We start from the raw sequence: 56,482 nt of genomic DNA, 5'->3' as shown, positions 1-56,482 counted from the left end.
GATCCAGAAAGGATCATTGCCCTTCCCTCATTCTGCCACAATCCCGTGTTTAGAAATGCGGATACGGGTGCCACGGGCATCATGAATGAGCAGCGAAAAAGAAAGGACTGGCCATGCGTTTGGTTTTTGGACTGGTGCTTATGGTAGGTTTGGGTCTGGCCGGCTTTGCCGTTTACATGGCCAAGAACTATATCCAGGGCTATCAGGCACAGCTTGCCCACGAACGCGCACAGCGTGCGCCACAGATCGAAACGGTCGATGTCATCGTCGCCAACGAGCCCCTGAAATACGGTCAGACGCTTGAGCCGAACATGGTGCGTATGGCGAAATTTCCCAAGAATTCTCTGCCGGAAGGTTACTTTACCAAGGCAGATGCGTTGTTTCCCAACAAGAACGAGGAAAAGCGCATGATCCGCCGCGCCATGGATAAGAACGAGGCGGTTCTGAAATCCAAAATCACCAAACCCGGCGAAGCCGCCGGTATCGCCACCGCGCTTGGGCCGGGCATGCGCGCTTTTGCCATCAAGGTTGACGTGGCCAGCGGCGTATCCGGCTTTCTTCGGCCGGGCGACCGTGTCGACGTCTATTGGACCGGCCAGGTGCGTGGCAACCAGGTGCGAACCGAAGGGAATTCGGTCGGTGACGTGACGAAGCTGATCCAGACCGCCGTCAAACTGATTGCCGTCGATCAGGTCTCCAACGAAGATACACGTCAGGCCATCATCGCGCGTACCGTCACTGTAGCCGCAAAACCGCAAGAGGTCGCCGCGCTGGCGCAAGCGCAAGCCACCGGGCGTTTGTCGCTGTCGCTGGTCGGGGCTCAGGACGAAAGCGTCGCAGACGTGATCGAAGTTGACCAATGGCGCCTTCTGGGCTTGTCCAAACAAGAGGTCGAGGCCCCCGCCCCCAAGAAAGAGGTCTGCACGATCAAGACCCGCCGCGGCGGCGAAGTGGTCGTCAGCCAGATCCCCTGCACCAACTGATCCCGGTTATGTGCCATCCAGCTTATAAAGGGTGCCCTTCGCGGCACCCTTTATTCTTTGACGCTGGCAAGTCTGCCACGGTTTTAAGGATTTTTTTGAAACTGGCGTTGATTCTTGAAAAAAAATCGGAATTGGCGCAAAGTGGCCGAAACACGGGCGTCAAGACCCGATTAATTGAGGCGTGATCGGAAAGGCAGGTCACATGAAATATGCAGGCTTCTTGAAAGCGGCCTTGTTCGGGCTGGCAATTGTATTTGGACCGTTTGCAAACACTGTCCAAGCTGAAAATCTTCAAATCGTTCGCAAAGGCGCCAACCGCGATCTGAGCGTTACATTGAACCGCGCCATTGTCGTGGAAAGCGATACACCTTTCGCCGAACTCAGTGTCGCGAACCCGGGGATCGCGGACTTCTCTACGCTCTCGGATCGCACGATTTACATTCTTGGTAAGGCGCCGGGGCGTACGACCATGACGTTGCTGGACGAAACCGGCCGTCTGATCACAAATGTCGAAATTCACGTTTCGACAGATGTTTCGGAATTCAAGGAACGTCTGAACCAGATCTTGCCAAACGAAAAGATCGAGGTGCGCACCGCGAATGACGGTATCGTCCTGTCCGGCAGTGTCTCCAGCGCCGCGCGGATGGATCGCGCTCTTGCTCTGGCCGAACGCTATGCGCCCGAACGGGTCTCGAACCTGATGGTCGTCTCCGGCAAGCAACAGGTCATGCTGAAGGTTCGTTTTGCCGAAATGCAGCGCAGCGTATCCAAGCAGTTGTCGACCTCGCTGGCGGTGAACGCCTTGAGTCCCGTCAGTGGCAACGGTGCGGCACTGGCCGGAAGCAACCTGCCCTCGACCGGAGTTAATGCTGGCGGCGTAGCTGCAGGCAACGATGCCGGCGCAGCCTTCTTCGGCTTTGATATCGGTTCGGTTGAAATCGGCATCCTGATGCAAGCCCTTGAACAAAAAGGCGTTGTTCGCACTCTGGCCGAACCCAACCTGACCGCGCTGTCCGGGCAAGAGGCCACGTTCCTTGCCGGTGGCGAATATCCCATCCCCGTCGCCCAGGACAACGACACTACGTCAATCGAGTTCAAACCTTTCGGTGTGGAACTGAACTTCATTCCACGTGTCGTCGATGAAGATATCATCAATCTCGAGCTGGCCGCCGCCGTATCGTCGATCGATACGACGAACGGTATCAACACCGGCACCTTCACGGTCGACGCTTTCCGCCGTCGCGACACCTCCACCACTGTTGCGCTGCGCGATGGAGAAAGCTTTGCCATCGCCGGTCTGCTGCAAGATGATTTCCGCGACAGTAACGGCCAGGTGCCCTGGCTGGGCGATGTTCCTGTACTTGGCGCGTTGTTCCGCAGTGCGGATTATGCGCGGGCGCAAACCGAACTTGTCATCATCGTAAGCGCACATCTCGTCACGCCGACACGGGGCGAGGCTCTGGCCCTCCCGACGGATCGGGTCAAACTGCCGTCCGAGGCGGACCTGTTCCTGAACGGTCGCGTGGCCAAGAAAAACAGACCGACCGGCACAGCAGGCGAAGTCGCGAAACAGGACTTCACCGGCTCTTACGGATACGTCATGGACTGATGGAAAGGCAGGGGCACATGAAACATCTTCTGGCAACTGCGGGGCTTCTTGCCCTGACCGCCTGCACCACGGATGGCAACGTCTACAGGTCTTACTTCTCCGAAGCCGGTGCATTGGTGGACAGCGGCGATTTCGGCAACGCGAACATGAACAACCAACTCGTGATGACCGGCGAAAAGGCCTATGTCTACGATCTGGCCAACCGTTTCTCGAACGAAGTTCTGAGCACCGTCAATTTCGCCTTCAACTCGGCGCAACTGGATGCCGGAGCACGCGACACACTGCGCGAACAGGCGAACTGGATTCGACAGTTCCCCGAGGTCCGCTTCCGCGTGTACGGACACACAGATGCGGTCGGTTCCGCAGGCTATAACAAACAACTTGGCCTGCGCCGGGCAAACTCGGTTGTAAATTACCTTGTCGCTCAGGGTGTCAGCCGGTCACGTCTCGAAGCCGTCGCGTCGTTTGGTGAAACGCAACCGCTTATCGTGACCCAGGGGCGCGAACGCCGCAATCGCCGGACCGTTACCGAGGTGAGTGGATTTGTGGGATCACATCCCATTGTGATGCAAGGCAAATACGCCAGCGTCGTCTACCGCCAATACATCAACAGCGCGCAACCCAAGACAACGCTTTCGATGGGCGGCAGCGAAGGCATCGTCGAGTGACATAAACCAAGAAATCTCCCTGTCCGATTCCGGTTGGACCAACTCAAAGACCCGCCTCTCGGCGGGTTTTCTTTTTGCCTTCTCAAATCGCACAATTACGATTTTTTGGCCCAATTGTTGCCCAGATTTTCAGGGAATGTCGCGCAGTGGCAAGTGCATCTCCGGAGCGCCCGGCAGAGCCGCGCACCAAGCAAAGACTGAAGGCATCGGGCCAAACCCGACCGGTCGCGCGGCAACAAAGAATGGAACGAGAACGATGACGAGTAGTGCGACGACAGACCCAAACCCGATCCTGGCCTGTACGATCAGCCGTGACGTACAGAACTTCGACCTTCTGATCGAGGATATGGAAACGGTTCTGGGAGAGAGCTGGGGCGATCTGGGCTTTGCCGAAGCGTTGGCCTTCTTCAACCAACCCGAAGCGCAATCCCTTGAATTCGTTGCCCTTGCGATCGACGACGCCGATGAGGGCGACCTTGTGATGCTGGGCGAAATCATCGCTCTGGCCAATGCAAAAGGTATCAAGATCATCCTGATTGCCGAGGACGTCAGTCCCGCTGCCCTGCATCAGTTGCTCCGGCAGGGCGCCGATGAATTCGTTCCTTACCCCCTGCCCGAGGGAGAACTGGAAGCCGCCATCGAGCGTTTGAAGAAACGCGAGCAACAGGCCGCGGCAACCAGGAATTCATTCGTTTCGACAGATACCCCGGCAGATGGTGTCCTTCTGGCAGTACAACCGATTGCCGGGGGCACCGGGGCCACAACCATGGCCGTAAACCTGGCCTGGGAGCTGGCCAATGTGGAAAAGAAGGACGGTCCCAGAGTTTGCATTCTGGATTTCGGTCTTCAGACCGGAACCGTGGCAACCTATCTGGATTTACCGCGCCGTGACGTCGTCTACGACATGTGGAGCGATACCGACGCCCTGGACGATGAAATCTTCCGTCAGGCCCTGACATCCTATGAAGACAAGCTGTGGGTGTTGACCGCGCCGCATGACATCTTGCCGCTCGATATGATCTCGCCCGAAGACGTGCAGCGGGTACTGGACCAGGCGCGCGCGAAGTTCGACTATGTCATCGTCGACATGCCCTCTACGCTGGTGCAGTGGACGGAAACCGTTCTGAGCAACGCCCAGATCTATTTCACCACACTCGAGCTCGACATGCGTTCCGCGCAGAATACCCTGCGGTTCAAACGGGCGCTCCGGGCCGAGGAACTGCCCCTCGAAAAGGTACGCTTCTGCCTGAACCGCGCCCCGAAGTTCACCGATCTGAATGGCAAAAGCCGGGTCAAACGGCTGTCGGAGAGTCTTGAAATTTCCATCGAACTGCAGCTTCCCGATGGGGGCCGTCAGATCACCCAAAGCGGGGATCATGGTGTGCCGCTGGCCACGTCCGCAGCCAAGAATCCGCTGCGCAAGGAATTCGCCAAACTGGCGTCCTCCTTGCATGAGCTCGGGAAAAGTGACGCAGAAGCCGCATAAGGCGAGAAGGTAAAGACAAATGTTCTCACGCTACAAAAAATCGCCCGGAAGCAAAGCCGGCCCCGAAAGCTCAAAGGGCAAGGCAACCAAGGCCGCACCGGCGGCACCTGCCATGCCCAAAACGGCACCGGTCGGGGAGGCGCCAAGCGCCTCGCTGCGCAAGCCAACACAATTGGCGCCAGCCAAACCGCAAATGGCCGACAAGGAACGCAAACGCAAGGAGCGCCTTGCGGAAATCAAGCTGGATCTTCACCGCGCGCTTCTGGACAACCTGAATCTCGGCGCACTCGATTCTGCGTCCGAGTCCGACCTGCGCGCCGAAATCAGCTCCATCGCCTCCGAGGTTCTGGAAGAACGCAGTATCGTTCTGAACCGTGAAGACCGCACCACTCTGACGCAAGAACTCTATGACGAGGTGCGCGGCCTTGGCCCGCTGGAAACGCTTCTTCAGGACGACACCGTAAATGATATTCTGGTCAATGGTCCGCAGCAGATTTTCGTGGAACGGGCAGGCAAGCTGGAACTCAGCGACGTCACGTTCAAGGACGAACGCCACCTTCTGCGTATTATCGACAAGATCGTGTCCGCCGTAGGTCGGCGCGTGGATGAATCGAACCCTTACGTCGACGCGCGCCTGGCCGATGGATCGCGTTTCAACGCCATGGTGCCCCCTGTCGCAGTGGACGGCAGTCTGGTCTCGATCCGTAAATTCAAAAAGGACAAGCTGGGCATTGACGATCTGGTCAATTTCGGCGCCTTTTCCGAAGAAATGGCGGCCTATCTTCAGGCTGCCGTCGCCACCCGCCTGAACATCATTGTTTCGGGCGGAACCGGTTCGGGTAAGACAACCACGCTCAATGCGTTGTCGTCTTTCATCGACAATTCCGAACGCATCCTGACGATCGAGGATACGGCGGAACTTCAGCTGCAGCAGATTCACGTCGGCCGGATGGAGAGCCGTCCCCCCAACGTCGAAGGCAAGGGCGAGGTATCCCCGCGCGACTGTCTGAAAAACGCCCTGCGGATGCGCCCCGACCGCATCATCGTTGGGGAAACGCGTGGTGAAGAAGTGATCGACATGCTTCAGGCCATGAACACGGGGCACGACGGGTCGATGACGACGATTCACGCCAACAACGCCCGCGATGCGATCAGCCGTCTGGAAAACATGGTTGCAATGGCCGGTATTGAAATGCCCCTCAAAGCCGTACGCAGCCAGATCGCTTCGGCGGTGCACCTGATCGTGCAGGCGTCGCGATTGCAGGATGGCTCGCGCCGGATGACCTCGATCACCGAAGTGACCGGCATGGAAGGCGAAGTGATCTCGATGCAAGAGATTTTTCGTTATCAGCGGGTCGGCCTGACTCCCGACAACAAGATTATCGGTCATTTCACGGGAACCGGTGTGCGCTCGAACTTCTCCGAGCGATTCCGCCTGTGGGGGTATGACCTGCCCTCGACCATCTACGAACCCATCGCCGCGGAGTAAGACAAATGTCCATCAGTGCAGAACCGATCATCTATGCAATGATCTTCGTGGCGGTTCTTGTCGTCGTTGAAGGTATCTACCTCACGGTATTCGGGCGTTCGATCAGCCTCAACAACCGGGTGAACCGACGCCTGGAAATGCTAGACAAATCCGGCAACCGTGAAGAGGTGATGGAAAAGCTCCGCAAGGAGATGGAGCAGCACCTAAAGGCGCGCAACATCCCTATCTATGCGATCCTGTCTGAAAAGGCTCAGAAGGCTGCCATCGCATTCACCCCCAAGCAGCTGATCCTGCTGATGATCGGGGTCAGCATCATGGCCTTTGCCGGGCTGACCATCGGAACGGCCACCAGCATACCTGTGCGAGCCCTGGTTTCCGTCGCCTTCGGCGTAGGCGGCGTGTTCACATGGATCAACATGAAAGCCGGCAAGCGCATGGCGATGCTGGAAGAGCAACTTCCCGACGCCATCGAACTGATGGTCCGAAGCCTGCGCGTGGGGCATCCGTTTGCATCGGCCATTGCGATCGTATCGAATGAAATGGCCGACCCCCTGGCAACCGAGTTCGGCGTCATAGCCGACGAAGCCGCCTATGGCCGTGACATGGGGGAGGCGCTCAAGGACATGGCCGAACGTCTGGACATGCAGGATTTGCGCTTTCTGGCCGTGGCCGTGACGATCCAACAGCAATCGGGCGGTAACCTGGCCGAGATTCTCGATGGTCTGGCCAAGGTGATCCGCGCCCGTTTCCGCCTGTTTCGCCGGGTCAAGGCGATTACCGCCGAAGCCAAATGGTCGGGCAAGTTCCTGTCGGGCTTCCCTATCCTTGCGTTGATCGGGATTCAGGTGATCGACCCCAATTACTATGACGAAGCCATGCAACACGCCTTTTTCATCCCGGCATGCCTGGTGGTGGGGACGTTCCTCGTGGCCAACCTGATCGTCATGCGTGCACTTGTGAATATCAAGGTTTGAAGGGAACTTCGTGATGCAATTCCTGACCCAAATCCAAGAGCGCCTGGTCGAGGCACTTGGCCCCTTCGGACCGATCATCGCACTCGGAACGCTCGGCATCCTTCTGGTGCTGATCATGATTCCGGCCCTGATCAAGGACTCCAAAGATCCGCTGGAGAAACTCAAGCGTGATCAGCGCGGCCAATCCCTGAACCAGTCGGACAAAGGGCCGCGCCTGCGGACAAACCAGCGCAACCAGAAGCTGGACAAATATGCGAACTTCCTCGAACCGCAGGACGACAAGCAGTTTTCGCAAATCAAACTGACGCTGGTGCAGGCCGGTTATCGCGGACGCGATGCGGTGCGTTATTTCTATTTTGCGCAGTTGGCGCTGGCGCTTGGGTTGTTGATCCTTGGTGTCCTTTACTACCTGCTGTTCGTTGCCGGCGAGGAAAGTTCGGCCAAGGATGCAGTGCTCTATATTCTGGGTCCGGCGGGCGTGGGATATATGCTACCCAAGTACTGGGTGACCAAGCGCCAACAGCAACGTCAGGAAGAAATTTCCGACGGGTTTCCCGACAGTCTGGACATGATGCTGACATGCGTCGAGGCCGGCCAGTCTCTGGATCAGTCGATCATCCGCGTCGCCAACGAAATTGCCGTATCATATCCTGCTCTGGCTGAAGAGTATGAAATCGTCGCGCACCAGATCAAGGCCGGTCGCGACAAACCTTCGGTTCTCAATGAAATGGCCGAGCGTTGTGGTGTGCAGGATATTTCCAGTTTCGTGACCGTTCTGGTCCAGTCGCAGACTTTCGGCACCTCGATCGCCGATGCTCTCAGGGTTTATGCTGGCGAGATGCGTGACAAACGCGTCATGCGCGCCGAAGAAAAAGCCAACAAATTGCCAACCAAGATGACATTGGCCACGATGATGCTTACAGTGCCGCCATTGTTGATCATTCTGGTCGGGCCATCTGTTTTGGGGATCATGGAACTCTTTGCGATGGCTGGCCGCTAGGCACGAGGCGCCATGATACGACCAGCGGCATTTACCGCTTTATGCATTGTCCTGGCCGCATGCAACGGCCAGGACATTTCGCGTGACAACCCTTACGCTCCCGGAGTTTCGCAAAAGGGCGACGCCGTTGATGGAATGGTGGTCGGCCACCGTCTGATGGCAGCGGGCGAATACGATCTGGCCATTGACGCTTTTTCGCGCGCGGCTCTCGAACAGGGGATGAGTGCCGAGGTTCTGGCCGGGCTTGGCAGTGCACATCTCGGATTGGGGCAACTGGGAACAGCCGAGCGGATGCTGCGCGACGCGATCGAGCGTGACGAAGACGCCCCGGAAATCTGGAACAATCTTGGCGTCGTGCTTATGGAAAAGGGCAAAACCGCCGAAGCCGCGCAAGTGTTTCAACGCGCCTATGCATTCGACAATGGCGAAAGTGACGCAATTCGTGACAATTTGCGGTTAGCTCTCGAAAAATCCGAAAAATCCTATTATGGTGAAATTCGAGAGCAAGATTACAAACTGGTACGACGCGGCAGCAGCGATTATCTGATCCGTCGTGTATCGGGTTGAGGCGAAGGCAGTAAAAGGACGCAAAAAATGCGCCACCCTATCTATCTTTCCCTGTTCGTAGCAGGTGCTATGGTCCTGTCCGGTTGCGAGCAATCCAAGGGCCCCGAAGTCGACCGCGCCTTTCAAGGCGTGAATGTCGTGGATGAAAGCAATCTGAACGACGTAATGTTGAACGTGGCCGACGCGAACGAGGCCGTGTCATACTTTCAGCGGGCCACAAGTGAAAAACCGGACCGTATAGATCTGCAACGCGGTTTCGCAAAATCCCTGGTCCGCGCCAAGCGCTACACCGAAGGCGTCGGGGCTTGGAAAAAAGTCACCGACCACGCTGAAGCAACCGACGATGACCGTGTGGATTATGCGGATGCCCTGATCCGCAACAACGAATGGGAACGCGCCGACAAGGTTCTGGATGCGATCCCGCCCACCTTCGAGACATTCAAGCGCTATCGCCTCGAAGCGATGATCGCGGACAGCAATCAGGACTGGAAAAAAGCCGACAGTTTCTATGAAACCGCCGTCGGCCTGACTACCCGGCCCGCGGGCGTGATGAACAACTGGGGGTATTCCAAACTGACCCGCGGTGATTTCCCGGCCGCCGAACGCCTGTTCAGCGATGCCATCCGGCAAGATGAATCCCTGTTTACCGCCAAGAACAACCTTGTTCTTGCTCGCGGCGCACAGAAGAAATACTCGCTCCCAGTCATGCCTGTCACGCAGGTCGAGCGTGCCCAACTCCTGTATACGCTTGGCCTGTCCGCAGTGAAACAAGGCGACACCACGATCGGCAAGGGCCTGCTGCGCGACGCGATCGAAACTCATCCCCAACATTTCGAGGCCGCAGTGCGCAGCTTGCGCGCGCTAGAGGGCAATGTAACGAACTAAGCCATCGGAAACCACATGTCGCTTGATATCACCTCTGCGCAGGCGTTGTGGTTCCTGCCCTTTGTGCTGCCGATCTGTCTTTGGGTCGTCTGGAGCGACCTGAGCACAATGCGCATCCCCAACAAGGCGGTTCTGGCCCTGACAGCAGTGTTTCTCGTGATCGGCCTCATTGCCTTGCCTTTGGCTGACTATCCCTGGCGCCTGCTCAACCTTGCCATCGTCTTGTTGTTCGGGATTCTGGTTAATGCGGCAGGCCTCATGGGGGCTGGAGATTCCAAATTTCTGGCGGCAGCCGCCCCTTTCATCGCACCAGGGGATTTCACCCTGATCAGCGTGATTTTCGCAGTCAACATGGTGGCCTGCTATGCGACGCACCGGATGATCAAGCATTCCGGACTGCGCAACATGGCCCCCGATTGGCAAAGCTGGACCAGTGGAAACAAGTTTCCCATGGGGTTCGCGCTTGGCAGCAGCCTTGTGATCTATCTGTGGCTCGGAGCCATGTTCGGCCAATAGCATAGCAAACGGCTTCCTTTGCCCCGGCCCTGCCCGACCGCTTCCACAATTTCTGCACGATTACACGGCATTCTGAGCACGCGTTCGTCTTTCGGCGAGGGCAAGCATGAACCAGACAAATCGCAGGCGATCCCAAATGAATATGCAAGTGACACAAGGCGTGCAGCCGCCACCGCCTCCAAGCGGTCTGAACGAAATGAGGCTGCCGCTGGTGATGATGCGTGACATCCTGATCAAGACTATGTTTCGCAAGAACATCGATCTTGTCAGTGAACTGGCCGAAGCAATTTGCCTTCCCCGCGCCGTGACACAGGAACTGGTCGACATGGGCCGCGAGCAACGTCTGATCGAGGCAACCGGCACGCTGAACGCCAATTCGGGCAGCGAAATGGGCTATCAGCTTACGGACGCGGGCAAATCACGCGCCCTCGACGCCCTGTCCCAGTCCGAATATTTCGGCGCCATGCCCGTGCCGCTGTCGGTCTATCGTGAACAGGTTCAGCGTCAGTCGATCCGCAACATCCAGATCACCCGTAAGGAACTGATCGACGCCATGGGCCACCTCGTGTTGCCCGACAGTTTGCTGGACCATCTTGGCCCGGCTGTCTCGGCAGGGCGGTCGATCTTGATGTATGGCCCGCCCGGTAATGGTAAATCCAGCATTTCCAACGGTATCCGCGATGCCATGGGGGACAAGATATACGTGCCCCGCGCCATCGAATACGCCGGGCAGGTGATTACAGTCTATGACCCCATCGTACACTCCAAGGCCGAGGTCGAAGTGGACGACCCCGGCAGCCTGCGCCGCAAGCGTACCTTCGATACCCGCTATGTGCGCTGTGAGAGGCCAACGGTCATTACCGGGGGCGAGCTTAGCCTCGATATGCTGGATTTGGTCTATAACCCCACGGCGCGAACCTATCAGGCCCCGCTGCAACTAAAATCCACTGGCGGCATCTTCATCGTGGACGACCTTGGCCGTCAGGCCGAACCGCCACAAAGCCTGGTCAACCGCTGGATTGTTCCCTTGGAAGAATCCAAGGATATCCTTGCCTTGCAATCGGGTGAAAAATTCGAAGTTCCCTTCGATACGCTGGTGATTTTCTCGACCAACTTCCACCCCAACGAAATCTTCGACCAAGCGGCGCTGCGCCGGATTTTCTTCAAGATCAAGATCGACGGCCCCAATCAGGCCAACTTCCTCAAGATTTTCGCCATGGTCGCCAAGAAAAAGCAAATGCCGCTGGACGAGGCCGCATTGGTACATCTGCTCAAGGTGAAGTATCCGACCATCGACAACATCTATGCCAACTACCAACCGGCGTTCCTGATCGATCAGATGGTGTCGATCTGTGAATTCGAGGGCATCCCCTATCAGATGTCCCCCGAACTGATCGACCGGGCCTGGGCGAATATGTTCGTCAAGGAAGAAAAGATCATCCACTGAACGGCACACACCGGTCTGCTCACGCGCGTTTGTGTGGGCAGACCATTTATTTCTGGAATATCAAACCCAGTATCTCGGCCTGCGCCTTGCGATCACCGCCAGCAAGGTCCGCGACAGTCTGTTCGGCTTCCGCCCTATATCCAGCCGCCTGCAACCTTTCTGTCACTTGCCCGCTTTCGGCACCCGCCAATGCAACGACTTGCGTAACAGGAGCCCGCCTCAGGCCTTGCATGACAGCAGCAACCGGGCTACCGCCACTGCCCAAGGGCAGGAACGAAGCTGCCAGCAACACAATGAAGCCAGCGATCAGACCACGTGCAACGGGGCGTTTCAGATATCCGCGAAAAGCCCTGAAATTCACACTCAGGTGCAAAGCGACACCAACGACCAGGGCCCAACTCAACCATTCATGCGCGGCTTTGTTCAGCCCTATATCCAAATGGAAAAACATCAGAACGCCAGTCACGGCACTCAAGATGAAAGCACCGATTGTCAAAGGCGTGGAAATTTGGCGTAGGCCGAGCATCGGAAGCTCCTTTTCATGATTGTGATATCCATGAAACGCAGCACTTACGAGTTTCCGGCGAAAGCGGTCCGCATACCCGTCCTGCCCCAGGGCGCGACTTTTTCAGACGCGGCAGGTGGCTCTTATCCACCATGCCCCTGCTGTCCGACAGCATCGCCACACCAAAGCGCGATCATCCCTTGACCGCAATGGCCAGTCCACCTTGCTGTTTTGAAACCAGTCCCGCTTCTTCCAGGTTCGGACGGTATTTTCTGCTGACTGGAACACGGTCCTCATTGCACAACAATACGAACAGTTTATGGGCGCTTTCGCGTTCCGTCCCAACGATAGCCGAACATGTCACCCAGTGCGAACGATGCACGCAGTACCCTTCGACCGGTTCCATTTCGTCAATCGCGTCAGCCAATCGCATCCGCAGCACCTCGCTGCCCGCCATGGTCACGACTTCGACGTAGTGATCATTCGCGCTGATGCGCAGAACCCTGCCACGCTTTTCCTTCGGCAATCGCCGCAACAGGCGTGGCTGGTCAGGTTGTGGGATTTCATCTTCGGCTTGGTTCACCAGATATGCCACGGGTTCCGAACGGCAAATCTGCCGGCGCAATACGAAAATTCCTGCCGAAACGACAAAGGTATTCAGCATCACGTCGAACAAATGCACCGCAAATGTACTGTTCGCGGGCTCCAGATGGCCGCGGAGCATCCATACAATCGGCCCGAAAGTCACACAAACCGACAGGGATGCGAAGGCATCAAAGATCAGCGGCCGCTCAAACCCAATCGCCAAAACTGCCAAGCCACGCGCTCCATAGCCAAACAGCATTCCGATACTGACGACAAGCGACCAATAGAACAGCCGCGTCGACCAATCCATGGTTTCATAAGTTCCGAAAGGGCCAGCCAGGGTGGCCAGTACGATGCAGGCCACCCAGATGAAAATGGTCAAGGGTGAGAAAAGCGAAGAATAGGTTCTTGCGAAAACGTCCTTGATTTCCCCCAGTTGCAACATGACCCTCATCAACCGCTGAAACTTAGAACGCTTATAGCGTTTTTGTCGGGTATGCCAAGTATTCACAAGACCGATGCACCACTTTAGGCTGTCAAAGCTGACGTGGAAAAACTGTGACGGACAGATCGTGAATGACATTCGAGAATGAGAAAAAAGTGCGTAAAAGTTTTGCCGCGCAAACCATGATGGCAACTGTTGGCGCCAAGTTAACCCTTATTGCAAAGGGCGAAACCGAGATACAGGCCCCCATCCTGCCCGGTTGCCGGCAACAGCATGGTGTCGCACATGCCGGACTGACTTTTGCGATCGGCGACAGCGCAGCGGGCTATGCGGCCCTGTCGATCATGCCCCACGATCACGAAGTTATGACCACAGAAATGAAAATCCACCTGCTTGCACCCGGTCATGGCGACCTTCTGATCGCCCGCGGCCGCGTGATCAAACCGGGCAGGCGCTTGGTCATCGTGCAAGCCGATGTCTATAGCCGTACCGGCTCGGACGAGGTGCATGTCGCAATGATGACCGGCACGATGATCCCCCTCCCCACCAAATGAAAAGCCCCGGTGCGATATAACCGGGGCTTTCCTGTCAATGGCAGAGCCGGGATCAGGCGGTCAGGCCTTCCGGCTCGGACAGGCCATTCGCCCGACAACATGCCGTCACGGTATTGGCCAGAAGACAGGCGATGGTCATCGGCCCCACACCGCCCGGCACCGGGGTGATGGCGCCCGCAACCTCGGCGCAGCTATCGTAATCGCAATCCCCGACAAGGCGGGTCTTGCCCTCGCCCTTTTCGGGTGCGTCGATACGGTTGATCCCTACATCAATGACTGTGGCACCCGGCTTGATCCAGTCACCGGTCACCATCTGCGGACGGCCCACAGCCGCCACCACGATATCCGCACGGCGGGTCACTTCCTCGATATCCTTGGTGCGGCTGTGTGCGATGGTCACCGTACAGCTATCGCCAAGCAGAAGCTGCGCCATCGGCTTGCCGACGATATTCGATCGACCGATCACCACTGCGTTCAACCCAGACAGGCTGCCGTGGTGATCGCGCAACATCATCAGACAGCCGAGCGGCGTGCATGGCACCATGGATTTCTGGCCCGTCCCCAACAAACCCACGTTCGAGATATGGAACCCGTCGACATCCTTGGCCGGGTCGATTGAGTTGATCACCAGATCCTCGTTCAGATGCCCCGGCAACGGAAGCTGCACCAGAATACCATGCACAGCCGGATCGGTGTTCAACTGGTCGATCAGCGCCAGCAAATCCTCTTCCGAGGTATCGGCGTCCAACTTGTGCTCGTAAGAGTTCATGCCGGCCTCGACGGTCTGCTTGCCCTTCGAGCGTACATAGACCTGACTGGCGGGGTCTTCCCCAACCAACACCACGGCAAGGCCGGGAGTAATTCCATGCTCTTCTTTCAGCCGCGCCACATGGCCTGCGACCTTTTCCCGGACCGTGGCCGCAAAGGCCTTGCCGTCGATGATCTGTGCCGTCATCGGTTTTCCTTTCCCAATTTGGGTCAAACGCGCATGTACGCCCCGCATAGCTTGGCGGAGCGCACTGGTTCAAGTGCCCGGCTCAGAACAGACCTTCGATGTCGCCGTCGGCATTCAGCTTGATCGCTTCGGCGGCGGGTTTGCTGGGCAGGCCCGGCATGGTCATGATCTCACCGCAGATCACCACGACAAAACCCGCACCCGCACTCAGGCGAACTTCGCGGACGGGCACCGAGTGACCAGTTGGCGCACCACGACGGGTCGGATCGGTGGTAAAGCTGTATTGCGTCTTAGCCATGCAGACCGGAAGATTGCCGTATCCGGCTTCTTCCCATTCCTTCAACTGGTTGCGGATTTTCTGATCGGCCAGAACCTCATCGGCGCGGTAGATACGCTTGGCGATGGTTTCGACCTTTTCCAGCAGCGGCATGTCGTCGGCATAGAGCGGTGCGAAGTTGGCCCATTCGCCCTCGGCGATTTCGGCAACCCGTGTCGCCAGCTCTTCGGTGCCTTCCGACCCTTTAGCCCAGTGCTGGCACAGGATCGCTTCCGAGCCTTGCTCGGCCACGTAATCCTTGACGGCCTGCACCTCGGCATCGGTGTCGGTCACGAAATGGTTGATCGCGACGACAACCGGGACACCGAAGGATTTGACGTTCTCGATATGACGGCCCAGGTTCGGGCATCCCTTCTTGACCGCGTCGACATTCTCTTCGCCCAGATCGGCCTTGGCGACGCCACCGTTCATCTTCATCGCACGCACCGTGGCCACGACCACCACCACCGAGGGGGCAAGGCCGGCCTTACGGCACTTGATGTTCATGAACTTCTCGGCACCCAGATCGGCCCCGAAACCGGCTTCGGTCACGACGTAGTCAGCGATTTTCAGCGCCGTAGTCGTCGCCATGACCGAGTTACAGCCATGCGCGATGTTGGCGAACGGACCACCGTGGACGAAGGCAGGGTTATTTTCCAGCGTCTGCACCAGGTTGGGCTGCATCGCATCCTTGAGCAGCACCGTCATTGCACCATCGGCCTGAATATCGCGGCAGGTGATCGGCTCTTTCTTGCGCGTGTAGGCGACGATGATGTCACCCAAACGGCGCTGAAGGTCGTCCAGATCGGTTGCAAGGCACAGGATCGCCATGACCTCGGAGGCGACGGTAATATCGAACCCGGTCTGGCGCGGGAAACCGTTGGCCACACCACCAAGCGACGTGACGGTATCGCGCAGGGCACGGTCGTTCATGTCCAGCACACGACGCCAGACAACACGACGTTCGTCGATGGCCAGCTCGTTGCCCCAGTAGATGTGGTTGTCGATCATCGCGCTCAGCAGGTTGTGCGCCGTGGTGATCGCGTGGAAATCCCCCGTGAAGTGCAGGTTCATTTCCTCCATCGGAACGACCTGTGCGTATCCCCCACCAGCAGCACCGCCCTTCATGCCGAAGCACGGTCCGAGGCTTGCCTCGCGGATACAAATGGCCGCCTTCTTGCCGATGCGGTTCAGGCCATCGCCCAGACCGACCGTGGTCGTGGTTTTACCTTCACCGGCAGGGGTGGGGTTGATCGCCGTCACGAGGATCAGCTTGCCATTGTCGTTCCCCTGAACCGAATTGATGAAATCCTGACTGACTTTCGCCTTGTCGTGGCCATAGGGCAGCAGATGTTCACTGGGGATGCCGAGTTTATCGCCGATCTCCTGAATCGGCTTCTTGTTCGCTTCGCGTGCAATCTCGATGTCAGACTTGTAGCTCATGGGTTTCCCTCGTGCTGGCCAGGCGGCCGTGGTGATGTCCTGTTTCGGCAATAGCAAGTCCGCGACGGTATGCAGAATGCGATTCCGACATATCCGGCTCTTGTTGCGTCGGCGGATCGCGGAAGGGTTTCGGATCGGAAACAGATTCGAAGGGCCAGACGGCGAGGGCGAAATTCGCTCAGATCGAAAGAACCTGATCCAGATGCAACCACGGGCGTTGATCAGGCACATGCAACCGCATGGTCTCACCCACCCGCAAAAGGCCCTCACATTCGACCCAGGCCGTCACGCCCCTCCGCCCGTTCGCTGCCGCCTTGAACGCGCGGCCATATCCCGGTGTGTCTTCGTCAATCGGCTTTGCGGGCAGGTGGCAGGGCCGGTTTTCCATATCGACAACCAATGTCGCCCCTGACTCGGCCTGCAATCGCGACGAGGGCGGGATATGGGTAAAATCGGGGATGCCCTCAAGCACCAGCGATGCGCCAACCAGCGCAGGATCAAGGCTGTCCAAGCCCATCTGGGTGGCAATTTGAACAAGCTCTTCTGCGCTCAACACCGAAAACTGCCGCACATTGCGAATTTCCGTGCCTTTTGGGTACTGGCTGGTCACGCGACTGCACGAAGGACGGGTCAGTCCGGCATGCTCTTCTCCATCAACGCCCGCGAATGTCGCGGTGACCTCTTGTAGAGGAGTGCTGCGCAGACTGGAGGCACGGTCATCGACGCGTCCCAGCCATGTTATCGTCCCGGTAAAATCCGTGGGAATGAGGGCCGGCATATTCAATCCTTCAACCAAATGAACGCGCGCAGCTTTGCCGCCGCGCGCGCCTCGGTCAAATGATAAAATGTGACCGGCTATATAAGGACCTGTTCAAACCGTCAGGGTGAAGAACAGCCTACGGAAGGGGAAAAGCACAGATCCATCCGCCCGAACGGGATATGCGGCCTTCATGACATCTTCGTAGCGGCGAACCAGTTCGGACTTCTCATCCGGTTCCAAAGCCTCGAGCACCGGACGCGCATAGGTGCTTTCGGTAAAACGCCGCACCGGATGACTGCCGGTTTCGGCAACGAGACGCTGATAGTACTCGGTTTCCCAGAGACGGAACTGCCCGAGCGGCGCAAGCAATTCTTCATATTTCACCGGCGCCATGACACCTGGCGTGCCCATCTTCTCGATCCGACCGGGAAACAATTCCTCCACAAGGCTCAGCCAGACACGATGCGATGGCGCCTTGTTCTGGTGCGGCATCTGAACGGCCAGTGTGCCACCTTTGCTCAGCATTCCGGCCAGCCGCGGCATCAACTGTTCATGGTTGCCAACCCAATGCAGCGCGGCATTGGAAAAAATCAGACCCGGCGCGCGGCGCGGATGCCATTCACGGATATCGGCCTGTTGCAGATTGTCATAACCATGCGCCTGACGCGCCTTTTCGAGCATCGCGGGCGAGGCATCGACCCCCACCAGTGGTCGCCCCCCGGCACGGGCACGCAGCGCCTCGCCAAGCGCACCGTTGCCACAGCCAAGGTCGATCACATCCCCCACACCCATCTGGCCCACCGCGTTCAGCAGGTCCAGACCGGGCCGCAACCGCAAATCCCGGTATCTTGCATAGGCACCGGGATTCCAGTCGGCTTTTGCCGCTTGCCCGCTCACGTCGAAGGCTCGGGCTCCGGCCCGCCATCGCCCAGACCGGACGATGACTTGGGTTTGGTTTTCGGGATAGCAGTCACCGAAGGCTTGTCGTCCTTTTCGGGCGCGCTGCCATCATCATCAGCCTCTGGCGGCTCACCTTTGATGACGCGGTTGATCTCTTCGCCGGTCAGAGTCTCGTATTCCAGCAGCCCTTGCGCCAGACGTTCCCACTCGTCCTTTTTCTCGGTCAGGATCGAATACGCCTTTTCATAGGCTTCGTCGATTAGGCGTTTGACTTCGTCCTCGATCAGTTCTTTCGTATGAGCCGAAATCGAGAACCCGCCTGCCGCGTTGCCCATATAGCCTTCGTGGGCCTGTTCATAATCCACGTTGCCGACCTTGTCGGACATGCCCCACCGCAGCACCATAGCACGCGCCAGTCCACTGGCCTGCTGAATGTCACCCGCCGGGCCGTTCGACACATCGTCAGGTCCGTATTTCATGATTTCCGCCGCTTTGCCGGCCATGGTCATGGCCAGTTTCTGCTCACACTCGGACTTGTGCCAGTTCAGGCGATCGATTTCGGGCAGGCTGACCACCATGCCAAGCGCACCGCCACGTGGAATGATCGTGGCCTTGTAGACCGGATCGCATTTCGGCAGGGCCAGACCGACGATAGCGTGCCCCGCCTCATGATACGCGGTTTTTTCCTTCTGATCGTCAGTCAGCACCATCGAGCGCCTTTCGGCCCCCATCATGACCTTGTCCTTGGCGTTCTCGAAATCCTCCATGGTCACGAAACGCCGTCCGACACGGGCCGCCATCAGCGCAGCTTCGTTCACGAGGTTCGCAAGGTCGGCACCCGAGAAACCGGGAGTCCCACGCGCGATGATTCGCAAATCGACATCCGGACCAAGCGGTGTCTTGCGTGCGTGCACGGCCAAAATCTTTTCACGGCCCTTGATGTCGGGGTTAGGCACCGTGATCTGACGGTCGAACCGGCCGGGGCGCAACAGCGCCGGGTCCAGAACATCCTTGCGGTTCGTGGCGGCAATGATGATCACACCCTCGTTCGCCTCGAACCCGTCCATTTCGACAAGAAGCTGGTTCAATGTCTGCTCGCGCTCGTCGTTACCGCCGCCATAACCGGCCCCGCGGTGACGACCGACAGCGTCGATTTCGTCGATGAACACGATGCACGGCGCGTTCTTCTTGGCCTGCTCGAACATGTCACGCACACGGCTGGCGCCCACACCGACGAACATTTCGACAAAATCCGACCCCGAAATCGTGAAGAAGGGCACACCGGCCTCACCGGCAATGGCGCGGGCCAGCAATGTTTTACCCGTCCCCGGAGGGCCGACCAGCAACGCGCCTTTCGGAATCTTCCCGCCCAAGCGGCTGAACTTCTGCGGATTGCGCAGGAATTCAACGATTTCCTCGAGTTCTTCCTTGGCTTCGTCAATGCCGGCAACGTCGTCAAACGTCACGCGCCCATGTTTTTCAGTCAGCATCTTGGCCTTGGACTTGCCAAAGCCCATGGCCCCGCCTTTGCCGCCGCCCTGCATGCGGTTCATGAAATAGATCCAGACGCCGATCAGCAGGATGAAGGGCAACAATGAAATCAGGAAGGTCTGAAACCCGGATTGCTCTTGCGGTTCGGCATTCACGGGAATGCCTGCATCGATCAGCTTGTTGGTCAGGTCGGCATCCTGCGGCTTGATGGTGACATATTCCTTGCCATCGGCCCCACGGAAACGGACATTCTCACCATCGAGAGTGACCTGACTGACACTGCCGTCTTCGACAGCCGAGACAAACTCGGAATATTTGATCGACTTGCTCTGGAGCGTGTTGCCAGGGCCGCTGAACAGGTTGAACAGCGCCAGTATCAGCAGGAACAGCACCAGCCAGAAGGCGATATTTCTTGCGTTGCCCAAGGAAACTCTCCTCACAGTTCGGGTGGCATCGACCTATCACAAGGTCTACCGGTCTTAAATAGAGATCACAGCGCTATCTTCAATGCGATAAGAAAGCATCAAGATAGGCCGCTTCGTCGCGCACCAAATGTGCACTCCAGCCATTTGCCAGCCCGGCACAAGGCGCCGCAACCAGAATTTCGCCCTGCCAAACCCCCGGCGACACCTTCATTGACAAGGCTGGCAGGCCGGTTTGATGCCGTTCAGGACAGGCTATCAGCCCTTTGTCGCCAAGCGCCGCGATATGCAGCCCTGCGCCTCCCGGCCCCACCAGACGCCATCGGCCATCCCATAGCGCATCAATATCACAGCGCAGATCGGCCACCGCCCTGAATTCGCGCATGATCCGCAGTATATCACTTCGCACGACCAAATGGCACCCGTGCAACGTCATGTCCCTGCCCTGCCCGATGGCATGCAAAAGCTGATCGACGGCCCGGCCACGCGGCCCATACCCTGCCCCACTGACCCATTTCAGCGCTTCCTGAATCAAACGGCGCGCAATCTCTTGCGGCAGATCGGTAAAGCCTTCCTTCTCGATCACCAGATCCCCGGCCTCGACATGAACAAGTTGCCGCGCAGCCGTGTACGCATAATGATACAGCGTTGCCCGGACGTCGAACATATGATGTGCCACACGCGATAATCCCTCGGGCCCGATACCAAGCTCGGACAGATGCAACAGCGCATTACGGGCGCGCACTCGCTCGTATCGCTTGTCCTCATTCGTCGGATCGTCGATCCAGCCAATCGATCTGGCACGCAGTATATCACGCAGGGTTTCACGAGGAATTTCCAGCATGGGGCGGTGAAACGCGATGCCCTTGATACTGCGCCTTGGCGCCATCGCGGCCAGACCGTCAACGCCCGCTTCACGTGCGAGCCTCATCAGAAATGTTTCGGCCTGGTCGTTTGCCGTGTGGCCCAGGGCGACATCGGCAATGCCCTGCTCTGCTGCCCAGTCCGCCATCAGATCATACCGCGCCAGCCGCGCCTGATCGGGCAAATTGCCCTGACCGTTCCAGCCACCCCAATGCAAGATGTCATGCGATACATTCAAATCTGCACACATACGGGCAACCTGTGCAGCTTCGGCTGCCGACTCGGGACGCAAACCGTGATCCACGGTGACAGCCCGCACCTTGGGCCCGCCACTTTTCATCCACTCATGCAGCAGCACAAGCAATGCGGTCGAGTCGCTGCCGCCTGACACGGCAACGCCCAGACACACCGGGGGCTCGGGCAAAAAATGCGCTGCGATCCGATCCCGCAGCGCCTCGACGTCTGATGTCACGGACAACCCAGATCGGTCATCGCGGATTGTGCTTGCCCGACGGCCTGATCACTAGGGAACCGGTTACCGACCTCGGCCAGCGTAACACAGGCCTGCTCGGTCTGCCCGAGTTGCCCAAGAGCCGCACCGAGACGATAGAGCGATTGCGGGGCTTCGGGGCCGGTCTTGTCCGTACTGAACGTATCCAGATAGGCCCGCGCCGCGGCTTTGAGATCGCCCGCGCCTTCCAGGGCCTCACCGCGCAACAATCCGGCGCGGGCGGTCATCGGACCACCGGGATAGCTTTGCCGGAACGTCTCGAACTGTGCTGCCGCCTCGGCGTAATTCCCGGCCTCCAGCGCCGCCTTGGCCCGGTCGAAATCCGCTTTTTCGCTCACCGCCAACTGGGGGGCATTTGCATCGCCCGTCGCGTCATTGAGGCTGGGGTTCACCATGCCCGCATTGCTCCCGCCGCCACTGGTTTCAATTCCGCCAAGGGTGCTGCTGTCGCCAAGAGCGCCGATATCGCATCCCTCTTCCAGCTCACACAAACGGAATTCCAAATCACCGATCCGGTTTGCACCATCCTCGGCCACGCGCTCGACCTTGTATTCCAATTGCTCGGTTTGCGAGGTCAAACGCTGCAATTCGCTCTCGATGGCGTTCACACGTTCGATCAGGGTGCCGCTGCCGGTCAACTGACCGGCAGCCCCTGTCGTGTTCAGTTCGCGCTTGAGCTTCTGGATCTCGACATAAAGCACCGACAGTTCCTGTCGGATATCGGCCAGGGTTTCCTCTTGCGCCTGCGCTGCCGAAACGGCGGGCAAGGCAAATGCTACACAGCTCACAACGGCAAGAAACAGGCGCATCTGGTTCACTCCTGAAACGCGATCAGCTGCTCGGGATGGCGGAGATCACCGTCACGGCGCGGCGATTCTTGGCATAGCAAGCCTCGTTGCTGCACAACTCGATCGGGCGTTCCTTACCGTAGGAAATCACCTTGAGCCGGTTGCCCGCAACACCCTTGCTGACAAGGTATTCATGAACCGAATTCGCACGGCGTGCCCCGAGGGCGAGGTTATATTCTCGCGTGCCCTGTTCGTCGGCATGGCCTTCGATCACCGCGTTATAATCCGTGTTGGTCAAAAGCCATTGGGCCTGACCGTCCAGCGTGGACTGCGCCACGGGTGTCAGCGTGGACTGATCGACCTGGAACAAGACCCGGTCACCGATGGTTTGCTGGAAATACAACGGCGAGGCCGGGTCCTGCGCCGTTCCGGCCATAGCTCCGCCCGCCGAATTCAGATCGACGGTGTTTGAATCTCCAAACCGGTCAGGGCTGGAACAGGCCGCCAGCGCCAGCCCGGCGCACAGCATCAATGTCTTGCTCAGATAGGTCATGTCTTGTCCCGCTCGTTATGGGTGCCAGTCTTGCACCGTTTCTATCATAGCATCCGCGCCTTTGAAATGCGCAGACTCATCATCAGTCCTGCAAGGGTGACCACGAAGGGTCACTCGCACCGGTCGTCGTCGCGACCTGACGCAGATTCCGTCCGGTGATATCGACCGAATACAGGCTTGCACTCCCCTGCGCGCCCTGTGTTTCCCTGGTGAACATGATCACCCGACCATTGGGCGACCATGTCGGTCCCTCATCAAGGAATGAGGCGGTCAACAGGCGTTCTTCGCTGCCGTCGGTGCGCATGACCCCGATATGGAACCGCCCCTTGGATTGCTTGGTAAACGCGATCAGATCGCCACGCGGCGACCAGACCGGGGTGCCGTAGCGCCCCTGCCCGAAACTGATGCGCTGCGCCTCACCGCCACCGGCAGGCATGACATAGAGTTGCGGCGTCCCCGAGCGATCGCTTTCAAACACGATCCGGCTGCCATCGGGGCTGAAGCTCGGGGCGGTTTCGATCGAGGGTGCCGTCGTCAGGCGGGTGCTTGCGCCGCTGTCGATATCCATACGGTAAAGGTCGGTATTGCCGCCGCGCGATACGGAATAAAGCACCGTGCGCCCGTCAGGGCCGAACCGCGGAGCAAAGCTCATCTGGCCGTCCTGGCTTTCCAGGACACGCCGCTGAACCGACCCGACATCCATCACGTAGATACGCGGAAACCCGCTTTCATAGCTGGTATAAAGCACCCTTTTCCCATCCGGGGAAAACCGCGGGGCCAACACGATCGAGGCGCTGTCGGTAAGGTAGCTGACATTGGCGCCATCGTAATCCATGATCGCCAACCGCTTGGATCGCTGATCTTTTGGTCCGCTTTCGGCCACAAAGACCACGCGGCTGTCGAAATAGGGCGCTTCGCCGGTAATCCTGCTGTAAACCTGATCGGCCACCTTGTGCGCCATACGCCGCCAGCCATCCTGCGTGCCCTCCAATTGCAGCCCCTGCCCCAGTTCCTGCCCGGCAAACACGTCATAGAGGCGGAACCGCACAACCAGTTTACCGCTTCCATCGGCGGTAACCGCTCCGGTGATCAGAGCCTGAGCATTGATCGCCTTCCAATCGGCGAACTGTACCGGGCTGCTGAAACTGGTGACCCGGCTGATAAAGGCATCGGGCTGGATTTCCCGAAACAACCCCGTTCCGGTCAGGTCGGCGGCAACCACGTCCGCAATCTTGCGCCCGAGATCAGCCCCCGCCGCGTTATCCGATACGAAATCCGGCGCCGCAAAGGGCAAGGGCTCGATCACGCCCTCGGTAATCTCGATCCGGAGTGGCCCATCCTGAGCGACGACTGGCGTAACCCAAAACACGAGGGCCACAAGGAGGCTTAGTACGTAACGCATCATTTGATCCTCATTTTCTCCGGATTGAAGGTCATCTCAATATCCCGCCAGTGATCGTATTTTTCCACAGGCAGATCAAAGCCACCGGCGCCACAGCGGATAATTGCCCGGCGCGCGGCTTCATAGGCCTGTTTGGCCGCCGCACCGCCACCCCCCGTCGCGTCGATCATGCGGATCGAACTGGTCACCGGTCTGGCGTCTTCGCTCATGGTGACACCGACCACGACCGTGGTGCGCAACGCTTCGGAGCTCAGGCTGCCCACGTTCCAGCAATTCTGCACCGCGACGCGCAGCGCATCCTTTTCACCGGCGGTCAAAGGCGGGCCTTGTGGCGCCCCCTGCCCTTCACCACCTGCCTGCCCCATTGCCTCGGCCAGCGCGTCGTTCACGGCGCTTTCATCGGTCTGCGGGCGCGCGGCGGTTTGCGTTTCCTGTTCCTGCTCCGGTTCGGGTTCTGGCCGGGACGGCCTTGTGCGCGGCCGGACCGAGCGGGCAGGCGCAGCGCTGGCCACATCGTTTTCCTCGGCCTCGGTCACGATCTCTGTGGTCGCCTCTTCGGGGGCGGAGGCTTCGGTATCCTCCTGCACCGTTTCAGCGTTTTCATCGGGCGCGGTTTCCTGGCGTTCGACCTCATCCACCTGCACATCCGGCTCGGGTGGCGCGACAGGTTCGGGGGCGACGCGCGGCGCCGGTCGCGGTTGGGGACGAGGTGCGATCTCGGGAATCAATGCCGCAACATCGTCTTGCGGCGGGTCAAGAACCGGGGGATCGTCACTGACCTCGGCCTCGGCGGGCGGTGCAACATCCGTGACATCGGGGGCTGAATCAGGTTCCGACGCGGCTGCGGATTCGGGCTGTGACACATCGGGGGCCGCATCGGCATCGGAGGTCAGTTCGGGTGTGCCTTCGCCCTCGTCCGGCGGCTCGGGCGTATCGACATTGGCCACGGCATCCGGTGCGCGCGGCCCATCCATCAGCGCGGCATAATCCTCGGCCGAGATCGCGGTGACCTCGGTCACCTCGAAAGGCAAAGGTTCGGATCGGAACGCCCCGCCGAACAAGGCCCAGCCGATCAGGGCCAGATGCCCCGCCCCGGATATGATTTGACCGGTATTCACGGCAATCGCCTTCAACCGTCCTGATCGTTCATGTCCGGCCCGCCAGCATCCGTCACCAGACCTATATTGGCAAACCCACCACGGTTGAGCGCACCCATGACCTGCATCACGTCCGAATAGGGCACCGCCCCGTCAGCGCGCAAATAAACCCGCGTGCTGTCGCGTTCAGCTGCAATCGCGCGCAACCGGTTCACCAGTTCACCGCGCGGAATCTCGGTCGTCTGGATCATCACCACCCCATCGGCGGTTACCGTCACGCTCAGCGGCTCTTCCTCTTCGCCCGGCAGGGCATTGGCGGCGGTTTTGGGCAATTCCACCGGAACCCCTACCGTCATCAACGGCGCGGCGACCATGAAAATGATCAGAAGTACCAGCATCACGTCCACGAAAGGCGTGACGTTAATTTCAGCCATTGGGCGCGACCGTCCGCGCCCCCGGCGGCGACGTCCGCTGTCGCCCGTTTTCTGAATGACACCCGCGCCCATGACTCAGGAATCCAGCTGACGGCTGAGAATGGTGGCGAATTCGTCTGCAAAGGCCTCGTAATTGGCCACGATCCTGTCGGCATCCGCGCTCAGCTTGTTATAGAAGATCACGGCCGGAATGGCGGCCATCAGGCCCAGACCGGTGGCCAGCAATGCCTCGGCAATGCCGGGCGCGACAACGGCCAGATTGGTGTTCTGCTGCTCGGCGATCTCGATAAAGGCGTTCATGATCCCCCAGACCGTGCCGAAAAGACCGATGAAAGGTGCGGTGGACCCGACGGTGGCCAGCACCGACAGCCCACTCTGCAGACTTTCGGATTCCTTGGCGATCGCTACGTCCATCGAACGGTCGATCCGGGCCGTCGCCCCGGCGATCAGGGCCCCGTCATTGCGATGGCTGCGCCGCCACTCCATCATACCGGCAGCAAAAATCCGCTCGGACTGCCCGGCGGGGTCGGGACCGATATCGTCAAACAACTCGTCCAGCGGGTCCCCCGACCAGAAGCGGCGGTCAAAAATCTCGGCCTCGCGGCGGGCCTTGCGATAGATGATCAGTTTCTGAATGATGATCGACCATGCCCAGAACGATGCCACGATCAAAATCAGCATCACCAGTTTCACGATCAGGGTGGCGCGTGCAAACAGCGCCCACATGGAGAAATCAATCTCCTGCGCCAGTGCCAGGGTTTCTGCTTCCATAATGCCTGCTCTTCATGTTGTGCGGCCTTGTTTTCCGGCCTTATTGAGCGGCAAAGTACCCGATTTCCAAGGGGAAAGCCAACCTGTTCCGCATCATCGGTGTCAAAATTCGCGTGATCGGCAACATCCCCGGCGAATATCCGCCGGGACCGTCAATGCAACATCAGGCGGATATTCGGCGGCAAGCGCGCGGGTTGTCCTGCCTCGTTGATGCAGACGACAGTAACGATGGCGGAAAACAGTGTTTCCTCGTTGCGGGTCACTGTCTGCTCCATCACCAGGCGCGCGCCGGTGACCGTTTGTGTGCGGGTTCTGACCACCAGTTCATCATCGAACCTGGCCGAACCGAGATAATCGGCCTCGATCCGGCGCACGACAAAAACGACGCCGTCCTGTTCACGCATGGCGTTCTGGTCGATCCCCATCTGGCGCACCCAATCGCTGCGCGCGCGCTCGATATATTTCAGGTAGTTGGCATGATAAACGATACCGGCCATGTCGGTATCTTCGTAATAGACGCGGATATCAAAGCGATGGGTTCCATCCGAAGCTGTCTTGGCCACGCTCATCCTCCATTCTTGCCAGTCGCTGCACTCAACCATGCCCGTGGGCCGGAGGAAACCGCAAAACACCGTTTCACTGCAAGGGGTAGCCAGCCAAGAGATCATAGATCGGCCCATCATGCCCCAAGGTCGAGCGATAAAGGCCGAAACCATCCACACAGAACGGCGGCAACGCGAAATTTCCATGCGCTTCCAGAAAAGAGCCAAGGCGGTCACGTTCCTGTGCCTGCATTTTATGACGGAACCGGGCAAGGGTGACATGCGGGCGAAACCGTTCGCGCCGCAATTCGATCCCGGCCTCATGGGCGGCGACACGAACCTTGTCACGCAGTGCCACCAAGGAGGCGCCTCTCTCGACCCCGGCGAAAACCAACCTGGGTGCGCGCCGGTCGAACACGTCCACACCTGAAATCCGCATATCGAACGCCGGCAGGTCAATGTCGGACAGGCGATCATGCAGGGCCTCGGCGACCGGCAATTCCTGCTGGTCAAGGAACGCCAGCGTGACATGCATGTTTTCAGGCGGCACCAAACGCCCCGCCCCCAGATCCGACTGGAGCCGTTCCAATCTGTCCTGAACCGCGTCAGGCAAGGCTATGGCAACGAATAGTCGCATGAGTCAGTTCAACCGATCCCAGAGCAGGGTCATGTGCCGCCCGACAACCCGGTCATATTCCCCCGTTTCCCGCAACGTCCGCAAGCCTGCATTGATACGGTAAATCAAGGTGGTTGCACGCCAATGCACCTTGGGCACCGCGACGTGTAAGGTATGCTGCACCAGCGGCTTGTCCAGTGCTATAACTTGTTCGTGCAGGTTCATCGCCGCTATGGTGGACGCCCCCGTGAGCGCGTTCAGCATCACGGCGTCAACCTGCCCCCCGACCAGCATCTGAAAACAAGTCTCGGGCGTATCCGGGGTGGTCAGTTTCACCGCCTTTTCACGTATCCAAAGACGATCCGAAGTGTCGAGCGACGCCATGCCGTGCCCCGCCGGATGGCACAGATGGCGGCCCGCCAAATCACTGTCATCCCGATACGTCAGCCCGCCGCCAGACCGCACGAACAGAACCAGCGGAACCTCGATCACCGGATCGGAATAGAGCAAACGGGCACAGGCGGCGCGTGCCTCTTCGGCCCTGCAATCGGGCCGCGTCAAGGGAAAGCCGATCTCGGCTCCGTGACTGTCCGCCAATTGCGATACCCCGTCAGCCGGGTTTTCAGCCCATGCGGTTATGGGCCTCAACGGTGCCGGGCCGGCCCCAAGCGCAGCGGTGATCAATTCGGTCATCATACCCTGGGCGGGCCATGTCCGGGAAGAAAACGGCGCAAAATCTGCAATGGTCAGCACATTCACCTTGGGCATATCCGGTGATGCGGTCGTCTGGTTCGATGGCCCTGGCGGAGAGCAAGGGATGAAAACCTGCGCCCCTTGCGCAAGGGCGCTGTCGGGACTGGCGGAAAGGTCGGGATTGGCGGCGGCAAGCCAGGACCAACGCGCGGAGTCCGCATAGTGCAGTTGGGCCACGCCAGACAGGTTATCGCCGCCCTGCGCGGTATAGGTGACATTGCATAATGCTGACGCGGCCATCGGGAATACTGCCAAGGCCACGGAAAGACACGATAAAATGAAGAGCGAAAGACCTCGCATATCGTCACCCCTCTCCCCAGAAACGCGTCAGATGCGCCTCCAGAATTTTCTGGAAGGCTCCGGTTTCACGTATGCCGCGCAGACCGGTATTGATCATATCCACAAGCTGTTGCGCCTGCGGATGGGTGCGCGGGACAACCACATGCAAGGTCTCGATCGACAGAGGATGCGCGAGCAAGGCCGTGACGCGGCCGGTCAGGTTCAGACGTTGAACGGCAGACTGCCCCGAAAATTCATCCATGACCAAAGCGTCGGCCTGCCCGTCCAGAACAAGCGCAAGGCAATCGTCGATACTGTCGGGCTGTATCAGAATGATGATCCCGTCACTGATCCAACGACGGTCGGGACGGTCCAAATCGTCGGTCGGGAAGCCCCTGGGCCGGCACAGCGTGCGTCCCGCGTTGTCGCTGTCATCGCTGCAAGGCAACGGGCGGGATGCGTCGGTGAACAGCACGACAAGCGCCTCGAACACCGGATCCGAGAACAGGACCGTCCGGCAAAGCGGCGTTTGCGGCGCGGCCTCGCAATCCGGGCGCGGCCAGGGAAAACCCATATCCATCAATGCGTTGGACAACAGCGGATCGAGATGCGCCGCACGATCCTCGATCCAGTGAATGGTATGGCCGCCTGCTGGCGCAGCCCGAGTCATCACCGCATCCACCAGTTCGGTCATCAATCCTCCACCGGGAAGGTCGCGGTCGGAAAAAGGGGCGAACCCGCTGGCAGTCAGCACCTTGATGGCGTCTCGGGGCATGGGGGCTTTCGTTGACGGAGGGTCGTCCGTGCAGTCCAGCCGGAGTGTCATGCCCGCCCGGACGGCATCTGGTTTTTCTCCGATCACATCCAGATTGTCGGCATGGATTTTTTCCCACAAGGCGGCGTCGTCATATTGCGCTTGGGCAATCATCGACAGGCTTTCGCCGGGTTGCACGATATAGGTGCGGGTGCAGTCCCGGGCCGATGCCGGGGATATGCCTGTCACGAAAAAAGCCAGCAGGAACCCGAAAAGAACACGACACATGACACACCCCTCACCACGCCGGAATAAGGCGGATATTGCGGTTTTCGTCAAGGCGGAAGGCATATTTTGTGCCCCTGGCCGATGAACACGACAGGATCAGTTGGGGCGCAGCCGGGCGGCAAGCCGCAAGGCGTGACTGACATCGGAGGCGGCGGGGGGCATCACCGGATCGTAGGCGGCGCGGATCAGGTCGGCGATGTCGGGGCGCAGGATCGTGGTGTTCTTTTCCGGGATATGAGCCAGGGGAGAGCTGTCGCGGAAGGCGGTATCGGACCATAAAAGCACCGTTTGCACGATTTGCGAGAGTGCCAGCGTTTCGGCAGGAATTGCACTCAAGTCCTTGTTCATCCTCAGAAAAACAAAGCTGGCCTTGATCGCGCCCGTCTCGTCGAAGCGGAAAATCCGGTACTGGTTGGCGTTGGCCGTTTTCAGTTTGTTAACCAACGGCGCCAAATCCGGCACCAGACGGTCGAGATCGGGCACTTCGAGCAGTTCGTCCCAGTCGCGAAAGAAGAACATCATCAGGTTCACGCCAAGCTCGGGGTCGGTTTCGGCCATCTGGTGTCCGGCCATAGCCACCACCGCCTCGAGCGCGCCTTTGACGATGCCAAGTGTCTGATCTTCAACGCCAAATACGATTGGCGCAATGGGCCGCCCCCAACGTGCGAATACGTATGAGCCGTCGGAGCGGGTAAAGAATTGCTCGATCCGGTCGGCGGTCAGGGGGGCGGGAACGGTCATGGCGGGCCTCTTTTGCATCGGCTCCTCCCTTAGCAGAGCGGCACGGTCAGGCAAATAGCACCGCCGCCCCGGAGTTTCGTACGTTTTGTACGAAGTGTACGCGGGTTTTGTACGAAAATCGGCCCGTTCAGACGGGACCGTGTCCATCATGGACGCATTTCCGGGATCAGGCCGGGTTTTCACCCAGATCCAGCACAAGACGATTCCCACGATACCGCCCCCGGATCACATGCCCCGGCTCGTGCACCTCGGGGTGATCGCCGGCCCAATCCCGGAACTGATCGTTTGAAACGATACGAGCCTTCATCTCGCGGGCAGCGGTCAGAATGGTGGGGTCGGCGGGTGCGCCCTTGGCGACGACCATGACCCGTTCAACGGGCAGACCAAGCAGCCCGGCGAAATCCTGATGATGAAGATAACGATCCGCAAGCAGGTAGCCCGCATTCGCATCGAAGACGACGCCGGGCGTCAGGCCGCGGGCGGTCAGATCGCCCAGAACCTCGCGCAAGGTGTCGAGGCTTGGAACCTCGTTCTTCCAGTGCATGACGTTCGAGCCATCCACGATCACGTATTGTCGCCTGTCGTGGGCATGACGCGGCTCTGGCACACTCGTCCGTCGCGGGGCGCGCAAGCGTGCCGCTATCAAGAGCACCAGCGCCGCGAAAGCTGCGGGTATTGCCAACAATACCAAATCTTGCTGGTCAGGAAGGAACAAAGCCGTTGCTGCAACGGCGCTGGCCATCAGAAACAGAAGCAAGGGAACGATCACGTTAAAAGCCCTGAAACAATTCAAACATCAAAACGACTATCCGGTCGCACATGACAAACCGTGCGAACTATGATGAATGAAAGCAATAATCGACGATCAATTCAAGGTTGATACGCGGGACGGTGCAAAAACGACGATGGCTTGCGCCATGAACAGCCTATTTTCCGAACAGGTCCGATTGCCCCTTGGGCGCTGGAGCGGCAAGGCCGAGATGCTGCCAGCCGCGGGTGGCCAGCATGCGCCCGCGCGGGGTGCGTTGGATCAGACCCTGTTGCAACAGGAAGGGTTCGATCACCTCTTCCAGCGCGTCGCGCGATTCCGACAATGCGGCGCTGAGGGTTTCGATGCCCACCGGGCCGCCCTGATAGGCCTCGGCGATCAGGGTCAGATAGCGCCGGTCGGCCCCGTCGAGGCCAAGACCGTCCACGCCCAGACGGGTCAGCGCGTTGTCGGCGAGATTGCGGGTGATGCGCCCGTCGCCTTCGACCACGGCGAAATCCACCACCCGGCGCAGGAGCCGCCCGGCGATCCGGGGTGTTCCGCGTGAGCGGCGGGCGATTTCACGCGCCCCTTCGGGTTCGGCGGGGACGTCCATCTTGATGGCGTTGCGGGTGACGATCCGGTTCAGTTCGTCCTCGGTGTAGAATTGCAGGCGCGTGGGGATGCCGAAGCGATCCCGCAGGGGCGTTGTGAGCAGGCCCAGGCGGGTGGTCGCGCCGACAAGGGTGAAGGGCTGCAATTCGATCCGCACGGTGCGCGCGGCGGGGCCTTCGCCGATCACGAGGTCCAGTTCGAAATCTTCCATCGCGGGGTAAAGCACCTCTTCCACGGCGGGGTTGAGGCGGTGGATTTCGTCGATGAACAGAACGTCGTTGCGTTCGAGGTTGGTCAGGATCGCGGCCAGATCGCCCGCCTTGGCCAGAACCGGCCCCGATGTCATGCGAAAGCCCACCCCCAGTTCGCGCGACATGATCTGCGCCAGCGTCGTCTTGCCCAGACCGGGGGGGCCATGAAACAGGGTGTGATCCATCGCCTCGCCCCGCTGGCGGGCGGACTGGATGAACACCTTGAGGTTGGCGCGGGCCTCGGCCTGGCCGATGAAATCGTCCAGCATCTGCGGGCGCAGGGCGCGATCGCTGTCTTCGGGGAGAGGATCGGGACGCAATGTCGGGTCGGGCTGATCCATGACTTATCCTTTGGGGGCCAGCAGGCGCAGGGCGGCGCGGATCAGGGCGGGGGTGTCGGCCGATGCGTCGTCGCTGGCGGCCTGAGCGACGGCGCTGGCCGCTTCGCCCGGAGCATAGCCCAGATTGGTCAGGGCCGACAGGGCCTCGGCCTGCGCATTCGAGGGCGCGGGGGGCGCTGCGGCGGGAGCCGGTGCCGGGGTGGGTTCGATCACGTCGTCCGCATCCGGCGCGGGGGCCGCCGGGGCGGCGGCGGGGGCGGTGTTGGCCCCCATGGCCATGATCTCGGGCACCTTGTCTTTTAGTTCGTTGACCACGCGCTGCGCGGTCTTGGGGCCGATGCCTTTGGCGGCCTTGACGGCGTTCCAGTCGCCAAGCGCGATGGCGCGCCCCACCCCTTCGGGGCCGAGCGTGCCGAGGATCGCGAGCGACGCCTTGGCGCCGACACCCTGCACGCTCATCAGCAGGCGGTGCCATTCCTTTTCCAGAAGCGAGGTGAAGCCGAACAGCTGCAACAGATCCTCACGCACCACGAGATCAGTGTAGAGCGCCACATGCTCGCCCACGCGCGGCAGGGCCTGCAAGGTGCGCTCCGAACAATAGACGAGGTATCCCACGCCGCGCACGTCGATCAGGACGTGATCGGTGGCGCGGTAATCGATGCGGCCCGCCAGACGCCCGATCATGCCCGCACCTTTTGTGCGATGGCCGCCGGGATGCGGGCGTGATGGGCATGGCAGATGGCGATGGCCAGCGCGTCGGCGGCATCCGGCCCGGCCAGATCGACGCCGGGCAGTTGCACACGGACCATATGGGCGATCTGTTCCTTGGCCGCATGGCCCACGCCGACCACGGTTTTCTTGACCGAGTTGGGGGCGTATTCGCCCACGGACAGGCCGAACTGCGCCGGAACCAGCATGGCAATCCCGCGCGCCTGCCCCAGTTTCAGGGTGCCCGCCCCGTCCTTGTTGACGAAGGTCTTTTCGACCGCGGCGGCCTGTGGCGCGAACCGGTGAAAGATTTCGGTGAGTTGATGGTGCAGCGACAGAAGCCGCGCGGCCAGATCGCCGCCCTCGGAATGGCAGATGCCGTTGGCCACATGAGACAGCCGGCTGCCGTTCACGTCGATCACGCCCCAGCCGAGGTTTCGCAACCCCGGATCGATTCCCACTACCCGCATCTGCCTGACCCTGCCGTACTGCTTGCGTTTTGCTTTGGTCCAGCACTAGCACGAAACGGGAACAAAGACCAAGAGGAATGCGCATATGCAGGGCTTTTCGCCATGCAGGCCTTGCATAGGGAGTATGCGCAAATGGCGGCTTGTTCGAAACGACGGTTCCTCATACCTGCACGGCAGACAAGGTTATCCCGCACGCAAGACAAAGAAGGACTATCGTCATGGCTGCAATCGTCTCCACCCAGTCGCATGCTGGCGGTTTTCGCCACGCTGTCGCCCGCCTGCTCAACGCTGTCCGCGCCTGGAACGACGCGCGCGTCACCCGTGCCGCGCTGTCGCAACTGACCGACCGCGAACTGGACGACATCGGCCTGAGCCGCAGCGACATCCAATCGGTGTCGCGTATCGTCTGAGGACTCGGGCGGGCCGTTCAGCGGCCCGCGCCATTTTCAAGGCCACCACAAAGTGAAAGCCCTGCGCCGGGACCATGGCGCAGGGCTTTCTTTGTAACCTGAGAGAGTGGCAACGAGAGTACTAGTTCAGATAGGTACGCAACTTTGCCGCGGCCATCTGCGTGGCAGGATCGGGCTGCATCAGGAATGCCCCGGCCTGTTCCACCACAGTGCCTTCGCTCAGCGCGTCAATGCGCGACTGATACGTGTTCGGACCGAGATGCGCCATGATCAGCGCCTTGAATGCGACGAAGCCCAGAACGACAAGAGCCAGACCCCGGATCGAAAATACGGTCCGGCGCCGTTTGGGGCGGAAAACAATCAGGCCGTCTTTCGACACCTGACCGACATAACCCTCACGCATACGAGCCTTGTTCTTCTCGATGCGTTTCAGGCGTTCATCGAATGCTTCAACCGTTCCACTCATAGATACCGTCCTCTTCTGGCTAATCCAGCAAAGTTCTTGAAAAGCGTAGGTCGAAAATATGGCGAAACTTGGGCAGATGCCACAAGATTCCCTTAATTCCCCTTTGTTTTCAGGTATTTCTGGACATAGTTGTCGTTGTCCAGTCGCCAATCTCTTCGCGATGGACAAGACTGTTTCCAGCACGGGTATAAACGTCGATCACCTCGTCGGCCTGTTCGTTCAGGACGCCCGAGAGAATCACCATGCCTCCGGGCGCCAGGCATGAGGTCACGTCATCGGCCAGGGCGATCAGCGGTCCCTTGAGGATATTGGCAAAGATCAGGTCGAAAGGCGCGGCGGAGTCGGTGGTCGGATGATCGAGGCCCGTCGCCTCGTAACACTGCACCCGGCCCTCCAGCCCGTTGGCGGCCACATTGGCGCGCGCCACGTCAACCGCGACCTCGTCGATATCGCTGGCCAGAACGGTTCCCGGCCATATCCGCGCCGCCGCCATCGCCAGAACGGCGGTGCCGCAGCCCATGTCGATCACCGAACGGCCCACGAACCCGCCGGAGACCAGCCGGTCCAGCGCGCGCAGGCAGCCCAGCGTGGTGCCGTGGTGCCCGGTGCCAAAGGCCATCGCCGCCTCGATCAGCAGGGGTTCGGCCCCCTCGGGCACCTTGTCGGCGTCGTGGCTGCCGTAGACGAAGAACCGCCCCGCCTCGACCGGGACCAGTTCGCGCCGCACCTTGGCGACCCAATCGGTTTCGGGCAGTTCGGACACGGCAAAGGGCCTGGCCCCGTGCATCGCGGCCAGAAGCGCCAGCCCGGCCTGATCGGGGGCCTCGTCAAAATAACCGCCCACTTCCCACAGGCCCGAGCCGTCCTCCATCTCGAAGGTGCCGACGCCGGTCGGCGTCGGGTCCAGCGATTCCAGACCTTCGGCCAGAGCCTCGGCCTTGTCCTTGCCGGAAAGGGTTGTCAGGGCGGTATAGGTGGGCATCGGCCCTCTCCTTTCGTTGGCGCGTTATTCCGCGGGCGTGGGGACGGTGCGGCTGAGTCTGGTTTCGTGGCCCGGTTCGGGATGGCGCGGGATCAGCAGCGCCAGCATGAAGGAGACACAGGCCATGCAGGCCGCCAGAACGAAAACCGCCGCTGGCGAAACCAGCCAGAGATACCCCAGGAGCGCGGGCAGGAACACGGCCGCAATATGGTTGATGGTAAAGGCCACCGCCGCCGTGGGCGCGATATCGCCCGGATCGGCGATTTTCTGGAAATAGGTCTTGAGCGCGAGCGCCAGCGCGAACAGCAGGTGATCCACAACATAGAGCGCGGCGGCCAGCACCACGCCCCAGCCAAACATGTAGATGCCGCCATAGGCCATGAAGACCAATGCCAGCCCGGAATATTCGAACAGCAGCGTCGCGCGTTCGCCATAGCGATGCACCGCCCGCCCCATCAGCGGCGCGCAGATCATGTTGGCCACGAGATTGATCAGGAACAGCGACGTGACCTCATGCACCTCGAAGCCGAATTTCTCGACCATCATGAAGCCGGCGAACACCACGAATATCTGCCGCCGTGCGCCCGCCATGAACTGCAAGGCATAGTAGAGCCAGTACCGGCGGCGCAGCACCATGCGCTTGACCTGCGGGTTCGGGGCCTCGAACTGCGGATAGGCGAACAGGCAGAACAGCGCGACCAGCGCGGTAAAGCCCCCGGCCATCAGGTAAACGGTGTTGTAGCTGAGGTCGAACGCCTCCCACGTCATGACGATCAGCACATAGGCCACCAGCGTCGCGCCCGACCCGGCGGCGATCAGCCAGCCCAGAACCTGCGGCGCGCGCAGCTTGTCGATCCATTGCAGTTGCAGCGACTGGTTGACCGTTTCGTAATAGTGAAAGCCGATGGAGCTGAGCATCGTAATCGTCAGGATGCCGCCAAGGGAGGGGAATTGCGCCGTCAGCGCCGTGGCCACCCCCAGAAGCAGAAGTGAGACCAGCCCGAGCACCTGTTCGCGCATGAAGATGATGATCGCGATCACCCCGATGGCCAGAAAGCCCGGTATCTCGCGCACCGTATGCAGCCAGCCGATATCGGAGCCATCGAACCCCGCCGCCTCGATCACGAAATTATTGAGCAGCGCCGACCATGTGGCGAAGGCCACCGGCATGGCGGCGGCCATCAGGAACAGCAAGGTCACGGGGCGGCGCCAGAACGGCAGATGCCGCGCCTCGGCCAGGGGGACAGGATTTTTCATGCAGATCATGTACGCCCATATTTCAGGGTTGGTAAGAGGCGCGCTGCATTTTTCGTGACGATTGGATTCGTGACGATTGGACGGGCCGCAAAACATAGGTTTTTCAGCATATGGAGCGCGGGATGTGGTATCCTGATCTGAATCAAAGACATTCAGTCTTTTGCATGCAATGAGACCTGCCCAGACGGGAAAGGCGCGCGACATGGACATTCTGACACTTGTGGAACGGATCGGCGAGGCCCCGGCGGCGGCCCTGCTGGGGCTGATGACCGGCATCATCTTTGGCATCGCGGCGCAAAGGTCGCGGTTTTGCCTGCGCGCGGCGACGGTGGAATTCGCCCGTGGCAGGATGGGCGACAAGGTGGCGGTGTGGCTGCTGACGTTTTCCACTGCCGTGGTCTGGGTGCAGGGCGCACAATACCTGGGCCTGTTCCGGGCCGAGGATGCGCGCATCATGGCGATTCCCGGCAGTTGGTCGGGGGCGGTGATTGGCGGCTTGCTGTTCGGCGTGGGCATGGTGCTGGCGCGGGGCTGTTCGGGGCGGTTGCTGGTGCTGGCGGCCACGGGCAACCTGCGCTCGGTCGTGTCGGGGCTGGTGTTTGCCGTGGTCGCGCAGATGAGCCTTTCAGGGTGGTTGGCGTCGACGCGGGATTCGCTGGCGGCGCTGTGGGTCACCTCGGGCGGGCACAACATGGACCTTCTGGCGGCGCTTGGCCTGCCGCCGATGTCGGGGCTGGCCTTCGGCATCGCCGTGGCGGCGCTGGCGCTGGTGGTGTCGGCGCGCAACAAGATCGGCGCCTGGCGCCTGATCTTTGCGTCGGGCGTGGGGTTTGCCGTGGCCGTGGGCTGGGTATCGACCTATGCGCTGTCGCAGGTGGCATTCGATCCGGTGCCGGTGGAAAGCGCCACGTTCACCGGACCATCGGCCAGCACGCTGATGTTCTTCCTCGACAATACCGCGATCCTTGAATTCGACGTGGGGCTGGTGCCGGGCGTGTTCGTCGGGTCGTTCCTGGCGTCCTGGCTGGCCGGGGAGTTCCATTTCCAGGGCTTCGAGGACGAGGCCAACATGCGCCGTGCCCTGACCGGGGCGGCCTTGATGGGGTTCGGCGGGATGCTGGCCGGGGGCTGCGCCATCGGCAACGGCGTGACCGGCGGATCGGTCTTTGCCGGAACGGCGTGGCTGGCGCTGCTGTGCATGTGGATCGGGGCGATGACCACCGATTTCCTTGTCGATCAGCGCGGCGTGCGGCAACCGGCCTGAGCGGCGGCGTCAGGCGATATCGCGCAACAACCGGGCAAGGGTATGTGCGGCGGCGCCGAGCGCGGCCTCGTCATGTCCGGCATAGCCGAGCAACAGCCCTTGTGGCGGATCGGGCAGCGCCGAATGGGACGAGAGCGCACGCAGGAAAACGCCCCGTTCCTGCGCGCGCGCAGCGATGTGCCGATCGGTGATCCGGCCCGCCAGTTTCGGCGTCAGCCGCGCGCACAGGTGCATGCCCGCCGGGTCGGGCGAAAGATCGAGCAGATCGGACAGCGGGGCCAGTTCGGACAGCAGGTATTCCTGACGACGTGCATAAATCCGGCGCATGCGGCGCAGGTGGGTGGCGAACTCTCCGCTGGTCATGAAGCTGGCAAGGGCCGGTTGCGGGATCAGCGAGGCGCGCGTGCCTGCCCGCGCCAGGTAACGGCGGGCCGGGTCTACATGTGTTTGGGGCAGAACCGCGTAGCCGATGCGCAAGGCCGGGCTGAGCAGCTTGGAAAAGCTGCCGATATAGATGCAGTGCCGCAGCCCGTCCAACCCGGCGAGCGACGGCAGGGGGTGCCCCTTGTAGCGAAATTCGCTGTCGTAATCGTCTTCGACGACAAGCCCGCCGGTTTGCTGCGCCCAGTCCAGTAGTGCGGCACGCCGGGCCAGAGGCATCGTCGCGCCGGTGGGGTAATGGCGCGAGGGCGTGACGATTGCCGCCGCGACGCCTGTGGGGATATCCGCAGGGTTCAGCCCCTCGTGATCTGTCCGCAACGGGCAGGCGTGGGCTCCGCAGGCGTCCAGCACCTCGCGCAGGGGGGACCAGCCGGGGTCTTCGAGGGCCACGGCGCTGCCGCCCGGCAGGAGGGCGCGGCAGATCAGCTCGAACGCTTCCCATGCGCCCGAGGTGATCAGCACCTGCCCCGGATCGCAGGGCAATCCGCGCCAGGCCGACAGGTGATCGGCAATCGCCTGACGCAGGGGATACCACCCCATCGGGTCCGGCCGCGCCAGCAGCGCGCTTTCAGGCGCGCGCCACGCCCGTTCCAGATGGCGCGCCCAGCTTTGATAAGGAAACAGCGCCTGATCGGGGATGCCGGTGTGAAACGGGTGCCATGCCTGTGCCTTTGGACGCGGCCCGGCGGGTTTGGTCACGGGCGGCGACAGATGCGGCAGGTTGTCGGCCACGAAGGTGCCGCTGCCCATGCGGGATGTCAGGTAGCCTTCGCTGATCAACTGATCATAGGCGATCTGAACCGTGGTGCGCGACACCGACAGTTCCCCGGCCAGTTTGCGGCTGGCGGGAAGGCGCGCGCCGGAGGTGCCCGGATCGTTCAGGATGATATGGCGCAGCCCTTCGGTCAGTTGCGCCTGCAAGCTGTCCGGCGCGGTGCGCTCCAGCGCAATGCCCAGCAGGGCGGCATCAAAATTGGACTGATGTATTTTATCTGTATTGGACATTTTCGCATGTCCAATAAGCGAATAGAGCTTGGCCAGCAAGACAATTCCAAGGAATCCCGAAATGTCCGACACACTTGAAGTTACCGAGCGGTCACGCCTGCGCCGCCTGCATGAGCGCGGCCATTTCGACCGCGAAACGATCAATGCCATTCTGGACGCGCAGCCGATGTGCAGCGTCGGTTATATCATGGACGGCAAACCCCATGTCACGCCCACGATGCAGTGGCGCGAGGGCAATCACGTCTATTGGCACGGTTCATCCGCTAGCCGCGCCTTGCGCAACTCGAACGGAGCCGATGTATGCCTGAGCGTCGCGATTCTGGATGGAATGGTTCTGGCGCGGTCGGGGATGCATCATTCGCTGAATACCCGGTCGGTGACGCTGTTTGGCAAGGCGTTCAAGGTCGAAGACCCGCAGGAAAAGCTGGAGAAACTGGGGAATTTCGTGAACAGTCTGTATCCGGGCCGCTATGAAACCCTGCGCCCGGACCACGCGCAGGACCTGAAGGCGACGATGGTTCTGGGCATGGAAATTGCCGAAGGCAGCGCAAAGGTCCGCACGGGCGCCCCCGGCGACGAAGAAGCGGATTACGCCCTGCCGATCTGGGCCGGGGTGATCCCCGTGCATATGCAGGTGGGCGAGCCGATCCCGGACCCGCGCAACCTTGACGGGGTGGACATACCCGATCACGTCACGAATTTCCGGATCGGTTAGGCCCGGACGCGGGCGGGCGGGACCGTGAGCTAGTAAAAGCTCTGCGGGTCGATATCGACATTGAGGCGCAGGTTGGTCGGCGGTTTCAACTGACCGACCCATTGCGCCACCGCCCCTTGCAGCGCCACGCCCTTGGGGGCCTTGACCAGAAGGCGCACCCGGTGCCGCCCCCGGATACGGGCGATCGGCGCGGGGGCGGGGCCGAAGACCTGCGCGCCGACGGCCCGCACCGGCGCATCGCGGCGGGCCAGTTCGGTGGCGAAATCGAACACCTGCTGCGCGTCGGGCGAGGACAGGATGATGCCCGCCATGCGCCCGAAGGGGGGAACCCCGGCCTGACGGCGCTCATCCGCTTCGGCACGCCAGAAGCCTTCTTCGTCGCCCGACAGGATGGCGCGGATCACCGGATGTTCGGGCTGAAAGGTCTGCAACAGCGCGGTGCCGGGTTTGTCGCTGCGCCCGGCGCGGCCCGCCACCTGCCGCATCAGTTGAAAGGTGCGCTCGGCGGCGCGCAAATCCGACCCTTGCAAGCCCAGATCCGCGTCGATCACGCCCACCAGCGTGAGGCGGTGAAAGTTGTGTCCCTTGGCCACCAGTTGGGTGCCGATGACGATGTCGGTGTCACCCTCGGCGATTTCGCTGATCTGCTCCTTGAGCGCACGGGCCGAGCCGAACAGATCGGAACTGAGCGTGGCGATTTTCGCCTGCGGGAACAGCGCCTGTGCCTCTTCGGTCAGGCGTTCGACACCGGGGCCGACGGCGGCAAGGCGGTCTTCGGCCTGACAGGAGGGGCAGACGGCAGGAATCGGTTTGGTCTCGCCGCACTGATGGCAGACGAGGCGTTTCTGAAAGCGGTGTTCGACCATGCGCGCATCGCAATGATCGCAGCCGATCTGGTGCCCGCAGGCACGGCACAGCGTGACCGGCGCATAGCCCCGGCGGTTGATGAACAACAGCGCCTGTTCGCCCTTGGCGATACGGGCATTCACCGCCGATTGCAGGCTGGGGGAAATCCAGCGGCTGGCGGGCAGGGTTTCGGCGCGCATGTCGATGGCGCGCATGTCGGGCATCACCGCCGCGCCGAAGCGCGCGGTGAGGTCCAGCCGCTTGTATTTACCCGCCTCGGCATTGGCCCAGCTTTCAAGCGAGGGCGTGGCCGAGGCCAGCACCACCTGCGCGCCGCATATGCTGGCGCGCAGGACGGCCATGTCACGGGCGTTATAGAGAACACCGTCTTCCTGTTTGTAAGATGTGTCGTGTTCCTCATCCACGACGATCAGGCCGAGATTTTGAAACGGCAGGAACAGGGCCGAGCGCGCGCCGACGACCACCTGACAGCCCCCCTCGCCCACCATTTTCCAGGTGCGGCGGCGTTCCGTCATGGTCACGCCCGAGTGCCATTCGGCGGGGCGGGCGCCAAAGCGGGCCTCGATCCGGGTCAGGAATTCCGACGTCAGGGCGATTTCGGGCAGCAGGACAAGCGCCTGCCGCCGCTGGCGCAGGGTTTCGGCGACGGCTTCGAGGTAAACCTCGGTCTTGCCCGAGCCGGTGACACCGCGCAGCAGGGTGGTGCCGTAATCGCCGCCGGCGATCCCGGCGCGCAGGCTGTCGGCGGCGGTGGCTTGATCGTCGGTCAGCGCCTTGCCGGGGCGGTCGGGATCGAGCCGGGGATAGGGCAGATCGCGCGGTGTGTCTTCCTCGAGCACGACGCCCTGTTTGACCAGCCCCTTGACCACCGATGTGGTCACACCGGCCTGTTCGGACAGTTCGCCAAGGGTAAAGGCGAGGGTGCCGAAATCCTCCAGCACGGCCAGCACACGTTTGCGGGCGTCTGTCATCCGGTCGGGCGCGCCCTGCCCCGCGCGATAGATTTTCTGCATCGACGGCGGGTTGGCCAGCCCCGGCGCACGGGTGGCCAGCCGCAGCATTGCGGGCATGGGCGTAAGCGTGTAATCGGCGGCGCGGTGCAGGAACGCCTGCATTTCGTCGCGCATTGGCGCGACATCCAGCACGCGGATCACCTGACGGATTTTCGCACGGTCGAAATCGCCCCGCCCCGGCCCCCAGACCACGCCGATCACCTTGCGCGGGCCAAGCGGCACCTCGACGAAGGCACCGATATGGCATCCCCCCTCGGGGGCGCGGTAATCCAGCACCCGGTCAAGCGGCTGCGTGGTCATGACGCCCACGAGGTCGCCCTCGACGAAATAATCCTTGGCGGGTGACGGCAACTCTGATCGCTCCATGACAGGGGTTTCGGCAGCGCACTCTATGGGGTAAAGCCGGGGATGAAAAACCCCAACCCGCACCAAGGGACCGCTGATATGAAATTCTTTGTCGATACTGCCGAAGTCGAAGCCATTGCCGAACTGAACGAACTGGGCATGGTGGATGGCGTCACCACCAACCCGTCGCTGATCCTGAAATCGGGCCGCGACATTCTGGAAGTGACCAGGGAAATCGCCGACATGGTCGACGGCCCCGTCAGCGCCGAGGTTGTCGCTCTGGAGGCCGACGCGATGATCGAAGAGGGCCGCAAGCTGGCGAAGATCGCCGACAATATCGCGGTCAAGGTGCCGCTGACATGGGACGGGCTGAAGGCCTGCAAGGTTCTGTCGGGCGAAGGCAACATGGTGAACGTGACGCTGTGTTTCTCGGCCAATCAGGCGCTGCTGGCGGCCAAGGCCGGTGCGACCTTCATCAGCCCGTTCATCGGGCGTCTGGACGACATCAACCTCGACGGTATGGAACTGATCGCGGATATCCGCCAGATCTACGACAATTACGGGTTCGAAACGCAGATTCTTGCCGCCTCGATCCGGACGGTGAACCATGCGTTCCAGTCCGCGCAGATCGGGGCCGACGTGATGACCGCTCCGCCCGCCGTGATCAAGCAGATGGCCAACCATCCGCTGACCGACAAGGGGCTGGACGCCTTCATGAAGGATTGGGAAAAAACGGGGCAGAAAATTCTGTAACCCGTGCTATAAAGCCTGAAAACAAGACCGAGGCCGGTGATGAGTGGCAAGCCACAGATGGACGACACCCTGCGCGAAAAGATCATCGCGCAGCCCGATGTTATCCTTGAAGATCAAGATCTTATGCACGCCCTGATCGCGGCGAACGAGCGCGCCATGGGGGGCAATATCGTCGATCTGCGCGGGATCGCGATGGAACGGCTGGAGGCGCGGCTGGACCGGCTGGAGGATACCCACCGTTCGGTCATCGCTGCGGCCTATGAGAACCTTGCCGGCACCAACCAGGTGCATCGCGCCATCCTGCGGATGCTGGACCCGGTCGAGTTCGAGTATTTCCTGCGCGACCTCGGGGCCGAGGTGGCCCAGATCCTGCGCGTGGACAGCATGAAGCTGGTGCTGGAAACCGTTCAGGACAAGGACGATCCCGCAGTCAAGAAGCTGGGCGATGTGCTGTCGGTGGCCGAGCCGGGCTTTATTACCGAGTACCTGATGGACGGGCGCAATGGCGATCCCCGGCAGGTGACGCTGCGCCAGATCCGCGAGGGCGACGAACGGATTTACGGCCAGCAGGCCGAATTCATCCGCTCCGAAGCCTGCCTGTTGCTGGATCTGGGCGAGGGGCGCCTGCCCGGCATGCTGGCCATGGGCACCGAAGACCCGCATCAGTTCAGCCCACAGCAAGGCACTGATTTACTGGCGTTTTTCGCCGGTGTCTTCGAGCGGGCGATGCGCCGCTGGTTGTCATGATCAGCGCCGCCGCCCGCGATGCGTTGCAGGGCTGGCTAGACGCCCAAAAGGCGCTGAAGGGTGCGGCGGACAACACGCTGGAAGCTTATGGGCGCGATGTCGGCGGGTTTCTGGCCTTTGTCACCGAACACAAGGGTGAAGCGCAGGGGCTGTCCGCGCTGGCACGGGTCGGTGTGGCGGATATGCGCAGCTGGATGGCCTTTACGCGGGGCAAGGACGTTGGCGCGCGGTCGCTGGCGCGCAAGCTGTCGGCGGTCAAGAGTTTCTATCGCTGGCTGTCCGAGCACGAAGGGTTCGACGCAACCGCCGTCCTGTCGGCGCGGGCTCCGAAATTTCAGCGCAAGCTGCCCCGGCCACTGGCCCCGGACGCGGCGCAGGATTTGATTGAAACCCTTGAAATGCAAAGCGAAAACCCGTGGGTGGCGGCGCGCGATCAGGCCGTGGTGACGTTGCTCTATGGGTGCGGGCTGCGGATTTCCGAGGCGCTCGGGCTGAGAGCGGACGTGCTGCCGATGGCCGAGGCGCTGCGCATCACCGGCAAGGGCGGCAAGGAGCGGGTCGTGCCCGTGATCGCCCCGGCGCGCGCGGCGGTCGAGCATTATGTGCGGTTGTGTCCGCATGACCTGACGCCCGATCGGCCGTTGTTTCGCGGGGTGCGGGGCGGGGCGTTGAGCCCTCGGGCGGTGCAGAAGGTCACGCAGGCCGCGCGCACGCAACTGGGCCTGCCCGCCAGCGCCACGCCACATGCGATGCGGCACAGCTTTGCCACGCATTTATTGAATGCCGGCGGGGACTTGCGCGCCATTCAGGAACTTTTGGGCCATGCGTCGCTCTCGACGACACAGGCCTATACCGCCGTGGACAGCGCGCGGTTGATGGAGGTCTACCGCAACGCGCATCCCAAGGGGCGATGACCCTGCGCGCTGTGGCTGCAAGAGGATGAAATGACAAGTCAATTCAAAGCGTTATCGGTTCATTTCCTGACTGCGACAGGGGCGGTTTTCGCCATGCTGGCGCTGCTGGCCGCAGCGGATGCGAAATGGGACCTGATGTTCCTTTGGCTGGTGGTGGCCTTTGCGGTGGACGGAATCGACGGGCCGCTGGCACGCCGCTATCTGGTCTGGGAGAACGCGCCGCGCTTTGACGGGGTGTTGCTGGACCTGATCATCGACTACCTGACCTATGTGTTCATCCCCGCCTTCGCGTTGTTCAAATCCGACCTGCTGCCGGGCTGGACAGGGTGGGTGGCAATCATCATCATCACCTATGCCAGCGCCCTGTATTTTGCCGATACGAACATGAAAACAAAGGACAATTCCTTTTCCGGGTTTCCCGGTTGTTGGCAGATGGCGGTGCTGGTGATGTTCGCGGTGCAACCGCCGATCTGGTTGATCCTCGTGTTGATCACGCTGTTGTCGGTGGCGATGTTCCTGCCGCTGAAGTTCATCCATCCGGTGCGAACCGAGCGCTGGCGGGCGGTGTCGCTGCCACTGGCTTTTGCCTGGACGTTTTTCGCGGGATGGGCCGCTTGGGTGGATTTTCACCCCGAAAGCTGGGCGCATTGGGGGCTGGTGATGACCACCATCTACCTGCTGTTCGCGGGCATCGCGCAGCAACTGATCCCGCAGCGCGCGGGGGGCTGAGTTTCGTACGTTTTGTACGAAGTGTACGCGGGTTTCGTACGAAAATCGGGGGTAGTGGCGAAATTTGCGTCCATGAGGGGCGCAATGGATAGGGTCGCCTGTTGCGGTGCCGAAACCCGAGCCCGAATGCGTGGCATTGGCCAAATGAGCCCCCGGATCGCCTGCGATCCGGTTCGCGCCCGACCCCGCCCCCCAGGGCGGGCGCGAATTGTTCCACGGTTTGCACACATCACGACGTTGGCATTCTGAAGCAACGTCTGCGCACACTGCACCATGCCCACCCTCGGGGTCGGGCGCGAACCTGTCGTTTCCCTTTTCAGATAACCTTGGCAGGCCCCCCCGATCTAGCGCATCAGCACCACGGGCACCTTGCAGGAGCGGATCATCTCGGTGGTGGTGGAGCCGATCAGGAGCGAGCGCACGCGGCTGTGCCCATAGGCCCCCATCACCAGAAGGTCATACCCCTGATCCCCGGTCAGCGCCGAGAGCACCTTTTCCGGCTCGCCGCCCTGAATGAGGGTTTCGACCGCATACCCGCCTGCGCGCAGGGTGGCGGCGGCGTCGTCGAGCGATTTGCGCATGGCGTCGGTTTCGGCCCCGGCGAAGACCAGCGTGACATGCAGACCGGCAAAGAGCGGGCTGCGCGAAATGTAATCCACCGCCTTGAGCGAGGACGCGCCGCCGTCGAAGGCCACCAGAACCTTTTGCGGTGCCCTGAAGGCGCGGTTGGCCACGAAGACGGGTTTATGGCTGGCGCGCACGATGCGTTCGAGGTTGGAGCCCAGATGATCGGTGGCCAGGCCTGCGGCCTCGCCGCGTTTGCCGATCACGATCATGTCGCCGGTTTCTTCCTTGGCGGTGACGGTTTCGACCAGATCACCCTGACGCAGGCGGGTTTCGACCTCGATATCGCCGTCGCCTGCGACAATCGCCCTGGCGTCTTCGAGGATGGCGCGGCCGTGTTCATGGGCCAGTTTGGCGCGTTCGGCGTCGAGGTCGGCCAGCTTTTCCAGCAGGCGCGAGCGCGCGCCGAGGCGGATCGCGCCGGAGAGGTCCTGTTTTTCGGTCGTGTCGCGGCGGCCCATGACGTGGTAGATCTTGACCCTGGAGCCGGTGCGCCCGGCGATCCATGCGGCGTGGTGGCAGACGCTTTCGGAATAGGCCGAGCCGTCCACGAGGGCGATCAGTGTGTTCGTTGTCATTGTCCGGCTCTCCCTTAGTGGCCCAGCAATTGATCCATCGCGCCCGGCTTGTCATGGATGGCAAGCTGATCGACGATGGTTTCCGAGGCTTCGTTCATGCCGATGAGCTCCACATCGGCCCCTTCCCGGCGGAATTTCAGCACGGCCATGTCCACTGCCGCAACCGAAGAAATATCCCAGATATGGGCGCGGCTGAGGTCGAGCGTGACCTTGTCGGGGGCTTCGCGGAAATCGAAGGCTTTCATGAAGTCCTCGGAGGAGGCAAAGAAAAGCTGGCCTTCGACGTAATAGGTGCGGTGGGTGCCGTCTGGCGTGATCTCGGAGCGGACGCGGAACAGTTGCGCGATCTTCCATGCAAAGAAGATGCCCGAGAGCAGCACGCCGACCAGAACGCCGATGGCGAGGTTGTGGGTGTAGATCACGAAGAACACCGTCGCCAGCATCACCACCGAAGACGAGCGCGGATGATCGCGCAGGTTCCTGATCGAGGACCAAGAAAACGTGCCGATCGAGACCATGATCATGATCGCCACCAGCGCCGCCATCGGGATGATGCCGACGATATCGCCCAGACCGACGCAGAGGATCAGAAGGAAAATCCCGGCGACGAAGGTCGAAAGCCGCCCGCGCCCGCCGGATTTCACGTTGATGATCGACTGGCCGATCATGGCGCAGCCCGCCATGCCGCCGATGAAGCCGGTAAAGGTGTTGGCAAGGCCCTGCCCGATGCATTCCTGATTGCGGTCGCTGCCGGTGTCGGTCAGGTCGTCGACGATCTGCTGGGTCATCAGGCTTTCGAGCAGGCCCACCACCGCCACGGCGATGGAATAGGGCAGGATGATTTGCAGGGTTTCGAAGGTGAAGGGGATGTCGGGGATCAGGAACACCGGCAGGGTATCGGGCAGTTGGCCCATGTCGCCCACGGTGCGCACGTCCCAACCCATCAGCACGGTCAGCGCGGTCAGCACGATGATGGTGACCAGCGGCGAGGGAATGGCGGTGGTGATGCGGGGGAACAGGTAGATGATCGCCAGCCCGCCCGCGACCAGCGCATAGGTCAGCGGCGGCACCCTGGACGGGTCGAGTTCGGGCAGTTGCGCCATGAAGATCAGGATCGCCAGCGCGTTGACGAATCCGGTCATCACCGATTTCGACACGAAACGCATGACATAACCCAGCCGCAGGAACCCGGCGCCGATTTGCAGCAGCCCCGCCAGAATGGTGGCGGCCAGCAGGTATTGCAGCCCGTGATCTTTGACCAGCGTGACCATCAGAACGGCGGTGGCCGCCGTGGCCGCCGAGATCATGCCGGGCCGCCCGCCGGTGATGGCGGCGATCACGGCAATGGAAAAGCTGGCGTAAAGGCCGATCTTGGGATCGACGCCGGCGATGATGGAAAAGGCGATGGCCTCGGGGATGAGGGCCAGCGCGACGACGAGACCCGAGAGGAGATCGCCACGAATGTTGGAGGTCCATTCGCGGCGGTAGCTGTGCAGGGACATCATGGTGAAAAGCGTTTCCTTTGGCCGTCCCCGGCGGGGCGGTCTGTGGTACGGCGCGGTGTGGCGCGGTTCGTGTCAGGTTGTCCGGCGGATCGGCGGCCGGAAGAGCCAGCCGGGGATCGCACCCGGCTCCGTGTTCGCTGCGGCGCAACATACAAATCCGCGCGCAAAGCGCAACCTTGTGTGAAACGGGGGGATGATTGGCGTGACGGATTTGCTGCGCCGCGGCTTATTCGGTGTCGAGCAGCACCGCCTCGACCCGGCGGTTGGCCTCGCGCCCCTCGGGGGTGGTGTTGGCCATGATCGGGGAAAGATAGCCGATGCCGTTGGATTCCAGTTGCGTGCGGGGCACGTCATGGGCGCTGACCAGCCGTTCCAGCACCGAGGCCGCGCGGCGGCGCGACAGGGCGATGTTGTCGTCCAGCCCGCCGACGGAATCGGTATGGCCCACCAGCGCGATCCGGCGGCCCGGATCGGCGCGCAGGAAGGCCGCGAGCGCCTGAAGCGAGGTATGTTCTGTGTCGGACAGGTCCGATGCCCCGGTTTCGAAATCGAGATCGGAGAGGATCACATGCCCGTCGCGCAGGAGCGCCTGCTCCAGTTCCCCGGTGGCCACCGGGGCGGGCGCGCGGCGGGCGGTGACGGTGGTGCCGGACGCGGCGGAGGCCCTCTGGCCCGCCTGCATGATCTGCACATAACCCGTTCCGCCCGAGCGCGACACCAGCACCGAGACATATTCGGCGGCGGCGTCGCCCTGTGCGCCCTTGCGCCCCGAGAGAAAGCGGTAATCGAGCAGGTCCACGTAGATATCCGGCGCGGCCATCACGCGGGTGTTGAAGCGGAAATCGAACCCGCCACAGGCCGGTCCGGCGCAGTCGAACAGGATGTCGAAACCCTGTGCCTCGATCTGGTCGCGCAGGGGGAGGAATATCTGCGCGGTGGTCATGCCCTGCCCTTCGATCCGCCAGGCCTGCTGAACGCTCGGCCCCTCGACGCGCAGGGTGCGCAGGGTGCCGTCCTCGAACGGGCCGAGAGGCAGGCGGTAGCTGTCGCTGTCCTGCGTGATCTCACGGGTCAGGCTGGCGCTGCCGGGAATCGACAGGTCCAGCGCATGGCCGACAACGGGCAGTAGCGCGAGGCCGGACAACAGGGCAAGACGCGCCAGCATCGCGCTCAGCGGGCCTGAGCGTGGTAATCGGCGTTGGGGATCATGCCCGTGGCGCTGGCCACGCGATTGCTCATGTTGAAGAAGCCGATGACATTGGCGATGTCCCAGATGTCGCGATCCGAGAATCCGACATCGCGCAGCGCCTGACGGTCGGCCTCGACGGTTTCGGAGCTGGCTTTGGTGATCTTCTCGGCAAAACTCAGCATGGCGGTCTGCCGCGCGTCCAGACCGGCGGCGCGCCAGTTCATCACCATCGCTTCGCCCAGTTCGGGCTTGCCCGAGAGCGCACGCACGGCCGCGCCGTGGGCGACCTGACAATACCAGCAGCGGTTGATCGAGCTGACCACCACCGCGATCATCTCGCGTTCGAGCTTGGACAGCCCGCTGTCGCCAAGCATCAGGTCGTTATACATGCCGGTAAAGGCGTTCAGCTTGTCGATATCAATCGCGTAGGCGCGCAGCACGTTGGGGATCATGCCCAGCTTGTCCTGGCAGATATCGAAATATTTCTGAGTCTCGGCGGGCAGCGGATCGACCATCGGCAGGTCGAGCGCGGTGGGTCTGTCGGTATCGCTCATGTGGGGGTCGCCTCCTCCTTGATGCGATAGTGATACTGCCCGGCCAGTTCCATGTGCAAGGCGGCATAAAGCGCATTGGCCCCGGCATTGGCTTGTGTGCAGAGGGCGGCGACATGGCTTGCGCCGTTCTGCTGCGCCCAGAGAGCGGCCAGTTGCACGACCCGTTTGCCGATGCCGTGGCGGCGGCATTCGGGGGTGACTTCGAGCGCGTGGATCATGGCGGTGCCGTCATGGATGCCGACAAAGGCGGTGGCGGCGGGCCGCTGGCCGTCGCGGGCGATGACCGTCGTTTTGGGCTCTGCGGCCCGTTCCATCACCGCGAGGCGCGCAGGGCCGATCCCGCCCTCCGCCCACATGTCGCACTGAATCGCCAGTGGCTCCCAGATGACGAAGGTGGTGGCGAGCGGCGGCGGCACGGCGAGATCGGCCACCGGCGCGACATAGAGGTTCACCGGGTCGATCACCGCATAGCCCCGGTCGGCCAGCATGGCATCGAGCGCCTCGTCGCCCTGACGGATCATGAACAGCGGGGTCTGGCCCAGCGCCTGCATCGCGGATTCGGCCATTGGCAGATCATCGGCGGTGGCGGCCTGCCGCGCGGTGGCGGCGGAAACACGTTTGCCCCCGCCCTGCCCGTCACGGACAGTCCAGGGACCGACGGTTTCGGTTGCGGCGGCGGGCCATGTGGCTTCGGTCACGGCGTAGAGATGTTGGGGCGTCATGCGGGGAAAATCCTGTTGAGTTCGGACATGGCGGCATCGACCTGTGCACCGTCCTGCCCGCGCACGACGATCTGCGCGCCGAACACGCCGTCGCGCTGGAACGGGTAAGAGCCGATGGACAGATCGGGATAACGTGTGGCCAGATCGCCCAGGGGACCGGCGATATCGCCCTCGCCCCGGTAGACCAGCAGGGATTGCGACAGCACCGGCGCACCGCCGGTCAGCGTGGGCAGAAGCCCGGCCAGCATCGCGTTGAAGATCGAGGGCACCCCGGCCATGACATGCACGTTTTCGATGCTGAAGCCCGGCGCGGCGCTGATCGGGTTGTCGATCAGGGTGGCCCCGTCGGGAATGCGGGCCATGCGCAGGCGGGCCTCGTTCAGCTCCAGCCCCTGCCGGTCGTAATGGGATTGCAGGATGGCGCGGGCATCGTCGCGCACCGAAATGGGCCGTTCGAAGGCGCGGGCGACGTTTTCGGCGGTGATGTCGTCATGGGTCGGGCCGATCCCGCCCGAGGTGAAAACATGATCGTATGCGGCGCTGAGCGCCTGCACGGCGGCGGTAATGGCCCCGGCGTCGTCGCTGACGACGCGCACCTCCTGCAGGTCGATGCCGTGGCCGGTCAGTTCCCGCGCGAGGTGGTTCATGTTCGCATCGCGCGTGCGCCCCGACAGGATTTCATCGCCGATGACAAGCATGGCGGCGGTGGGGTTGGGCATGGGGCTGCTCCTTGTAACAGGTGACAGGATCGGTATAGGCCTGTCGTCATGCGCTTTCAAACCCCTCTTGAGCCCGCCACGCTGATCCGGCGTTATAAACGCTTTCTGGCCGATATCCGGCTGGAGGACGGGCGCGAGGCGGTGGCCCATTGCGCCAATCCCGGCTCGATGATGGGGCTGGCCGAGCCGGGCATGCGGATCTGGGTGGAACCCAATGACGATCCGAAGAAAAAGCTGAAATACGGCTGGCGTCTGGTGGAACACGACACCGGGCATTTCACCGGGGTCGATACATCGGTGCCCAACCGTGCGCTGCGCGCGGCGCTGGAGGCCGGGGAGGTTGCCGGGCTGGAGGGCTATGACAGCGTGCGCCCTGAGGTGAAATACGGCGAGAACAGCCGGATCGATTTCCTGTTGCAGGGCGCGGGGCGGCGCGACGCCTATGTCGAGGTGAAATCGGTGACGCTGATGCGCGAGGCGGGCATGGCCGAGTTTCCCGACAGCGTGACGGCGCGCGGCGCGAAACATCTGGCGGAACTGGCGGCGATGGCGCGGGCGGGGCATCGCGCGGTGATGCTCTACCTGATCCAGCGCACGGATGCGCGGGTGTTCCGGCTGGCGGAGGATATCGACCCGGCCTATGCGGCGGCGTTCGGCGCGGCGCGCGCGGCGGGGGTCGAGGCGCTGGCGTTCGACACCGCGATCAGCCCCGAGGGCGTCACGCTGGGCCGCGCGGTGGCGTTTGGGTAAGGCGGCGCTGGTCAAGGGGGGACCGGGGACGGACCGGGGAACGATCGCGCGCTTTTCCAAGGTTGCCCATGCGGGACCGGAGCTACATTTGACAAGCCGCGCAGCGCCAGACCGCGGGATGGCGACCCTGCCTTCGCGCTTGGACGCTTTATCCCCGCCAAATCCGAAAAAGTCCCGATCGGGGCGCGCACACCACCCAATCGCCAGCCCGTGCACGCGGTCTGGCGATGCGCGGCGCCTTCGGCGCTGTTTCGCGCTTGGGACAAGGACATGACGGGCGCTATCCGGGAAGCGTTCGAGCGATGTTGCCTCTTTCGGGTACGGCGGACTAAAACACCGATATGACCTCTGAAACACGCACTCGGATCGCGGTGATCGCGTTGTTCGTGCTGGCGGTGGGCCTCTGTGCCGCCGGGATCTGGCGCTATGGCTATGGGCAGGCGCTGGATCAGTTGGAGAAACAGGCGACCTCCGATCTGGCGCTGGCCGCCGACCGGTTCACCGGGCAGTTGCGCCGCTATCAGGAACTGGCCGTGCTGATGGCCGGACATCCCACGCTGGTCGCGCTGAGCGAGGATGGCACACAAGGCGGGGCCGCGCACAGGCTGTTGCTGGATGCCGCCGATAAGACCGGGGCGATGGGCCTGTTCTATGCCGCGCCCGACGGGCGGGTTCTGGCGCGGGCGGGCGATGTGCCGGACAGCTTGCGCGAAAGCGCCTATTTCGAGCGGGCGCTGAACGGGGCGCTTGGACAGGGCTATGGCCGTTACGGGCCGGTCGGGCAGCGCGCCTATGTCTATGCCGCCCCGGCCTTTGGCCCCGGTGAGGGCGTGCGCGGCGTATTGGTGGTGCTGATCGAGATCGCGGAACTGGAATGGGACTGGATCGGCGGGCAGCCTCCGGTGTTCTTCACCGATGCACGGGGCGAGGTTTTCGTGTCGAACCGCTCGGAAATCCTGTTCTGGCAGACGGGGCCCGAGGGCACGGGACTGCAGCCCGGAGGCGGGGCGAACATGCCCGCCTTCGACGCCGATACGGTTTCGGGACATGATGTCTGGGAAATGGATTGGGGCGATTACCTGCCCGCCCGCGCGCTGCACATGGCGCAGGACCTGCCGGTGATCGGGATGATCGGGCATGCGCTGCTGGATGTGCGGCAGGCGCGGTGGGTCGCGGGGTTGCAGACCAGCGTGTTCGCGGTGATCTGTCTGGCCTTTGGCGGGCTGTTGTTTCTGGCCACCGAACGGCGGCGCATCCTGACCCGCGCCAACGAGCGGCTGGAGCATCGCGTGGCCGAGCGCACCGCCGAATTGTCGGGCGCGAACCTTGCGCTGCGCCGCGAAGTATCCGAGCGGCTGGAGGCCGAGGCGGCGCTGAAGAAGGCGCAGGACGATCTGGTGCAGGCGGGCAAGCTGAGCGCACTGGGGCAGATTTCGGCCGGGATCAGCCATGAGCTGAACCAGCCGCTGATGGCGATCCGGCAATTCGCGGAAAACGGCGCGACCTTCCTTGCGCGCGGCAAGGCCGACAAGGCGGGCGAGAACCTGAGCCGGATCGGCGATCTGGCGGCGCGGGCGGCGCGGATCATCCGCAACCTGCGCGCCTTCGCCAAGCAGGAGAACGAACCCGTTGGCCGGGTCGATATCGTGGCGGTGGTGGATCAGGCGCTGGAACTGACCGAGGCGCGGCTGACGCGCGACGGGATCACGGTGGACTGGCAGCGCCCCGAGGCGGCGGTGCATGTGCAGGGCGGCGAGGTGCGGCTGGGGCAGGTGCTGGTCAACCTGATCTCGAACGCCGCCGACGCGATGGCCGAAAGCCCGCAAAAGCGGATCACGATTGCCATACACCGCGGCGATCCGGTGGCATTGGAAGTGGCGGATACCGGGCCGGGCATCGACGAGCCGGAAAAGATTTTCGATCCGTTCTATTCCACCAAGGAGGTCGGGGCCTCGGAAGGGATGGGGCTGGGGCTGTCCATTTCCTACGGGCTGGTGCAGAGTTTCGGCGGCGAGATCAAGGGCCGCAACGCGCCGGGGGGCGGCGCGGTGTTCCGGGTGGAACTGGAACGCTGGCCCGACAAGGAGGCCGCGGCATGAGCGCGACACCCGAGACGGTGCTGGTCGTCGATGACGACGCGGCGGTGCGCGAGGCGCTGATTCAGACGCTGGAACTGGCCGACCTGCAGGTGATCGCCGCCGGGTCGTTCATCGAGGCCAAGGATCACATCACCGCCGGGTTCGCGGGCGTGATCCTGTCGGATATCCGGATGCCGGGGCGCGACGGGTTTCACCTGCTGGGCCATGCGCAGGCGGTGGATGGCGAATTGCCGGTGATCCTGCTGACCGGCGAGGGCGATATCCCGATGGCGGTCGAGGCGATGGGGCAAGGGGCGTTCGATTTCCTGGAGAAGCCCTGCGCGGCGGACGATCTGCTGCCGGTGTTGCAGCGCGCCTTGCAAACCCGCGCGCTGGTGCTGGAAAACCGCCACCTGAAGGCGCAGCTTGAAACCGGCGATCCGGCGGCGCGGATGCTGCACGGGACCTCGAAGCTGGTGCAGGACCTGCGGACGCGCATCCGGGCCGTGGCCCCGACCGGGGCCGAAGTGCTGGTGACAGGCCCGCCCGGCGCGGGGGTGTCGAACGTGGCCGAGGTGCTGCACCTGATGTCGCCCTTTGCCGGGGGGCCGTTCGTCAAGCGCCCCGCCGCCGCTCTGGAGGTCGGGGCGCTGGACGAGGCGCTGAGCGCCGCCAGGGGCGGGAGCCTGTTTCTGGACGAGATCGCCGCCCTGCCCCGTCCGGCGCAGTATGCGCTGCTGGACCGGATCGAACAGGGTCCAGAGGCCCGCGTGATCGCAGGGGCCACCGCCGATCTGGCCGCCGAATTGCAGGCCGGGCGGATGCATGCCGAACTGTATTACCGGCTGGACGTGATGCCGGTGCGCATCCCGGCGCTGTCCGAACGCCCCGAGGATATCCCGGTGCTGTTTCGCCAATACGTCGCGCAATCCGCCGAACAGGCGGGGCTGCCGGTGCCCGAAATCTCGCCCGATCACCTGGCCGCGCTGATGGCGCAGGACTGGCCGGGAAACGCCCGCTCACTGATGAGCGCGGCGATGCGGTTCGTTCTGGGTATGCCCGAGGAAAGCCAGGCCGCCGCCGAACTGGGGCTGGCCGAACAGATGGCGCGAGTGGAACGCTCGCTGCTGGTGGCGGCGCTCGGGCGGCAGAACGGGCGCGCCTCGGAAGCCGCCAAGGCGCTGAAACTGCCGCGCAAGACCTTTTACGACAAGCTGGCGCGCTATGGCATCAAGCCCGAGGATTACCGGCGGGGGTGAGGATGGGGGCGCTTACCGCGGATTTGGCCTGCTCTTTGCGCGAGACAGCGGCCAAAGGCTGCTGCGCATGGCCGGGCCGCCCGACTCGTTGTGCGGATTTTCGCACAACGTGGTGCCCCATTGTGCGAGTTCCCGCACAATGCTGCCATGCAGCATTCCCCCCACCTCCCGTCGAACACGTCAAGCTATTGATTTTACACAAAGTTTCAAAACGCGCCATTTTTTGTGCGTTATGTCTTGAGCGAATATCCGCCATGCGAAACGATGCGCGCGTCGCGCCGTAACGGGCGCCGATTGCAACCGTCTCAATACATGGGAGGAGACAGACATGAAATTCCTGACCGCCGCCGCCACGGCCGTGGCCCTGTCCATCACCGCCGGCGCCGCAAGCGCGGCCTGCGACGATGGCGAGATCGTCGTCAAGTTCAGCCACGTCACCAACACCGACAAGCACCCCAAGGGGATCGCCGCGTCGCTGCTGGAACAGCGCGTGAACGACGAGATGAACGGCACGATGTGCATGGAAGTCTATCCGAACTCGACGCTTTACAACGACAACAAGGTGCTGGAAGCGATGCTGCAGGGCGACGTGCAGCTGGCCGCGCCGTCGCTGTCGAAATTCGAGAAGTTCACCAAGCAGTTCCGCCTGTTCGACCTGCCCTTCATGTTCAAGGACATCGACGCCGTGGACGCGTTCCAGGCTTCGGACAACGGTCAGGCGATGCTTGACTCGATGCAGCGCCGCGGCCTGCAGGGGCTGGCCTACTGGCATAACGGCATGAAGCAGATGTCGGCCAACAAGCCGCTGCTGGAGCCGTCGGACGCCAACGGCCTGAAATTCCGCGTGCAGTCCTCGGACGTTCTGGTGGCGCAGATGGAAGCCATCGGCGGCAGCCCGCAGAAAATGGCGTTTTCCGAAGTTTACGGCGCGCTGCAGCAGGGTGTCGTGGACGGGCAGGAAAACACCTGGTCGAACATCTACGGCAAGAAGTTCTTCGAGGTGCAGGACGGCATCACCGAAACCAACCACGGTGTGATCGACTATCTGGTGGTGACCAATATCGACTGGC

The 56,482-nt window shown here is 61.7% G+C and carries 57 protein-coding genes and 1 other annotated feature (1 of these 58 cut by a window edge); of the genes, 23 read left to right on the top strand and 34 right to left on the bottom strand.

Translation table 11 applies throughout. From position 1 onward, the window contains the following. The first annotated feature begins 113 nt into the window (after positions 1-113). The 11 genes from cpaB (at position 114) to KPG71_RS09830 (ending at position 11,624) form a co-directional block, all read left to right on the top strand. A complete protein-coding gene (gene cpaB, locus KPG71_RS09880; protein WP_216337909.1) occupies positions 114-983 on the top strand; it encodes a Flp pilus assembly protein CpaB in 870 nt (289 codons plus the stop codon). A gap of 202 nt (positions 984-1,185) precedes the next feature. Continuing rightward, positions 1,186-2,592, top strand: coding sequence for a type II and III secretion system protein family protein (locus KPG71_RS09875; RefSeq protein ID WP_216337995.1), 1,407 nt, complete (start codon positions 1,186-1,188; stop codon positions 2,590-2,592). Between the two features lie 17 nt (positions 2,593-2,609). Beyond that, on the top strand, positions 2,610-3,260 hold the full coding sequence (locus KPG71_RS09870; protein WP_216337908.1) for an OmpA family protein: 651 nt from the start codon (positions 2,610-2,612) through the stop codon (positions 3,258-3,260). Positions 3,261-3,516: 256 nt separating this feature from the next. Further along, a complete protein-coding gene (locus KPG71_RS09865) occupies positions 3,517-4,746 on the top strand; it encodes an AAA family ATPase (protein ID WP_216337907.1) in 1,230 nt (409 codons plus the stop codon). Positions 4,747-4,765: 19 nt separating this feature from the next. Next, a complete protein-coding gene (locus tag KPG71_RS09860; protein ID WP_216337906.1) occupies positions 4,766-6,235 on the top strand; it encodes a CpaF family protein in 1,470 nt (489 codons plus the stop codon). A 5-nt stretch (positions 6,236-6,240) separates the two neighbouring features. Continuing rightward, a complete protein-coding gene (locus KPG71_RS09855; protein WP_216337905.1) occupies positions 6,241-7,209 on the top strand; it encodes a type II secretion system F family protein in 969 nt (322 codons plus the stop codon). Positions 7,210-7,222: 13 nt separating this feature from the next. After that, entirely contained in the window at positions 7,223-8,209 is a 987-nt protein-coding gene (locus KPG71_RS09850) for a type II secretion system F family protein (RefSeq protein WP_216337904.1), read from the top strand. Positions 8,210-8,221: 12 nt separating this feature from the next. Beyond that, positions 8,222-8,776, top strand: coding sequence for a tetratricopeptide repeat protein (locus KPG71_RS09845; protein ID WP_216337903.1), 555 nt, complete (start codon positions 8,222-8,224; stop codon positions 8,774-8,776). A 27-nt stretch (positions 8,777-8,803) separates the two neighbouring features. Next, positions 8,804-9,661 carry a lipopolysaccharide assembly protein LapB gene (locus KPG71_RS09840; protein WP_216337902.1) on the top strand — a complete coding sequence of 286 codons (858 nt, stop codon included), beginning with the start codon at positions 8,804-8,806 and terminating at the stop codon, positions 9,659-9,661. Positions 9,662-9,676: 15 nt separating this feature from the next. Further along, the gene (locus tag KPG71_RS09835) at positions 9,677-10,177 is read left to right on the top strand and encodes a prepilin peptidase (protein WP_216337901.1); all 501 of its coding nucleotides are present in this window, start codon (positions 9,677-9,679) and stop codon (positions 10,175-10,177) included. Positions 10,178-10,313: 136 nt separating this feature from the next. Further along, positions 10,314-11,624 carry an ATPase gene (locus tag KPG71_RS09830; protein ID WP_073035379.1) on the top strand — a complete coding sequence of 437 codons (1,311 nt, stop codon included), beginning with the start codon at positions 10,314-10,316 and terminating at the stop codon, positions 11,622-11,624. Positions 11,625-11,670: 46 nt separating this feature from the next. On the opposite strand, the gene KPG71_RS09825 is transcribed toward KPG71_RS09830, so the two are convergent. Both KPG71_RS09825 and KPG71_RS09820 read right to left on the bottom strand, forming a co-directional pair. Beyond that, a complete protein-coding gene (locus tag KPG71_RS09825; RefSeq protein ID WP_216337900.1) occupies positions 11,671-12,150 on the bottom strand; it encodes a DUF4405 domain-containing protein in 480 nt (159 codons plus the stop codon). Positions 12,151-12,322: 172 nt separating this feature from the next. Beyond that, the gene (locus KPG71_RS09820; RefSeq protein WP_253196183.1) at positions 12,323-13,297 is read right to left on the bottom strand and encodes a LytTR family DNA-binding domain-containing protein; all 975 of its coding nucleotides are present in this window, start codon (positions 13,295-13,297) and stop codon (positions 12,323-12,325) included. On the opposite strand from KPG71_RS09820, the gene KPG71_RS09815 reads away from it, so the two are divergent. Further along, positions 13,291-13,713 (top strand): PaaI family thioesterase, encoded by a 423-nt coding sequence (locus tag KPG71_RS09815; protein ID WP_216337899.1) that lies wholly within the window; start codon positions 13,291-13,293, stop codon positions 13,711-13,713. The genes KPG71_RS09820 and KPG71_RS09815 overlap by 7 nt on opposite strands. A 52-nt stretch (positions 13,714-13,765) precedes the next feature. On the opposite strand, the gene folD is transcribed toward KPG71_RS09815, so the two are convergent. From folD to ruvC, 21 genes are all read right to left on the bottom strand, one after another. Further along, positions 13,766-14,668: a bifunctional methylenetetrahydrofolate dehydrogenase/methenyltetrahydrofolate cyclohydrolase FolD gene (gene folD, locus KPG71_RS09810; RefSeq protein WP_216337898.1), complete on the bottom strand. Its 903-nt coding sequence runs from the start codon at positions 14,666-14,668 to the stop codon at positions 13,766-13,768. Positions 14,669-14,750: 82 nt separating this feature from the next. Further along, positions 14,751-16,427 carry a formate--tetrahydrofolate ligase gene (locus tag KPG71_RS09805; protein ID WP_216337897.1) on the bottom strand — a complete coding sequence of 559 codons (1,677 nt, stop codon included), beginning with the start codon at positions 16,425-16,427 and terminating at the stop codon, positions 14,751-14,753. Positions 16,428-16,605: 178 nt separating this feature from the next. Then, positions 16,606-17,205, bottom strand: a complete 600-nt coding sequence (locus KPG71_RS09800; RefSeq protein WP_216337896.1) for an MOSC domain-containing protein — start codon at positions 17,203-17,205, stop codon at positions 16,606-16,608. Positions 17,206-17,298: 93 nt separating this feature from the next. Next, on the bottom strand, positions 17,299-18,084 hold the full coding sequence (locus tag KPG71_RS09795) for a methyltransferase domain-containing protein (RefSeq protein ID WP_367397338.1): 786 nt from the start codon (positions 18,082-18,084) through the stop codon (positions 17,299-17,301). Continuing rightward, entirely contained in the window at positions 18,081-20,003 is a 1,923-nt protein-coding gene (gene ftsH, locus KPG71_RS09790; protein WP_216337895.1) for an ATP-dependent zinc metalloprotease FtsH, read from the bottom strand. Before ftsH ends, KPG71_RS09795 begins: the two co-directional genes overlap by 4 nt. 79 nt (positions 20,004-20,082) lie before the next feature. Beyond that, positions 20,083-21,336: a tRNA lysidine(34) synthetase TilS gene (gene tilS, locus KPG71_RS09785; protein WP_367397337.1), complete on the bottom strand. Its 1,254-nt coding sequence runs from the start codon at positions 21,334-21,336 to the stop codon at positions 20,083-20,085. Continuing rightward, complete coding sequence (gene ybgF / locus KPG71_RS09780; RefSeq protein WP_216337894.1) at positions 21,333-22,184, bottom strand: tol-pal system protein YbgF; 852 nt, start codon at positions 22,182-22,184, stop codon at positions 21,333-21,335. The genes tilS and ybgF overlap by 4 nt, the downstream gene beginning before the upstream one ends. Positions 22,185-22,206: 22 nt before the next feature. Beyond that, entirely contained in the window at positions 22,207-22,716 is a 510-nt protein-coding gene (gene pal / locus KPG71_RS09775; protein WP_216337893.1) for a peptidoglycan-associated lipoprotein Pal, read from the bottom strand. 82 nt (positions 22,717-22,798) lie between these two features. Further along, positions 22,799-24,121, bottom strand: a complete 1,323-nt coding sequence (tolB, locus tag KPG71_RS09770; protein ID WP_216337892.1) for a Tol-Pal system beta propeller repeat protein TolB — start codon at positions 24,119-24,121, stop codon at positions 22,799-22,801. Further along, positions 24,118-25,236, bottom strand: a complete 1,119-nt coding sequence (locus KPG71_RS09765; protein WP_216337891.1) for an energy transducer TonB — start codon at positions 25,234-25,236, stop codon at positions 24,118-24,120. Before KPG71_RS09765 ends, tolB begins: the two co-directional genes overlap by 4 nt. An 11-nt stretch (positions 25,237-25,247) precedes the next feature. Then, positions 25,248-25,721, bottom strand: coding sequence for a protein TolR (tolR, locus tag KPG71_RS09760; RefSeq protein WP_216337890.1), 474 nt, complete (start codon positions 25,719-25,721; stop codon positions 25,248-25,250). A gap of 3 nt (positions 25,722-25,724) precedes the next feature. Beyond that, entirely contained in the window at positions 25,725-26,420 is a 696-nt protein-coding gene (tolQ, locus tag KPG71_RS09755) for a protein TolQ (RefSeq protein ID WP_073035368.1), read from the bottom strand. 152 nt (positions 26,421-26,572) lie between these two features. After that, on the bottom strand, positions 26,573-26,983 hold the full coding sequence (gene ybgC / locus KPG71_RS09750; RefSeq protein WP_367397336.1) for a tol-pal system-associated acyl-CoA thioesterase: 411 nt from the start codon (positions 26,981-26,983) through the stop codon (positions 26,573-26,575). Between the two features lie 73 nt (positions 26,984-27,056). Further along, positions 27,057-27,599 carry an RNA 2',3'-cyclic phosphodiesterase gene (thpR, locus tag KPG71_RS09745; protein WP_216337888.1) on the bottom strand — a complete coding sequence of 181 codons (543 nt, stop codon included), beginning with the start codon at positions 27,597-27,599 and terminating at the stop codon, positions 27,057-27,059. Between the two features lie 3 nt (positions 27,600-27,602). After that, on the bottom strand, positions 27,603-28,571 hold the full coding sequence (locus KPG71_RS09740; RefSeq protein WP_216337887.1) for a transporter substrate-binding domain-containing protein: 969 nt from the start codon (positions 28,569-28,571) through the stop codon (positions 27,603-27,605). Between the two features lie 64 nt (positions 28,572-28,635). After that, entirely contained in the window at positions 28,636-29,652 is a 1,017-nt protein-coding gene (locus KPG71_RS09735; RefSeq protein ID WP_216337886.1) for a transporter substrate-binding domain-containing protein, read from the bottom strand. A gap of 96 nt (positions 29,653-29,748) precedes the next feature. Then, the gene (locus KPG71_RS09730) at positions 29,749-30,393 is read right to left on the bottom strand and encodes a hypothetical protein (RefSeq protein ID WP_216337991.1); all 645 of its coding nucleotides are present in this window, start codon (positions 30,391-30,393) and stop codon (positions 29,749-29,751) included. Between the two features lie 166 nt (positions 30,394-30,559). Then, on the bottom strand, positions 30,560-31,000 hold the full coding sequence (locus tag KPG71_RS09725; protein WP_367397335.1) for a hypothetical protein: 441 nt from the start codon (positions 30,998-31,000) through the stop codon (positions 30,560-30,562). 319 nt (positions 31,001-31,319) lie between these two features. Continuing rightward, positions 31,320-32,348, bottom strand: a complete 1,029-nt coding sequence (gene ruvB / locus KPG71_RS09720; RefSeq protein ID WP_216337885.1) for a Holliday junction branch migration DNA helicase RuvB — start codon at positions 32,346-32,348, stop codon at positions 31,320-31,322. A 3-nt stretch (positions 32,349-32,351) separates the two neighbouring features. Further along, on the bottom strand, positions 32,352-33,032 hold the full coding sequence (ruvA, locus tag KPG71_RS09715) for a Holliday junction branch migration protein RuvA (RefSeq protein ID WP_216337884.1): 681 nt from the start codon (positions 33,030-33,032) through the stop codon (positions 32,352-32,354). Continuing rightward, on the bottom strand, positions 33,029-33,526 hold the full coding sequence (gene ruvC, locus KPG71_RS09710; protein WP_073035361.1) for a crossover junction endodeoxyribonuclease RuvC: 498 nt from the start codon (positions 33,524-33,526) through the stop codon (positions 33,029-33,031). Before ruvC ends, ruvA begins: the two co-directional genes overlap by 4 nt. A gap of 218 nt (positions 33,527-33,744) precedes the next feature. Between ruvC and KPG71_RS09705 the strand changes: the two genes are divergently transcribed. Then, positions 33,745-33,936, top strand: coding sequence for a DUF1127 domain-containing protein (locus tag KPG71_RS09705; protein ID WP_216337883.1), 192 nt, complete (start codon positions 33,745-33,747; stop codon positions 33,934-33,936). A 121-nt stretch (positions 33,937-34,057) separates the two neighbouring features. Here the strand turns inward: KPG71_RS09705 and KPG71_RS09700 are convergent, their stop codons facing one another. From KPG71_RS09700 to KPG71_RS09690, 3 genes are all read right to left on the bottom strand, one after another. Then, complete coding sequence (locus tag KPG71_RS09700) at positions 34,058-34,402, bottom strand: hypothetical protein (protein ID WP_216337882.1); 345 nt, start codon at positions 34,400-34,402, stop codon at positions 34,058-34,060. A 109-nt stretch (positions 34,403-34,511) separates the two neighbouring features. Next, positions 34,512-35,384: a 50S ribosomal protein L11 methyltransferase gene (locus tag KPG71_RS09695; RefSeq protein WP_216337881.1), complete on the bottom strand. Its 873-nt coding sequence runs from the start codon at positions 35,382-35,384 to the stop codon at positions 34,512-34,514. Between the two features lie 24 nt (positions 35,385-35,408). Next, on the bottom strand, positions 35,409-36,641 hold the full coding sequence (locus tag KPG71_RS09690) for an MFS transporter (protein WP_216337880.1): 1,233 nt from the start codon (positions 36,639-36,641) through the stop codon (positions 35,409-35,411). Positions 36,642-36,843: 202 nt separating this feature from the next. Between KPG71_RS09690 and KPG71_RS09685 the strand changes: the two genes are divergently transcribed. Then, the gene (locus tag KPG71_RS09685; RefSeq protein ID WP_216337879.1) at positions 36,844-37,905 is read left to right on the top strand and encodes a YeeE/YedE family protein; all 1,062 of its coding nucleotides are present in this window, start codon (positions 36,844-36,846) and stop codon (positions 37,903-37,905) included. 9 nt (positions 37,906-37,914) lie between these two features. On the opposite strand, the gene KPG71_RS09680 is transcribed toward KPG71_RS09685, so the two are convergent. Beyond that, on the bottom strand, positions 37,915-39,351 hold the full coding sequence (locus KPG71_RS09680; RefSeq protein ID WP_216337878.1) for a PLP-dependent aminotransferase family protein: 1,437 nt from the start codon (positions 39,349-39,351) through the stop codon (positions 37,915-37,917). 61 nt (positions 39,352-39,412) lie between these two features. Here KPG71_RS09680 and KPG71_RS09675 point away from each other — a divergent pair, with 61 nt between their 5' ends. Continuing rightward, the gene (locus KPG71_RS09675) at positions 39,413-40,066 is read left to right on the top strand and encodes a pyridoxamine 5'-phosphate oxidase family protein (RefSeq protein ID WP_216337877.1); all 654 of its coding nucleotides are present in this window, start codon (positions 39,413-39,415) and stop codon (positions 40,064-40,066) included. 29 nt (positions 40,067-40,095) lie between these two features. Here KPG71_RS09675 and KPG71_RS09670 read toward each other — a convergent pair whose 3' ends face one another. Further along, positions 40,096-42,312: a primosomal protein N' gene (locus tag KPG71_RS09670; protein ID WP_216337876.1), complete on the bottom strand. Its 2,217-nt coding sequence runs from the start codon at positions 42,310-42,312 to the stop codon at positions 40,096-40,098. 78 nt (positions 42,313-42,390) lie between these two features. On the opposite strand from KPG71_RS09670, the gene fsa reads away from it, so the two are divergent. From fsa to KPG71_RS09650, 4 genes are read left to right on the top strand one after another with little or no spacing between them, the layout of a single operon-like run. Beyond that, positions 42,391-43,044, top strand: coding sequence for a fructose-6-phosphate aldolase (gene fsa / locus KPG71_RS09665; RefSeq protein ID WP_216337875.1), 654 nt, complete (start codon positions 42,391-42,393; stop codon positions 43,042-43,044). Positions 43,045-43,083: 39 nt separating this feature from the next. Further along, the gene (locus tag KPG71_RS09660; protein WP_216337874.1) at positions 43,084-43,791 is read left to right on the top strand and encodes a DUF484 family protein; all 708 of its coding nucleotides are present in this window, start codon (positions 43,084-43,086) and stop codon (positions 43,789-43,791) included. Then, positions 43,788-44,705 carry a tyrosine recombinase XerC gene (locus KPG71_RS09655; RefSeq protein ID WP_216337873.1) on the top strand — a complete coding sequence of 306 codons (918 nt, stop codon included), beginning with the start codon at positions 43,788-43,790 and terminating at the stop codon, positions 44,703-44,705. Before KPG71_RS09660 ends, KPG71_RS09655 begins: the two co-directional genes overlap by 4 nt. Before the next feature lie 30 nt (positions 44,706-44,735). Then, positions 44,736-45,434, top strand: coding sequence for a phosphatidylcholine/phosphatidylserine synthase (locus KPG71_RS09650; protein ID WP_216337872.1), 699 nt, complete (start codon positions 44,736-44,738; stop codon positions 45,432-45,434). A gap of 344 nt (positions 45,435-45,778) precedes the next feature. On the opposite strand, the gene KPG71_RS09645 is transcribed toward KPG71_RS09650, so the two are convergent. The 6 genes from KPG71_RS09645 to KPG71_RS09620 form a co-directional block, all read right to left on the bottom strand. Next, the gene (locus KPG71_RS09645; protein ID WP_216337871.1) at positions 45,779-46,636 is read right to left on the bottom strand and encodes a universal stress protein; all 858 of its coding nucleotides are present in this window, start codon (positions 46,634-46,636) and stop codon (positions 45,779-45,781) included. A gap of 14 nt (positions 46,637-46,650) precedes the next feature. Then, positions 46,651-48,141 carry a SulP family inorganic anion transporter gene (locus KPG71_RS09640; RefSeq protein WP_216337870.1) on the bottom strand — a complete coding sequence of 497 codons (1,491 nt, stop codon included), beginning with the start codon at positions 48,139-48,141 and terminating at the stop codon, positions 46,651-46,653. Between the two features lie 75 nt (positions 48,142-48,216). Next, positions 48,217-48,274 (bottom strand) — a sequence feature (sul1 is cis-regulatory element that is thought to sense ions involved in sulfur or methionine metabolism; They are found in Alphaproteobacteria). 93 nt (positions 48,275-48,367) lie between these two features. Beyond that, entirely contained in the window at positions 48,368-49,306 is a 939-nt protein-coding gene (locus tag KPG71_RS09635; RefSeq protein WP_216337869.1) for an OmpA family protein, read from the bottom strand. A gap of 5 nt (positions 49,307-49,311) precedes the next feature. After that, positions 49,312-49,884 (bottom strand): peroxidase-related enzyme, encoded by a 573-nt coding sequence (locus KPG71_RS09630; RefSeq protein WP_216337868.1) that lies wholly within the window; start codon positions 49,882-49,884, stop codon positions 49,312-49,314. Next, positions 49,881-50,606 (bottom strand): N-acetyltransferase, encoded by a 726-nt coding sequence (locus KPG71_RS09625; protein ID WP_216337867.1) that lies wholly within the window; start codon positions 50,604-50,606, stop codon positions 49,881-49,883. The genes KPG71_RS09630 and KPG71_RS09625 overlap by 4 nt, the downstream gene beginning before the upstream one ends. After that, on the bottom strand, positions 50,603-51,325 hold the full coding sequence (locus KPG71_RS09620; protein ID WP_216337866.1) for a molybdopterin-binding protein: 723 nt from the start codon (positions 51,323-51,325) through the stop codon (positions 50,603-50,605). The genes KPG71_RS09625 and KPG71_RS09620 overlap by 4 nt, the downstream gene beginning before the upstream one ends. Positions 51,326-51,373: 48 nt before the next feature. Here KPG71_RS09620 and sfsA point away from each other — a divergent pair, with 48 nt between their 5' ends. The 4 genes from sfsA to KPG71_RS09600 all read left to right on the top strand — a co-directional run. Next, positions 51,374-52,075 (top strand): DNA/RNA nuclease SfsA, encoded by a 702-nt coding sequence (gene sfsA / locus KPG71_RS09615; RefSeq protein ID WP_216337865.1) that lies wholly within the window; start codon positions 51,374-51,376, stop codon positions 52,073-52,075. Positions 52,076-52,416: 341 nt separating this feature from the next. Further along, positions 52,417-54,174 (top strand): ATP-binding protein, encoded by a 1,758-nt coding sequence (locus KPG71_RS09610; protein WP_216337864.1) that lies wholly within the window; start codon positions 52,417-52,419, stop codon positions 54,172-54,174. Continuing rightward, the gene (locus KPG71_RS09605; RefSeq protein WP_216337863.1) at positions 54,171-55,412 is read left to right on the top strand and encodes a sigma-54 dependent transcriptional regulator; all 1,242 of its coding nucleotides are present in this window, start codon (positions 54,171-54,173) and stop codon (positions 55,410-55,412) included. The genes KPG71_RS09610 and KPG71_RS09605 overlap by 4 nt, the downstream gene beginning before the upstream one ends. Positions 55,413-55,740: 328 nt before the next feature. Continuing rightward, positions 55,741-56,482 carry the 5' portion of a DctP family TRAP transporter solute-binding subunit gene (locus KPG71_RS09600; protein WP_216337862.1) on the top strand. Its footprint extends 260 nt past the window's final position, so 742 of the gene's 1,002 nt are visible here — the first part of the coding sequence; it begins with the start codon at positions 55,741-55,743; its stop codon lies beyond the right edge, outside the window.

The organism is Roseovarius sp. PS-C2 (genome assembly GCF_018862045.1).
In the GTDB taxonomy this organism is placed as follows: Bacteria; Pseudomonadota; Alphaproteobacteria; order Rhodobacterales; family Rhodobacteraceae; genus Roseovarius.
The sequence above is the reverse complement of the archived record's forward strand: the minus strand, read 5'-3'. Positions and strand labels throughout refer to the sequence as shown.

Excerpts from the sequence above, each read along its gene's own strand:
- KPG71_RS09865 (WP_216337907.1), top strand. The coding sequence starts at position 3,517 with ATGACGAGTAGTGCGACGACAGACCCAAACCCGATCCTGGCCTGTACG.
- KPG71_RS09695 (WP_216337881.1), bottom strand. The coding sequence starts at position 35,384 with ATGCCCACCTATACCGCCCTGACAACCCTTTCCGGCAAGGACAAGGCC.
- KPG71_RS09705 (WP_216337883.1), top strand. The coding sequence starts at position 33,745 with ATGGCTGCAATCGTCTCCACCCAGTCGCATGCTGGCGGTTTTCGCCAC.
- folD (WP_216337898.1), bottom strand. The coding sequence starts at position 14,668 with ATGACGGCACAGATCATCGACGGCAAGGCCTTTGCGGCCACGGTCCGG.
- KPG71_RS09855 (WP_216337905.1), top strand. The coding sequence starts at position 6,241 with ATGTCCATCAGTGCAGAACCGATCATCTATGCAATGATCTTCGTGGCG.
- KPG71_RS09620 (WP_216337866.1), bottom strand. The coding sequence starts at position 51,325 with ATGCCCAACCCCACCGCCGCCATGCTTGTCATCGGCGATGAAATCCTG.
- KPG71_RS09730 (WP_216337991.1), bottom strand. The coding sequence starts at position 30,393 with ATGACCGTTCCCGCCCCCCTGACCGCCGACCGGATCGAGCAATTCTTT.
- ruvA (WP_216337884.1), bottom strand. The coding sequence starts at position 33,032 with ATGATCGGGCGTCTGGCGGGCCGCATCGATTACCGCGCCACCGATCAC.
- KPG71_RS09850 (WP_216337904.1), top strand. The coding sequence starts at position 7,223 with ATGCAATTCCTGACCCAAATCCAAGAGCGCCTGGTCGAGGCACTTGGC.
- KPG71_RS09625 (WP_216337867.1), bottom strand. The coding sequence starts at position 50,606 with ATGACGCCCCAACATCTCTACGCCGTGACCGAAGCCACATGGCCCGCC.
- KPG71_RS09640 (WP_216337870.1), bottom strand. The coding sequence starts at position 48,141 with ATGATGTCCCTGCACAGCTACCGCCGCGAATGGACCTCCAACATTCGT.
- KPG71_RS09840 (WP_216337902.1), top strand. The coding sequence starts at position 8,804 with ATGCGCCACCCTATCTATCTTTCCCTGTTCGTAGCAGGTGCTATGGTC.
- KPG71_RS09835 (WP_216337901.1), top strand. The coding sequence starts at position 9,677 with ATGTCGCTTGATATCACCTCTGCGCAGGCGTTGTGGTTCCTGCCCTTT.
- KPG71_RS09825 (WP_216337900.1), bottom strand. The coding sequence starts at position 12,150 with ATGCTCGGCCTACGCCAAATTTCCACGCCTTTGACAATCGGTGCTTTC.
- fsa (WP_216337875.1), top strand. The coding sequence starts at position 42,391 with ATGAAATTCTTTGTCGATACTGCCGAAGTCGAAGCCATTGCCGAACTG.
- KPG71_RS09680 (WP_216337878.1), bottom strand. The coding sequence starts at position 39,351 with ATGTCCAATACAGATAAAATACATCAGTCCAATTTTGATGCCGCCCTG.
- KPG71_RS09675 (WP_216337877.1), top strand. The coding sequence starts at position 39,413 with ATGTCCGACACACTTGAAGTTACCGAGCGGTCACGCCTGCGCCGCCTG.
- KPG71_RS09870 (WP_216337908.1), top strand. The coding sequence starts at position 2,610 with ATGAAACATCTTCTGGCAACTGCGGGGCTTCTTGCCCTGACCGCCTGC.
- KPG71_RS09820 (WP_253196183.1), bottom strand. The coding sequence starts at position 13,297 with ATGTCATTCACGATCTGTCCGTCACAGTTTTTCCACGTCAGCTTTGAC.
- KPG71_RS09655 (WP_216337873.1), top strand. The coding sequence starts at position 43,788 with ATGATCAGCGCCGCCGCCCGCGATGCGTTGCAGGGCTGGCTAGACGCC.
- tolB (WP_216337892.1), bottom strand. The coding sequence starts at position 24,121 with ATGATGCGTTACGTACTAAGCCTCCTTGTGGCCCTCGTGTTTTGGGTT.
- thpR (WP_216337888.1), bottom strand. The coding sequence starts at position 27,599 with ATGCGACTATTCGTTGCCATAGCCTTGCCTGACGCGGTTCAGGACAGA.
- KPG71_RS09700 (WP_216337882.1), bottom strand. The coding sequence starts at position 34,402 with ATGAGTGGAACGGTTGAAGCATTCGATGAACGCCTGAAACGCATCGAG.
- KPG71_RS09685 (WP_216337879.1), top strand. The coding sequence starts at position 36,844 with ATGGACATTCTGACACTTGTGGAACGGATCGGCGAGGCCCCGGCGGCG.
- KPG71_RS09815 (WP_216337899.1), top strand. The coding sequence starts at position 13,291 with ATGACATTCGAGAATGAGAAAAAAGTGCGTAAAAGTTTTGCCGCGCAA.
- tolR (WP_216337890.1), bottom strand. The coding sequence starts at position 25,721 with ATGGGCGCGGGTGTCATTCAGAAAACGGGCGACAGCGGACGTCGCCGC.
- KPG71_RS09735 (WP_216337886.1), bottom strand. The coding sequence starts at position 29,652 with ATGTGTCGTGTTCTTTTCGGGTTCCTGCTGGCTTTTTTCGTGACAGGC.
- KPG71_RS09660 (WP_216337874.1), top strand. The coding sequence starts at position 43,084 with ATGAGTGGCAAGCCACAGATGGACGACACCCTGCGCGAAAAGATCATC.
- KPG71_RS09670 (WP_216337876.1), bottom strand. The coding sequence starts at position 42,312 with ATGGAGCGATCAGAGTTGCCGTCACCCGCCAAGGATTATTTCGTCGAG.
- KPG71_RS09830 (WP_073035379.1), top strand. The coding sequence starts at position 10,314 with ATGAATATGCAAGTGACACAAGGCGTGCAGCCGCCACCGCCTCCAAGC.
- pal (WP_216337893.1), bottom strand. The coding sequence starts at position 22,716 with ATGACCTATCTGAGCAAGACATTGATGCTGTGCGCCGGGCTGGCGCTG.
- ybgF (WP_216337894.1), bottom strand. The coding sequence starts at position 22,184 with ATGCGCCTGTTTCTTGCCGTTGTGAGCTGTGTAGCATTTGCCTTGCCC.
- KPG71_RS09860 (WP_216337906.1), top strand. The coding sequence starts at position 4,766 with ATGTTCTCACGCTACAAAAAATCGCCCGGAAGCAAAGCCGGCCCCGAA.
- KPG71_RS09740 (WP_216337887.1), bottom strand. The coding sequence starts at position 28,571 with ATGGCCGCGTCAGCATTATGCAATGTCACCTATACCGCGCAGGGCGGC.
- ruvC (WP_073035361.1), bottom strand. The coding sequence starts at position 33,526 with ATGCGGGTAGTGGGAATCGATCCGGGGTTGCGAAACCTCGGCTGGGGC.
- sfsA (WP_216337865.1), top strand. The coding sequence starts at position 51,374 with ATGCGCTTTCAAACCCCTCTTGAGCCCGCCACGCTGATCCGGCGTTAT.
- KPG71_RS09875 (WP_216337995.1), top strand. The coding sequence starts at position 1,186 with ATGAAATATGCAGGCTTCTTGAAAGCGGCCTTGTTCGGGCTGGCAATT.
- KPG71_RS09610 (WP_216337864.1), top strand. The coding sequence starts at position 52,417 with ATGACCTCTGAAACACGCACTCGGATCGCGGTGATCGCGTTGTTCGTG.
- KPG71_RS09690 (WP_216337880.1), bottom strand. The coding sequence starts at position 36,641 with ATGAAAAATCCTGTCCCCCTGGCCGAGGCGCGGCATCTGCCGTTCTGG.
- KPG71_RS09645 (WP_216337871.1), bottom strand. The coding sequence starts at position 46,636 with ATGACAACGAACACACTGATCGCCCTCGTGGACGGCTCGGCCTATTCC.
- KPG71_RS09800 (WP_216337896.1), bottom strand. The coding sequence starts at position 17,205 with ATGCCGGCCCTCATTCCCACGGATTTTACCGGGACGATAACATGGCTG.
- KPG71_RS09630 (WP_216337868.1), bottom strand. The coding sequence starts at position 49,884 with ATGAGCGATACCGACAGACCCACCGCGCTCGACCTGCCGATGGTCGAT.
- KPG71_RS09635 (WP_216337869.1), bottom strand. The coding sequence starts at position 49,306 with ATGCTGGCGCGTCTTGCCCTGTTGTCCGGCCTCGCGCTACTGCCCGTT.
- KPG71_RS09845 (WP_216337903.1), top strand. The coding sequence starts at position 8,222 with ATGATACGACCAGCGGCATTTACCGCTTTATGCATTGTCCTGGCCGCA.
- tolQ (WP_073035368.1), bottom strand. The coding sequence starts at position 26,420 with ATGGAAGCAGAAACCCTGGCACTGGCGCAGGAGATTGATTTCTCCATG.
- KPG71_RS09650 (WP_216337872.1), top strand. The coding sequence starts at position 44,736 with ATGACAAGTCAATTCAAAGCGTTATCGGTTCATTTCCTGACTGCGACA.
- ruvB (WP_216337885.1), bottom strand. The coding sequence starts at position 32,348 with ATGGATCAGCCCGACCCGACATTGCGTCCCGATCCTCTCCCCGAAGAC.
- KPG71_RS09805 (WP_216337897.1), bottom strand. The coding sequence starts at position 16,427 with ATGAGCTACAAGTCTGACATCGAGATTGCACGCGAAGCGAACAAGAAG.
- KPG71_RS09605 (WP_216337863.1), top strand. The coding sequence starts at position 54,171 with ATGAGCGCGACACCCGAGACGGTGCTGGTCGTCGATGACGACGCGGCG.
- cpaB (WP_216337909.1), top strand. The coding sequence starts at position 114 with ATGCGTTTGGTTTTTGGACTGGTGCTTATGGTAGGTTTGGGTCTGGCC.